The 51604-nt window shown below is 74.2% G+C and carries 46 protein-coding genes and 1 riboswitch; of the genes, 16 read left to right on the forward strand and 30 right to left on the reverse strand.

Translation table 11 applies throughout. The features are described 5' to 3' along the window. Positions 1-26 precede the first annotated feature (26 nt). From metK to pyrR, 13 genes are all read right to left on the reverse strand, one after another. A complete protein-coding gene (gene metK, locus DEF28_RS06230) occupies positions 27-1220 on the reverse strand; it encodes a methionine adenosyltransferase (RefSeq protein WP_114433158.1) in 1194 nt (397 codons plus the stop codon). 360 nt (positions 1221-1580) lie between these two features. Next, entirely contained in the window at positions 1581-2795 is a 1215-nt protein-coding gene (gene coaBC, locus DEF28_RS06235) for a bifunctional phosphopantothenoylcysteine decarboxylase/phosphopantothenate--cysteine ligase CoaBC (RefSeq protein WP_114396275.1), read from the reverse strand. Between the two features lie 116 nt (positions 2796-2911). Next, entirely contained in the window at positions 2912-3178 is a 267-nt protein-coding gene (gene rpoZ / locus DEF28_RS06240) for a DNA-directed RNA polymerase subunit omega (RefSeq protein ID WP_114396274.1), read from the reverse strand. A gap of 220 nt (positions 3179-3398) precedes the next feature. Then, complete coding sequence (gene gmk, locus DEF28_RS06245; RefSeq protein WP_114396273.1) at positions 3399-4016, reverse strand: guanylate kinase; 618 nt, start codon at positions 4014-4016, stop codon at positions 3399-3401. A 576-nt stretch (positions 4017-4592) separates the two neighbouring features. Then, positions 4593-4916, reverse strand: coding sequence for an integration host factor, actinobacterial type (gene mihF, locus DEF28_RS06250; protein ID WP_114396272.1), 324 nt, complete (start codon positions 4914-4916; stop codon positions 4593-4595). Between the two features lie 321 nt (positions 4917-5237). Further along, positions 5238-5951 carry an orotidine-5'-phosphate decarboxylase gene (gene pyrF, locus DEF28_RS06255; protein ID WP_114396271.1) on the reverse strand — a complete coding sequence of 238 codons (714 nt, stop codon included), beginning with the start codon at positions 5949-5951 and terminating at the stop codon, positions 5238-5240. Positions 5952-6310: 359 nt separating this feature from the next. Further along, entirely contained in the window at positions 6311-7258 is a 948-nt protein-coding gene (locus DEF28_RS06260) for a dihydroorotate dehydrogenase (protein ID WP_114396270.1), read from the reverse strand. 189 nt (positions 7259-7447) lie between these two features. Then, positions 7448-8341 (reverse strand): dihydroorotate dehydrogenase electron transfer subunit, encoded by an 894-nt coding sequence (locus DEF28_RS06265; protein WP_114396269.1) that lies wholly within the window; start codon positions 8339-8341, stop codon positions 7448-7450. 65 nt (positions 8342-8406) lie between these two features. Beyond that, entirely contained in the window at positions 8407-11718 is a 3312-nt protein-coding gene (gene carB, locus DEF28_RS06270; protein ID WP_114396268.1) for a carbamoyl-phosphate synthase large subunit, read from the reverse strand. Between the two features lie 162 nt (positions 11719-11880). Next, complete coding sequence (gene carA, locus DEF28_RS06275; RefSeq protein WP_114396267.1) at positions 11881-13032, reverse strand: glutamine-hydrolyzing carbamoyl-phosphate synthase small subunit; 1152 nt, start codon at positions 13030-13032, stop codon at positions 11881-11883. A 5-nt stretch (positions 13033-13037) separates the two neighbouring features. After that, entirely contained in the window at positions 13038-14336 is a 1299-nt protein-coding gene (locus DEF28_RS06280) for a dihydroorotase (protein WP_114396266.1), read from the reverse strand. 9 nt (positions 14337-14345) lie between these two features. Continuing rightward, the gene (locus DEF28_RS06285; protein ID WP_114396265.1) at positions 14346-15278 is read right to left on the reverse strand and encodes an aspartate carbamoyltransferase catalytic subunit; all 933 of its coding nucleotides are present in this window, start codon (positions 15276-15278) and stop codon (positions 14346-14348) included. Further along, positions 15278-15931 carry a bifunctional pyr operon transcriptional regulator/uracil phosphoribosyltransferase PyrR gene (gene pyrR, locus DEF28_RS06290; RefSeq protein WP_114396264.1) on the reverse strand — a complete coding sequence of 218 codons (654 nt, stop codon included), beginning with the start codon at positions 15929-15931 and terminating at the stop codon, positions 15278-15280. Before pyrR ends, DEF28_RS06285 begins: the two co-directional genes overlap by 1 nt. A 538-nt stretch (positions 15932-16469) precedes the next feature. Between pyrR and bldD the strand changes: the two genes are divergently transcribed. Together bldD and DEF28_RS06300 are read left to right on the forward strand one after the other, a co-directional pair. Beyond that, a complete protein-coding gene (bldD, locus tag DEF28_RS06295; RefSeq protein WP_114396263.1) occupies positions 16470-16964 on the forward strand; it encodes a transcriptional regulator BldD in 495 nt (164 codons plus the stop codon). A gap of 494 nt (positions 16965-17458) precedes the next feature. Then, a complete protein-coding gene (locus DEF28_RS06300) occupies positions 17459-18070 on the forward strand; it encodes a GNAT family N-acetyltransferase (RefSeq protein ID WP_114396262.1) in 612 nt (203 codons plus the stop codon). Here the strand turns inward: DEF28_RS06300 and metF are convergent. Beyond that, positions 17988-18941: a methylenetetrahydrofolate reductase [NAD(P)H] gene (gene metF, locus DEF28_RS06305; RefSeq protein ID WP_114396261.1), complete on the reverse strand. Its 954-nt coding sequence runs from the start codon at positions 18939-18941 to the stop codon at positions 17988-17990. The genes DEF28_RS06300 and metF overlap by 83 nt on opposite strands. 196 nt (positions 18942-19137) lie before the next feature. On the opposite strand from metF, the gene DEF28_RS06310 reads away from it, so the two are divergent. Continuing rightward, on the forward strand, positions 19138-20208 hold the full coding sequence (locus tag DEF28_RS06310) for a polyprenyl synthetase family protein (RefSeq protein ID WP_114396260.1): 1071 nt from the start codon (positions 19138-19140) through the stop codon (positions 20206-20208). Between the two features lie 220 nt (positions 20209-20428). On the opposite strand, the gene DEF28_RS06315 is transcribed toward DEF28_RS06310, so the two are convergent. Beyond that, positions 20429-20623 carry a hypothetical protein gene (locus tag DEF28_RS06315; protein ID WP_114396259.1) on the reverse strand — a complete coding sequence of 65 codons (195 nt, stop codon included), beginning with the start codon at positions 20621-20623 and terminating at the stop codon, positions 20429-20431. Positions 20624-21319: 696 nt separating this feature from the next. On the opposite strand from DEF28_RS06315, the gene DEF28_RS06320 reads away from it, so the two are divergent. After that, positions 21320-22561, forward strand: coding sequence for a DUF418 domain-containing protein (locus DEF28_RS06320; RefSeq protein ID WP_199493156.1), 1242 nt, complete (start codon positions 21320-21322; stop codon positions 22559-22561). A gap of 10 nt (positions 22562-22571) precedes the next feature. Here DEF28_RS06320 and DEF28_RS06325 read toward each other — a convergent pair whose 3' ends face one another. The 3 genes from DEF28_RS06325 to thiE all read right to left on the reverse strand — a co-directional run bounded on the left by DEF28_RS06325 (position 22572) and on the right by thiE (position 26250). Then, positions 22572-23456, reverse strand: a complete 885-nt coding sequence (locus DEF28_RS06325) for an SDR family oxidoreductase (RefSeq protein WP_114396257.1) — start codon at positions 23454-23456, stop codon at positions 22572-22574. A 386-nt stretch (positions 23457-23842) separates the two neighbouring features. Then, entirely contained in the window at positions 23843-25477 is a 1635-nt protein-coding gene (locus tag DEF28_RS06330; RefSeq protein ID WP_114396256.1) for a fatty acid--CoA ligase, read from the reverse strand. A gap of 119 nt (positions 25478-25596) precedes the next feature. After that, entirely contained in the window at positions 25597-26250 is a 654-nt protein-coding gene (thiE, locus tag DEF28_RS06335) for a thiamine phosphate synthase (protein ID WP_181874198.1), read from the reverse strand. Positions 26251-26642: 392 nt separating this feature from the next. On the opposite strand from thiE, the gene DEF28_RS06340 reads away from it, so the two are divergent. After that, complete coding sequence (locus DEF28_RS06340) at positions 26643-27182, forward strand: putative immunity protein (protein ID WP_114396255.1); 540 nt, start codon at positions 26643-26645, stop codon at positions 27180-27182. A 355-nt stretch (positions 27183-27537) separates the two neighbouring features. On the opposite strand, the gene DEF28_RS06345 is transcribed toward DEF28_RS06340, so the two are convergent. Next, on the reverse strand, positions 27538-27885 hold the full coding sequence (locus tag DEF28_RS06345) for an ArsR/SmtB family transcription factor (protein ID WP_114396254.1): 348 nt from the start codon (positions 27883-27885) through the stop codon (positions 27538-27540). Between the two features lie 96 nt (positions 27886-27981). Here DEF28_RS06345 and DEF28_RS06350 point away from each other — a divergent pair, with 96 nt between their 5' ends. Then, positions 27982-29184, forward strand: a complete 1203-nt coding sequence (locus DEF28_RS06350; protein ID WP_158562766.1) for an MFS transporter — start codon at positions 27982-27984, stop codon at positions 29182-29184. 74 nt (positions 29185-29258) lie between these two features. Here DEF28_RS06350 and DEF28_RS06355 read toward each other — a convergent pair whose 3' ends face one another. Further along, a complete protein-coding gene (locus tag DEF28_RS06355) occupies positions 29259-29618 on the reverse strand; it encodes an Rv2175c family DNA-binding protein (protein WP_114396252.1) in 360 nt (119 codons plus the stop codon). Between the two features lie 131 nt (positions 29619-29749). Further along, positions 29750-29862, forward strand: a riboswitch (TPP riboswitch). 78 nt (positions 29863-29940) lie between these two features. On the opposite strand from DEF28_RS06355, the gene thiO reads away from it, so the two are divergent. The 5 genes from thiO to DEF28_RS06380 all read left to right on the forward strand — a co-directional run bounded on the left by thiO (position 29941) and on the right by DEF28_RS06380 (position 35260). Then, on the forward strand, positions 29941-31065 hold the full coding sequence (gene thiO / locus DEF28_RS06360) for a glycine oxidase ThiO (protein ID WP_114396321.1): 1125 nt from the start codon (positions 29941-29943) through the stop codon (positions 31063-31065). 73 nt (positions 31066-31138) lie between these two features. Continuing rightward, positions 31139-31339 carry a sulfur carrier protein ThiS gene (gene thiS, locus DEF28_RS06365; protein WP_114396251.1) on the forward strand — a complete coding sequence of 67 codons (201 nt, stop codon included), beginning with the start codon at positions 31139-31141 and terminating at the stop codon, positions 31337-31339. A gap of 4 nt (positions 31340-31343) precedes the next feature. Then, positions 31344-32162, forward strand: a complete 819-nt coding sequence (locus tag DEF28_RS06370; protein WP_114396250.1) for a thiazole synthase — start codon at positions 31344-31346, stop codon at positions 32160-32162. Between the two features lie 175 nt (positions 32163-32337). Next, positions 32338-34284, forward strand: coding sequence for a Stk1 family PASTA domain-containing Ser/Thr kinase (gene pknB, locus DEF28_RS06375; protein WP_114396249.1), 1947 nt, complete (start codon positions 32338-32340; stop codon positions 34282-34284). A 739-nt stretch (positions 34285-35023) separates the two neighbouring features. Then, positions 35024-35260 (forward strand): hypothetical protein, encoded by a 237-nt coding sequence (locus DEF28_RS06380; RefSeq protein ID WP_114396248.1) that lies wholly within the window; start codon positions 35024-35026, stop codon positions 35258-35260. 31 nt (positions 35261-35291) lie between these two features. Here DEF28_RS06380 and DEF28_RS06385 read toward each other — a convergent pair whose 3' ends face one another. The 5 genes from DEF28_RS06385 to DEF28_RS06405 form a co-directional block, all read right to left on the reverse strand. After that, positions 35292-36992, reverse strand: a complete 1701-nt coding sequence (locus tag DEF28_RS06385; protein ID WP_114396247.1) for a sodium:solute symporter family transporter — start codon at positions 36990-36992, stop codon at positions 35292-35294. Further along, positions 36989-37471: a hypothetical protein gene (locus DEF28_RS27455; protein ID WP_158562767.1), complete on the reverse strand. Its 483-nt coding sequence runs from the start codon at positions 37469-37471 to the stop codon at positions 36989-36991. Before DEF28_RS27455 ends, DEF28_RS06385 begins: the two co-directional genes overlap by 4 nt. After that, positions 37468-38205, reverse strand: a complete 738-nt coding sequence (locus DEF28_RS06395; RefSeq protein ID WP_114396246.1) for a LytR/AlgR family response regulator transcription factor — start codon at positions 38203-38205, stop codon at positions 37468-37470. Before DEF28_RS06395 ends, DEF28_RS27455 begins: the two co-directional genes overlap by 4 nt. A 175-nt stretch (positions 38206-38380) precedes the next feature. Further along, positions 38381-39550 carry a sensor histidine kinase gene (locus DEF28_RS06400; RefSeq protein ID WP_114396245.1) on the reverse strand — a complete coding sequence of 390 codons (1170 nt, stop codon included), beginning with the start codon at positions 39548-39550 and terminating at the stop codon, positions 38381-38383. A 33-nt stretch (positions 39551-39583) separates the two neighbouring features. Continuing rightward, complete coding sequence (locus tag DEF28_RS06405; protein ID WP_114396244.1) at positions 39584-40186, reverse strand: sulfite oxidase-like oxidoreductase; 603 nt, start codon at positions 40184-40186, stop codon at positions 39584-39586. 281 nt (positions 40187-40467) lie between these two features. On the opposite strand from DEF28_RS06405, the gene aroF reads away from it, so the two are divergent. Beyond that, positions 40468-41514: a 3-deoxy-7-phosphoheptulonate synthase gene (gene aroF / locus DEF28_RS06410; RefSeq protein WP_114396243.1), complete on the forward strand. Its 1047-nt coding sequence runs from the start codon at positions 40468-40470 to the stop codon at positions 41512-41514. Positions 41515-41660: 146 nt separating this feature from the next. On the opposite strand, the gene thiI is transcribed toward aroF, so the two are convergent. After that, the gene (thiI, locus tag DEF28_RS06415; protein ID WP_114396242.1) at positions 41661-42929 is read right to left on the reverse strand and encodes a tRNA uracil 4-sulfurtransferase ThiI; all 1269 of its coding nucleotides are present in this window, start codon (positions 42927-42929) and stop codon (positions 41661-41663) included. Positions 42930-43096: 167 nt separating this feature from the next. After that, positions 43097-44122 (reverse strand): 6-phosphofructokinase, encoded by a 1026-nt coding sequence (locus DEF28_RS06420; RefSeq protein WP_114396241.1) that lies wholly within the window; start codon positions 44120-44122, stop codon positions 43097-43099. Positions 44123-44454: 332 nt separating this feature from the next. Between DEF28_RS06420 and glpK the strand changes: the two genes are divergently transcribed. After that, complete coding sequence (gene glpK, locus DEF28_RS06425; protein ID WP_114396240.1) at positions 44455-45933, forward strand: glycerol kinase GlpK; 1479 nt, start codon at positions 44455-44457, stop codon at positions 45931-45933. 63 nt (positions 45934-45996) lie between these two features. Here the strand turns inward: glpK and DEF28_RS06430 are convergent, their stop codons facing one another. The 3 genes from DEF28_RS06430 to DEF28_RS06440 are packed head-to-tail and all read right to left on the reverse strand — an operon-like array spanning position 45997 to position 48677. After that, complete coding sequence (locus DEF28_RS06430; RefSeq protein WP_233515128.1) at positions 45997-46674, reverse strand: response regulator; 678 nt, start codon at positions 46672-46674, stop codon at positions 45997-45999. Between the two features lie 52 nt (positions 46675-46726). Beyond that, complete coding sequence (macS, locus tag DEF28_RS06435; protein WP_233515129.1) at positions 46727-47845, reverse strand: MacS family sensor histidine kinase; 1119 nt, start codon at positions 47843-47845, stop codon at positions 46727-46729. Between the two features lie 7 nt (positions 47846-47852). After that, on the reverse strand, positions 47853-48677 hold the full coding sequence (locus DEF28_RS06440) for a lysophospholipid acyltransferase family protein (protein ID WP_114396239.1): 825 nt from the start codon (positions 48675-48677) through the stop codon (positions 47853-47855). Positions 48678-48966: 289 nt separating this feature from the next. Between DEF28_RS06440 and DEF28_RS06445 the strand changes: the two genes are divergently transcribed. The 3 genes from DEF28_RS06445 to DEF28_RS06455 all read left to right on the forward strand — a co-directional run bounded on the left by DEF28_RS06445 (position 48967) and on the right by DEF28_RS06455 (position 51381). Further along, positions 48967-49734, forward strand: a complete 768-nt coding sequence (locus tag DEF28_RS06445) for an alpha/beta hydrolase (RefSeq protein WP_114396238.1) — start codon at positions 48967-48969, stop codon at positions 49732-49734. Beyond that, positions 49731-50600, forward strand: coding sequence for a hypothetical protein (locus DEF28_RS06450; protein WP_114396237.1), 870 nt, complete (start codon positions 49731-49733; stop codon positions 50598-50600). The genes DEF28_RS06445 and DEF28_RS06450 overlap by 4 nt, the downstream gene beginning before the upstream one ends. An 82-nt stretch (positions 50601-50682) precedes the next feature. Then, positions 50683-51381 (forward strand): endonuclease/exonuclease/phosphatase family protein, encoded by a 699-nt coding sequence (locus DEF28_RS06455; RefSeq protein WP_114396236.1) that lies wholly within the window; start codon positions 50683-50685, stop codon positions 51379-51381. The last annotated feature ends 223 nt before the right edge of the window (positions 51382-51604 follow it).

Here is a 51604-nt window from a genome sequence, read left to right on the forward strand (position 1 = left end):
GGCCGCGCCGCGTCAGACGTCCGGCGTCAGGCGCCGACGGCCGAGCGCAGCGCCTCGGCGCGGGTGGCCTGCTCCCAGGTGAACTCCGGCAGCTCGCGGCCGAAGTGGCCGTAGGCGGAGGTCTTGGAGTAGATGGGCCGCAGCAGGTCGAGGTCGCGGATGATGGCGGCCGGGCGGAGGTCGAAGACCTCCTGGACCGCCTTCCCGATCACCTCCGGCGCCACGGCCTCGGTACCGAACGTCTCGATGAAGACGCCCACCGGGTGCGCCTTGCCGATGGCGTAGGCGACCTGCACCTCGGCGCGCTCGGCCAGGCCGGCCGCCACGATGTTCTTGGCGACCCAGCGGGTGGCGTAGGCGGCCGAGCGGTCGACCTTGGACGGGTCCTTGCCGGAGAAGGCGCCGCCGCCGTGCCGGGCGTAGCCGCCGTAGGTGTCCACGATGATCTTGCGGCCGGTGAGGCCGGCGTCGCCCATGGGGCCGCCGATCTCGAAGCGCCCGGTCGGGTTGACCAGCAGCCGGTAGTTGTCGGAGTCGAGGCCGTAGTCGGCCACCACCGGCGCGATCACGTGCTCCTTGATGTCCGGGGTGAGGAGCTCGCCGAGGTCGATGTCGGGGGCGTGCTGGCTGGAGACCACGACGGTGTCCAGCCGGACCGGGGTGTTGCCGTCGTACTCGACCGTCACCTGGGTCTTGCCGTCGGGCCGCAGGTAGGGGATGGTGCCGTCGCGGCGCACCGCCGAGAGCCGCTGCGCGAGCGCGTGCGCGAGCTTGATCGGCAGCGGCATCAGCTCGGGCGTCTCGCGGTTGGCGTAACCGAACATCAGCCCCTGGTCGCCGGCCCCCTGCCGGTCGAGGTCGTCGATGCCCTGCTGCTGCCGCGCCTCGTAGGCGGTGTCGACGCCCTGTGCGATGTCGGGCGACTGCGCGCCGATCGAGACGGAGACGCCGCAGGAGGCCCCGTCGAAGCCCTTCGCTGAGGAGTCGTAGCCGATCTCCAGGATCTTCTCGCGGATGATGCTCGGGATGTCGACGTAGGTCTCCGTGGTGACCTCACCGGCGACGTGCACCTGTCCAGTGGTGATCAAGGTCTCGACGGCGACCCGGCTCTTCGGGTCGTCCTTGAGCATCGAGTCGAGGATCGCGTCACTGATCTGGTCGGCCATCTTGTCGGGGTGGCCTTCGGTGACCGACTCGGAGGTGAAAAGGCGACGGGACACGTTGAGTGACTCCTTGCAGCGGCTGCTGGCTGACAGTTGTCGGCGCGAATTGGGGCACGACGGGCGGGGTGGCGGTCCCGTCGAATCCCAACCGGCGCGGTTGGTATGGGGCCCACTGTAGTGGGGAGAGACCGGACGCGCTGCGCAGCGGTACCGGGCGGGTCCCCGCCGCAGCGTGCCCCCGGGCATGGTTCGGTTCGGCGGCCCGGGCTGCCTCGGTGGCGGTCCGAACCACAGTGTGACGTCGGGAGTGGATTTCGCCAACCCCCGGAGCATAAGCCGCTCGGGTGCGATTCCCGCTCGAATCTCCGTCGCGTGTTGCTCGATGCCATCGTCGCAGACGCCACCCTACCGGGGGAATCAGCCTGCCAGACGCTCCCGGACGAGATCCCACACGCGGTCCGCCAGCGCCTCCTTCGGCCCGTTCGGGATCTCCGTCGCCGAGCCGTCGGCGCCGAGCACCACCGCCTGGTTGTCGGCGGTCCCGAAGGCGCGCCCCTCACCGACCTCGTTGACCACGAGCAGGTCGCAGCCCTTGCGGGCCAGCTTGGCGCGGCCGTGCTCCAGCACGTGGTCGGTCTCGGCGGCGAAGCCGACCACGACCTGCCCCGTGCCGGCGCGGTTCCGCTCGCGGGTCAGCTCGACGAGGATGTCGGGGTTCTCGGCCAGCTCGATCGGGCGGGGCGCCGCCCCCGACTTCTTGATCTTGGCCTCGGCCGCGGTCCGCGGGCGGAAGTCGGCGACGGCCGCCGCCATGACGACGACGTCGGCCTCGGCGCTCGCGGCCAGCATGGCGGCGCGCAGCTCCGTGGCCGATCCCACGCGGCGCACATCGGCGCCGGCCGGGTCGGGCAGGTCGACGTTGGCCGAGACGAGGGTGACGGCGGCGCCGCGCGCCACCGCGGTGGCGGCCAGCGCGTACCCCTGCCGGCCGGAGGAGCGGTTGCCGATGAAGCGGACCGGGTCGATCGGTTCCCGGGTGCCGCCCGCCGAGACGACCACCCGCCGTCCGGCGAGGTCGGTCTCCAGCCCGCCGCGGCGGAGCACCCGCTGCCCGACCGCGAACAGCTCGTCGGGGTCGGGGAGCCGCCCCCGGCCGGTGTCGGCGCCGGTGAGCCGGCCCACCGCGGGGTCGAGCACGATCGCGCCGCGCTCCCGCAGGGTGGCGACGTTGGCCCGGGTCGCCGGGTGCTCCCACATCTCGGTGTGCATCGCCGGGGCGAAGACCACCGGACATCGCGCGGTGAGCAGCGTGTTGGTGAGCAGGTCGTCGGCGATCCCGTGCGCGGCGCGGGCCAGCAGGTCGGCCGTGGCGGGGGCGACGAAGACGAGGTCGGCCTCCCGGCCGATACGGACGTGCGGCACGTCGTGCGCCGCGTTCCAGACACCCGTGGCCACGGGTTCCCCCGACAGCGCGGCCCATGTGGGCTCGCCGACGAAACGCAGGGCGTCGTCGGTCGGGACGACACGGACGCGGTGGCCGGACTCGGTGAACCGGCGCAGCAGCTCGCAGACCTTGTAGGCGGCGATGCCGGCGCCCACTCCGAGGACGACCCTGGGGTGCTCTGTACTCACGGTGGGACTCTAACGAAGCGCCTCCGGGTCACCCGGAGCGGGCCCCGGCGGCGCGGAGTCCGGCCGCGGGGGCGGCCGCCGCGTCCCGTGCGGGCGGCGGCCACCCGGACGCCCGGTCAGGCGCCCTCGTAGGGCTCCGCGGTCAGCAGGCGCTCCTTGGTCTCGCGCAGGGCGATGGACAGCGCCTTCTCCTGCACCTGGGTCTCGACGAGCGGGCCGACGTACTCCAGCAGGCCCTCGCCCAGCTGGGCGTAGTAGGCGTTGATCTGCCGGGCACGCTTGGCCGCCATGGTGACCAGGCTGTACTTGCTGTCGACGACCTCAAGGAGCTCGTCGATCGGCGGGTTGGTGATGCCTTCGGCGACGGGCTGCGTGCCTGCCACGTTGCGTACCCCTAGACGGTTCGCCGGTCCCGGACCCGGGACCGTGGGATGGTTCGGATGTTCGGTCGGCGGCCGGTTCGCCGCGACCTCGGTGCCGGCGGGCCGGCCGGGCGGCCGCCTCGTCGGCCTGCCGCCACGTTAGCCTGCCGGCCGGTGGACGGGTGGGACGTCGTCCCTCCGGCCGCGGTCGGGCCTCTCCACCCGCCGGGCGCGCCCGCTATCACACCGTTGGCGCGACTATCAACGCTAGCAGCTCGTCGCACACGTCGCGCACCGACGTGTTGACCAGTGTCAGGTCGAACTCCTTCTCGGCGGCCAGCTCCACCCGGGCCGTGTCCAGGCGGCGCTGCACCACCTCCGGCGGCTCGGTGCCCCGCCCGGTGAGGCGGCGCACCAGCTCCTCCCACGACGGCGGCGCGAGGAACACCAGCAGGGCGTCGGGCATGGTCTCCCGGACCTGGCGGGCGCCCTGGAGGTCGATCTCCAGCAGCACCGGGTGCCCGGCACGCAGGCGGCTCTCCACCGGCCCGCGCGGGGTGCCGTAGCGGTTGCCCGCGAACTCCGCCCACTCCAGGAGCTCGCCGGCGGCGACCAGCCGGTCGAACTCGGTGTCGTCGACGAAGAAGTACTCCACGCCGTCGGTCTCCCCGGGGCGGGGGCTCCGTGTCGTGACCGACACCGACAGCCACACCTCGGGGTGCTTGCGGCGGATCTCCCTGACGACCGTGCTCTTGCCGACCCCGGAGGGCCCGGACAGCACCGTGAGCCGTTGCGACGCGGCTGCCGCGCCGCCGGATATGCCGGACTCGTTGAACAATGGATTCAGACCCTCAGTCATCCGCGCGAGCGGTTCGACGCTGGTGGTGTTCCGTGGGTGCCGGCGGGGATGCGGCCGGCGCGCCCGCCCCGTCCTCGTGACGGCGGCGGTCCCTCCCCGCGGTGTGCGACGGGGGTGGCGGTCCCGCCCAGTCTAGGGAGGCCCGTCCCCCGCCCGCGCTCCGGAGCGGCGTCGCTCCGGCACGCCTGTGCGGGGCACTTCCGGGTGCGGCGCGCGGACGGGGCCTCCGCCCGCGCCGCGGAGGGCTCGTGCTCTCCGTCCACCGCCCGCCCCTGGCGCGGCGGTTCCGCGGGATCCGCGCCGACCCGGCCGGGCGGCGGGTCCTCCGAGGCGCGCCGGGACGGGGCTTCCGGGCCCGGAAGGGCTTCCGCCGGTCCGCCTCGGACCAGGCTGTGGGTCTTTTATATCACCGTGCCGCGGCGCTCCCGGGCCGGCGGCGGACCGCTGGGGCCGCTCCGGGTCGGTCGCGCCGCGGCACGCGGCGTCCGTGATGATGGGACCGGCCGCCCCGCAGGGCGGCCGGGGTCGCAGGGCGGGTCGCCGTCCTACCGGTCGACCCGCCGCGCGGTCACACCGCTATTTGGCGTCACCACCGAACTCGCGCTCCAGCGCCGCGCGCTGGTTGGCGCCCAGACCCCGGACACGCCGGGACTCGGCGATGTTGAGGCGCTCCATGATCTGCTTGGCGCGGACCTTGCCGACGCCGGGGAGCGACTCGAGGAGGGCGGAGACCTTCATCTTGCCGATGACGTCGTCGGTCTGGCCGCCGGCGAGAACCTCGGACAGCGAGATGCCACCGTGCTTGAGACGGTTCTTGACTTCCGCGCGCTCTTTTCTGGCCTTCGCGGCTTTCTCCAGAGCCGCGGCGCGCTGTTCAGGTGTGAGGGGAGGAAGGGCCACGCCGGGTCACCTCGGTTTTCTCTCGTTTTCGGAGGGCGGACGCCTGCGCAAGTTAGTAGGTTCCGGGCCTCTTCGGCAACGCAAAGTGGCCTTTCAACCGCTATTTGGTCCAACTAACTACGTTTGGTAGGCGCCCGACTGCGGAGCGGCAGCAAATTCGGGACTTTAGGCCCGACCCGAGAGGTGCCGGAGAGGCGGTCGCCCTGCACCGCGAGCCGCGTGACGTTCGCCATGCCCGTGCCCGCGAGATGAATTTCGGGCGTACGTTTTTCGAGACGCGCAAGTGTCCGAAAAAGGCCACTGAGCGCCATCGGCGGGGCCTCAGACCGAGCGCGTGCCCGTCCCGGCACCCGCTCGGCGGAGCGCGGCGGCGATCGACGCGGCGGCCGCGCCGGGGTCCGCCGCCCGCGTGATCGGCCGGCCGACCACGAGCAGGTCGGCCCCCGCGGCGAGCGCCTCCTCCGGGGTCGCCACCCGCGCCTGGTCGCCGCGGTCGGCACCGGCCGGCCGCACCCCGGGGGTGATCATCGTGATGTCGGGGCCCACCTCCGCCCGCAGCGACGCCACCTCGTGCGGCGAGCAGACCAGCGCCCGCGCGCCGGCCTCCACCGCCAGCACCGCGAGCCGGCGCACGGCGTCGGAGGCCGGGCCGCGCACCCCGGTCCGCTCCAGCGCCGCGTCGTCCAGCGAGGTGAGGACCGTGACGGCGGCGATCCGGGTCTCGGGTGCGGCGTCCACCGCGGCGCGGATCATGTCCGCGCCCCCGGCCGCGTGCACGGTCAGCAGCGACGGCCGCAGCCGGGCGACGGCGCGCGCCGCGCCGGAGACGGTGGCCGGGATGTCGTGCAGCTTGAGGTCCAGGAACAGCGAGACCCGGTTGCCGCCCCGGATCGTCGTGATCACGTCGGGGCCGTAGCGCAGGTAGAGCTCCAGCCCGACCTTCACCGTGCTGACGTGGGGGGCGACCGCCGACGCCCACCGGGCGGCGGTCTCGATGTCGGGTGCGTCGATGGCGACGGCGATGGGTGCGGCCACGGTCGTTACTCCTTCGGGTCACAGGTGATCGGAATCACACGCCCGCTGTGCGGGCGGGTCGTGCGTGGCAACCAGGGCACCGACTCGTGCGGTTCCCCGGTTGCGCGGGTTCATGCCTGGCGAGCGCCCCGGAGGGCGGTGGGGCGGTACGGGCCCCGCACCGCTGGCCCGCAGCGCACCGCCCCGGGCCCCGGCCTCCGCGACCACGGAGCGAGGCCATGACCCGCCTGGACGGCCACCAGACGGCGGCAGCCGCCCTGATGAGCGGCGTGCGCCACCGGTGTGCACTCCGGGCGCTTCGACCCCGCAGCGGGGCTCTCAGTGCGTTGCGTGAATCCGCCGTCACAGAGGGCCGGGGGTCAGCGGGCCGGCTGCGCGCCCATGGGCCGGTGCGCGGCGCCCACCAGGTCGGCCGCGCGGCGCACCCCGCGCTCCTCCAGCTCCTCCTCGAACTCCCGCAGGATGCGCACGCACGCCGACGGGTCGTGGAAGATGACGGTCCCCACGGCCACCGCCGACGCGCCGGCCAGCAGGAACTCCAGCGCGTCGGTGCCGGTGCGCACCCCGCCCATGCCGATGATGGGGACGTCGGGCAGCGCGGCGTGCACCTCGTACACGCACGCCACCGCGATCGGGCGGATGGCCGGCCCCGAGACGCCGCCCACGCCCCCGGCCACCGCGGGGCGCATGGTGGTGGTGTCGATCGCCATGCCGCGCACCGTGTTGATCATGGACAGGCCGTCGGCGCGCGCCTGGACGCACGCCACGGCCAGTTCCACGAGGTCGGGGACGTCGGGCGACAACTTGGCGAACACCGGGATGTCGGAGCGGGTGTGCGAGCGCACCGCGTGCACCACGCGGGCCGCGGCGGCCGGGTCGTCGGTGAAGTGCCGGCCCTGGTCGGCGAGGTTGGGACTGGACAGGTTGACCTCGATCATCGTGACGCCGGGCGCGTCGGAGAGCCGCCGGGCGAGCTCGGCGTACTCCGCCGGGCTGCCGCCCGCGATCGACACCACCGCGCGTCCGCCGCGCGCGAGCAGCCACGGCAGGTCGCGCTGGAGGAAGACCTCGATCCCCGGCCCCTGCAGGCCGGTGGCGCTGAGCAGCCCGCTCGGGGTCTCCGCCATGCGCGGCGCCGGCAGCCCGGCCCGGGGGTCGAGCATCACCGACTTGGTGACGACCGCGCCGATCCGCGCGATGTCGAAGAACTGCGCCAGCTCCCGTCCGGCGCCGGCGCAGCCGGCCGCCGTCAGGATCGGGTTGGCCAGCTCCACGTTGGCCAGCCGCGTCCGCAGGTCCGGGCTCATCCCCGAGGCACCTTTCGTTCTCGCTGTTGCCGCTCCCGCTCCCGCCGGGCCGCGCACGGCGGCGGGCGGCCGCGCCGGGGGCGGCCCCACCGCCGCCGCAAGCCCGGGGGCGCGGCCGTCCAGCCCCTTCCACCACGCGACGCCGGGTACGGCGTCCGCGGCGGGACCGGAGGACCTTCCCGCCACGCCTCAGCCCGCCTCGCGCGCCGAGACGGGGTCGTCCCCGCGCGCCTTCCACCCCGGCGCACCCAGGGCGTCGAACGGGATGGTGCCGACGTCGTCGAACCGCACCCGCTCGCCCCGGAAGACCGGTCCGTCGACGCAGGAGCGCGCCATCCGGGTGATGCCGTCCTCCCCGACGACCGGCACCACGCACGTCATGCACACGCCCGTGCCGCAGGCCATCGTCTCCTCCACCGAGACCTGCACCGGGATGTCGTAGCGCGCCGCCAGCGCGGTCACCTCCCGCAGCATCGGCATCGGCCCGCACGCGTAGACGACGTCGGACGGCGCGTCCTCCAGCACCTGCGGCAGGGCGTCGGTGACCCGCCCCCGCACGCCGAACGAGCCGTCGTCGGTGGTGAAGGTGGCGGTCTCGGCCACCCGCCGGGCGGTGATGGCGCTGAACACCCGGTCCGCCGATGCCGCGCCGAGCACGAAGTCCACCCGGCAGCCGCGGCGGCGCAGGGTGTGCGCCAGCGGGAACAGCGGCGCGCTGCCCGCGCCCCCGCCGACCAGCACGCAGTTGACCGGGTCGCGCGGCAGCGGGAAGGGGCGCCCCAGCGGACCCACGATGTCGAGCAGGTCCCGCGACCGGCGCTCCGCGAGCCAGGCGGTCCCCTTGCCGCGGACCGCGAACAGGAACTCCACGGTGCCGCCGTAGTCCGGCTTGACGTCGTGGATGGCGAAGGCGCGGCGGGAGAGCATGCTGGACTGCTCCCCGCCGACCGCCACCGCGATGAACTGCCCCGAGCGGAACCGCTCGGCGATGCCCGGGGCCACCACGGTGACCGCGTAGTAGGCGTCCACCCGCCGCACGGTCAGCACCGGGCTGCGCATCTGCACCGGTCGGAAATCACTCACCCGTGGGCCCCTCTTCTCGGCGTCTCTCGGCGCGGGCGCCACCAGGCGGCGCCCGCGCCCCCGGGTCAGCCCTCGTCCCCGCGCAGCGCCTCGGCGTGCTCCTGGAGGGAGCGCACACCGACGTCGCCGCGTACCAGGGCCTCGATTCCCTGGACGGCGGCGGCCAGACCCTGCACCGTGGTGACGCTCGGCACCCCGCGCACGACCGCGGCGGTGCGGATCTCGTAGCCGTCCAGCCGGGGGCCGGACTGCCCGGCACCGCCGAAGGGGGTGTTGACGATGAGGTCCACGCCGCCGTCGTGGATGAGTTGCACGATAGTCGGTTCCCCGCCGGGGCCGGGACCCGCGCTGTGCTTGCGCACGACGGTCGCGTGCACGCCGTTGCGGCGCAGCACCACCGCCGTGCCCTCGGTGGCCAGGATCTCGAAACCGAGGTCGGCCAGCCGCTTCACCGGGAAGATCGCCGAGCGCTTGTCCCGGTTGGCGACCGAGACGAAGACCCGGCCCGACGTAGGCAGCGAGCCGTAGGCGGCCAGCTGCGACTTGGCGTAGGCGGCCCCGAACAGCGCGTCCAGGCCCATCACCTCGCCGGTCGAGCGCATCTCCGGCCCGAGCACGGTGTCCACGCCCTCGCCCTGGCGGTCGATGAACCGGTTGAACGGCAGCACCGCCTCCTTCACCGCGATGGGCGCGTCCAGCGGCAGCGTGCCGCCGTCGCCCCGCTGCGGGAGCAGCCCCTCGGCGCGCAGTTCGGCGACCGTGGCGCCCAGCATGACCCGGGCGGCGGCCTTGGCCAGCGGGACGGCGGTCGCCTTGGAGACGAACGGCACGGTCCGCGAGGCGCGCGGGTTGGCCTCCAGGACGTAGAGCACGCCGGAGGTGAGCGCGTACTGGACGTTGAGCAGGCCGCGCACGCCGGTGCCGCGGGCGATGCCCTCGGTCGAGGTGCGGATCCGCTCGATGTCCTCGCCGCCCAGCGTGATGGCGGGCAGCGCGCACGCCGAGTCGCCGGAGTGGATGCCGGCCTCCTCGATGTGCTCCATGATGCCGCCGAGGTAGAGCTCGGTGCCGTCGTAGATGGCGTCGACGTCGATCTCGATGGCGTCGTCCAGGAACCGGTCGACCAGCACCGGGTGCTCGGCGCTCACCTCGGCGTTGCGCTCGATGTAGGCGCGCAGCATGTCCTCGTCGTAGACGATCTCCATGCCGCGGCCGCCCAGCACGTAGGACGGCCGGACCAGCACCGGGTAGCCGATCTCGTCGGCGATGGCCTTGGCCTCCTCGAAGGACCGGGCCATGCCGTGCTTGGGGGCGGGCAGCCCGGCGGCCTCCAGCACCTCGCCGAAGGCGCCGCGGTCCTCGGCCAGGTCGATGCTCTCGGGGCTGGTCCCCACGATGGGCACGCCGGCCGCCTTCAGCGCGCGGGCCAGGCCCAGCGGGGTCTGGCCGCCGAGCTGGACGATCACGCCGACCACCTCGCCGGTGAGCTGCTCGGCCCGGACGACCTCCAGGACGTCCTCCAGCGTGAGCGGCTCGAAGTAGAGCCGGTCGCTGGTGTCGTAGTCGGTGGAGACGGTCTCGGGGTTGCAGTTGACCATGACCGTCTCGTAGCCGGCCTCGGCCAGCGCGAAGGACGCGTGGACGCAGCTGTAGTCGAACTCCACGCCCTGGCCGATGCGGTTCGGCCCGGAGCCCAGGATGATCACCTTGGGGCGCTCGCCCCGCGGCACCTCGGTCTCCTCGTCGTAGCTGGAGTACAGGTAGGGCGTGCGCGCGGCGAACTCCGCGGCGCAGGTGTCCACCGTGAGGTAGACGGGGTGCACTCCGAGGGCGTGCCGCAGCTCGCGCACCACCTCCTCGGACTTGCCGACGATCTCCCCGATCTGGGCGTCGGAGAACCCGAGCCGCTTGGCCGAGCGCAGCAGCTCCGCCTCCAGCTTGGGCGCGGCGGCGAGCTCGCGGGCGGTCTCCTCCAGCAGCATCAGCTGGTCGAGGAACCACGGGTCGATCCGGGTCGCGGTGTACAGCTCCTCCACCGTGGCGCCGGCCCGCAGCGCCTGCTGCACCTGGTGCAGCCGGTGCTCGGTGGGCGTCGCGGCGGCGCGCAGCAGCTCCCGCTTCTCCTGCTCCCCGCCGGGCGCGCCGGCCCAGGACAGGCCCACGCCCTTCTTCTCCAGCGACCGCATCGCCTTCTGCAGCGCCTCGGGGAAGGACCGGCCGATGGCCATGGCCTCGCCCACCGACTTCATGGTGGTGGTGAGCCCGGGGTCGGCACCGGGGAACTTCTCGAACGCGAACCGCGGCACCTTCACGACCACGTAGTCGAGGCTCGGCTCGAAGCTGGCCGGGGTCTCCGCGGTGATGTCGTTGGGGATCTCGTCCAGGGTGTAGCCCACCGCGAGCTTCGCGGCGATCTTGGCGATCGGGAAGCCCGTGGCCTTGGAGGCGAGCGCCGAGGAGCGCGACACCCGCGGGTTCATCTCGATGACGATGACCCGCCCGGTCTCGGGGTGCACGGCGAACTGGATGTTGCAGCCGCCGGTGTCGACCCCGACCTCGCGGATGACCGCGATGCCGATGTCGCGCAGCCGCTGGTACTCGCGGTCGGTCAGCGTCATCGCGGGCGCGACGGTGATGGAGTCGCCGGTGTGCACGCCCATCGGGTCGAGGTTCTCGATGGAGCAGACGACGACCACGTTGTCGTGGGCGTCGCGCATGAGCTCCAGCTCGTACTCCTTCCAGCCGAGGATGGACTCCTCCAGGAGCACTTCGGTGGTCGGCGAGAGCGCCAGCCCCTGGCCGGCGATGCGGCGGAGCTGGGTCTCGTCGTGGGCGAAGCCCGAGCCGGCGCCGCCCATGGTGAAGGACGGGCGGACGACCACGGGGTAGCCGAGCTCGTCGGCGGCGGCCAGGCACTCCTCCAGGGTGTGGCAGATCCGCGACCGGGCGGACTCACCGCCGATCCGCTCGACGATGCCCTTGAAGGTGTCGCGGTCCTCACCGGACTGGATGGCGTCGATGTTGGCGCCGATGAGCTCGACGTTGTACTTGTCCAGCACGCCGGCCTCGTGCAGCGCGACGGCGGTGTTCAGCGCGGTCTGGCCGCCCAGCGTGGGCAGCAGGGCGTCCGGGCGCTCCTTGGCGATGATCTTCTCGACCATCTCGGGCGTGATCGGCTCGACGTAGGTGGCGTCGGCGAACTCCGGGTCGGTCATGATGGTGGCCGGGTTGGAGTTGACCAGGATGACGCGCAGGCCCTCGGCCTTGAGCACCCGGCACGCCTGGGTGCCGGAGTAGTCGAACTCGCACGCCTGGCCGATGACGATCGGCCCGGAGCCGATCACGAGTACGGAAGACAGATCACTGCGGCGCGGCATTGTTCCCTCGGAAAGTTGCGGTTGCACGGCACGCGACGCTGGGCGTCGCACCGCGGACGGCGGCGGGGCCGACGGGGCTCGTCGGGGTCGGCTGTGGCCGGCCGGGCGCGGCGCGCTGCGGCGCGCGCCCGGCCGCGCGGTGGCGGGGCGGCAGACCGTCCCTCACCCGGCGGCTCCGGTGGGAACCGCGCCCTTCTCACGGGCCATCAGGGCGCAGAACTCGTCGAACAGTTCGGCGGCGTCGTGCGGTCCGGCGGCGGCCTCGGGGTGGTACTGGACGCTGAAGGCCGGCCGGTCCAGCAGGCGCAGTCCCTCGACCACGTCGTCGTTGAGGTCGATGTGGCTGACCTCGGCGCGGCCGTAGGGCGTCTCGAACGGCCCGTCGGTGGGCGCGTCGACGGCGAAGCCGTGGTTGTGGCTGGTGATGTGCACCCGGCCCGAGTGCACGTCGCGCACGGGCTGGTTCACCCCGCGGTGCCCGAAGCGCAGCTTGTAGGTCCCCAGCCCCAGGGCGCGGCCGAGGATCTGGTTGCCGAAGCAGATCCCGAACAGCGGCCGGCGGGCCTCCAGGACGCCGCGCATCGCCGCGACCGGGCCGTCGGCCGTGGCCGGGTCGCCGGGACCGTTGCTGAAGAACACGCCGTCGGGGTCGAGGGCGAGGATCTCCTCGGCGGTGGCGGTGGCCGGCAGCACCCGCACCTCGCAGCCGCGTTCGGCCAGCCGCTGCGGGGTCATCGCCTTGATGCCGAGGTCCACGGCGGCGACCGTGAAGCGGGTCGGCACCCCCTCCGGCGGGAGGACGGTGTAGGGCTCGGTGGTGGTGACCTCGGCCGACAGGTCGGCGCCGGCCATCTGCGGGCTGTCCAGGACCCGGGCCAGCAGCCGCGCCGGGTCGGTCTCGGTGGTGCTGATGCCCGCGCGCATGGCACCGCGGTCGCGCAGGTGCCGGGTGAGCGCGCGGGTGCCGGGCATGGCGATGCCCACGACGCCCTGCCGGCGCAGCTCCTCGTCCAGCGTGCGGCGCGCCCGCCAGTTCGACGGGATGCGGGCCGGCTCGCGCACCACGTAGCCGGCCACCCAGATCCGCCCGGACTCGGGGTCGTCGTCGTTCACGCCGGTGTTGCCGATGTGCGGCGCGGTCATCGCGACGATCTGCCGGTGGTAGGACGGGTCGGTGAGCGTCTCCTGGTAGCCGGTCATACCGGTGTTGAACACGATCTCGCCGAACGCCTCGCCCTCAGCCCCGAAGGAGCGCCCGTGGAACACGCGGCCGTCCTCAAGGACCAGAATGGCCGGAATCTGCACGTTCTTCACTTCTGTCACTGGATCTTCCCATCAAGGACCGTCGGCGTACCGCGCAGGAAGGTGGCGACCACCCGGCCGGGCAGGGTCGTGCCCCGGTAGGGGGAGTTGCCGCTCTTGGAGGCCATCGCCGCCGGGTCGATCTCCCTGGTCGCGGCCGCGTCGTACAGCGTAACGTTCGCGGGTTCGCCGACCTCCAGCGGCCGCCCGTGCCCGGACAGGCGTCCGATGCGCGCCGGAGTCGCCGACATGCGCTCGGCCACGCCGGCCCAGTCGAGCAGGCCGGTGTCGACCATGGTGTGCTGCACCACCGAGAGCGCGGTCTCCAGGCCGATCATGCCCATGGCCGCGTTGGACCACTCCGTCTCCTTGGCCTCGATCGGGTGCGGCGCGTGGTCGGTGGCCACGCAGTCGATCGTGCCGTCGGCGAGGGCCTCGCGCAGCGCCGCCACGTCCTCGGCGGTGCGCAGCGGCGGGTTGACCTTGTAGATCGGGTCGTAGCTCTCGGCGAGGTCGTCGGTGAGCAGCAGGTGGTGCGGCGTGACCTCGGCGGTGACGTCGCAGCCGCGGCTCTTGGCCCAGCGCAGGATCTGCACGGACCCCTTGGTCGACACGTGGCAGATGTGCAGCCGGGAGCCGACGTGCTCGGCGAGCAGGCAGTCGCGGGCGATGATGGCCTCCTCGGCCACCGCGGGCCAGCCGGCCAGCCCCAGGCGGTCGGAGACCACGCCCTCGTTCATCTGCGCGCCCTCGGTGAGGCGGGGCTCCTGGGCGTGCTGGGCGACGACGCCGTCGAAGGCCTTGACGTACTCCAGCGCGCGCCGCATGAGCAGCGCGTCGGAGACGCACATGCCGTCGTCGGAGAAGACCCGGACGCGGGCGATGGAGTCGGCCATGGCGCCCAGCTCGGCCAGGTGCGCGCCGTCGAGGTTCTGGGTGACGGCGCCGACCGGCTGGACGTCGCAGTGGCCGGCGTCGCGGCCGAGCCGCCACACCTGCTCCACCACGCCGGCGGTGTCGGCGACCGGGTCGGTGTTGGCCATGGCGTGCACGGCCGTGTAGCCGCCCATGGCGGCCGCACGGGCGCCGCTGGCCACGGTCTCGGCGTCCTCCCGGCCGGGCTCGCGCAGGTGGGTGTGCAGGTCCACCAGGCCGGGCAGCGCGATGAGGCCGTGCGCCTCGACGACCTCGGCGGCAGGGTCGCCGGCGGCCGGTGCGCCGACGGCGGCGACGCGGCCGTCGCGGATGAGGATGTCGGCGGGATCGCCGCCGAGGGGGCGGGCACCGCGGATCAGGAAGGTGGGGTTGTGGGTCATGCGGGTCTCCTAGTTGCCGTTCCCGATCGCGGACTCCGAGCCGCCGAGCAGGAGGTAGAGCACCGCCATGCGCACGCTCACGCCGTTGGCGACCTGCTCGGTGATGGTGGAGCGCGGCGAGTCGGCGACCTCCGCGGAGATCTCCATGCCGCGGATCATCGGGCCGGGGTGCATGACGATCGCGTCGTCGTGCAGCCGGGCGAAGCGATCGCGGTCCAGTCCGTAGCGCCGGCTGTACTCGCGGGCGGTCGGGAAGAACGCGGCCCGCATGCGCTCGGCCTGGACCCGCAGCATCATCACGACGTCGCTCTTGGGGAGCACCTCGTCGAGGTCGTAGCTCACGGCGCACGGCCAGGTGCCGACCGAGACCGGCAGCAGGGTGGGCGGCGCGACGAGGGTGACCTCGGCGCCCAGGGTGTGCAGCAGCAGGACGTTGGACCGGGCCACCCGGCTGTGCCGGATGTCACCGACGATCGCGACCCGCAGGCCCTCCAGCCGGCCCATGCGCTCGCGCATGGTGTAGGCGTCCAGCAGCGCCTGGGTGGGGTGCTCGTGCGTGCCGTCCCCGGCGTTGAGCACCGCGCCGTCGACCCAGCCGGCCAGCCGGCGCGCGGCCCCGGAGGCGCTGTGCCGGATGACGACGCCGTCGGCGCCCATCGCCTGCAGGGTCAGCGCGGTGTCCTTGAGGCTCTCCCCCTTGGAGACGCTGGACCCCTTGGCGGAGAAGTTGATGACGTCGGCCGACATCCGCTTGGCGGCGGCCTCGAACGAGATGCGGGTGCGGGTGGAGTCCTCGTAGAAGAGGTTCACCACGGTGCGCCCCCGCAGGGTGGGCAGCTTCTTCACCGACCGGCTGCTGACCTGGGCCAGCTCGCGGGCGGTGTCGAGCACGAGGGTGGCCTCGTCGCGGGAGAGGTCCCCCGCGGAGAGCAGGTGGCGCATCAGCTCTCCTCCTCCTCGGCGGAGCCGGCCCGGCCGGCGCGCGGCCGCGCGGGGCCGAGCAGCACGGCGTCGCGCCCGTCGAGCTCCTCCACCAGGACGGTGACCGTCTCGCGCACCGAGGTGGGCAGGTTCTTGCCGACGTAGTCGGCGCGGATCGGCAGCTGGCGGTGGCCGCGGTCGACGAGCGTGGCGAGCTGGACGGCACGCGGCCGGCCGATGTCGTTGAGCGCGTCGAGGGCGGCGCGCACGGAGCGGCCGGAGAAGAGCACGTCGTCCACCAGGACGACGACGCGGCCGTCGACCCCCTCGGCCGGGATCTCCGTGCGGCCGAGCGCGCGGGCCGGGGCCAGCCGCAGGTCGTCGCGGTACATCGTGATGTCCAGCGATCCCCAGGGGATGGCGCGGCCCTCCACCTGGGTGATGCGCCCGGCCAGCCGGCGGGCGAGCGGGACCCCGCGGGTGGGGATGCCCAGCAGGGTGATGTCGGTGGCGCCCTTGGTGCGCTCCAGCACCTCGTGGGCGATGCGGGTCAGTGCCCGGTTGATCTCGGGGCCCTCCAGGACGGCCCGCGCGTCGCCGAGGTCCGCGCGCGACGGCGGCCCGGCGGCGGTACTGCTGGTGCTGCCACCTTCCGCATGCTTTCGGGCATGCATGAGGATGACCTCCTTCCCTGCCTCACGGAACAGGTCGTTAAAGGACGTCGAACGTCTTTCACGCTACCAGCGTGATCACGGCGCCCCGACGCCGAGTGAGCGGGTTCCGGGTGTGACTGTGACTCTCGACACAGCAATGCTCCTTGATTTCACCGGTCCGGGATGGCGGGCCCCGTTCGTGCGATGCGCCCCGGAACCGCCTCCAGATCCCCAAAGTCCTTGCGCAACGGCCGTTTTCGACGCTCCGTGACCAGACATTGTGTCCTATTTGGTCGCGGTATGAGAGACCCCTCACCTACGCACAGTTTGGCCACTGATTAGTCGCGTTTTCGCCTAACGGCTTGACCTGGCGTCGCCACCGCCTTACGGTCACTGTCCGTAACCAATCTGGGTGGGACAGCCGCACACCGCTCCCGCGAGACAACCTGACCACGAGGTTTCCGGGGCGGCTGCGCCAACCGGGGATCCGGCGACCGCCGGGAACCGGGGCCGCTCCGCCCACACCACCACCGTTCACGGCCGGGGAGCGACGAAGAAGATGCCATCCGAATACGCGAAGTCCCTCGGCGCGCGACTGCGCGCCATCCGGACCCAGCAGGGCCTGTCCCTGCACGGGGTCGAGGAGAAGTCCCACGGGCGCTGGAAGGCCGTCGTCGTGGGTTCCTACGAGCGCGGCGACCGCGCCGTCACCGTCCAGAAGCTGGCCGAGCTCGCCGACTTCTACGGCGTGCCGATGTCGGAGCTCCTGCCGGGCGGCGCCGCTCCGGCCCCGCTGGGCCCGACGCCGAAGCTGGTCATCGACCTGGAGCGCATGCAGCAGCTGCCGCAGGAGAAGGCCGGCCCGCTCGCGCGCTACATCGCCACCATCCAGAGCCAGCGCGGCGACTACAACGGCCGCGTGCTGTCCATCCGCCAGGAGGACCTGCGCTCGCTGGCCGTCATCTACGACCGGTCGCCCGCCGACCTCACGGAGGAGCTGATCAACTGGGGCGTCCTGGACCCGGAGGCCCGCCGCGCGGTGGACGCGTTCTAGGACCGGACCGCTCCCAGGCCTCTTCTTCGACGGCGGTGGCGTCCCCCCTGCCCCAGGGGATGCCCGTACGGACGGGCCCGCCACCGGCCGGAGTACGCCCCGTCGGCGCCGCACCGCGGTGATGGGGACGGGGGACCGGGGCGCGGCCGGACGCGCGCCGGACACGGGGCACCGGTCCGGGAGCGCGATGGCCGGACATGTGGACACGGTCGAGCGAGAGGCTTCCCCTCCCCCCGCCCGACCGCTTCCGCTCCGGACGACGACGCGGTCGCCGGAGCGCGCCCCGGAGGGCACAACCACTTATCGAACATGCGTTCGATACATCACCGAACTTACCCCTCGAACAGGCGTTCGTCAACCGTCGGGCCTCCGGCGCGCCCCGGCACGTGTCGCCCCCCGACGCGCGCGTCCGGCGAGCGCATCGGAGCGGCCGCCGACGACGCGCGGCGCGGCCAGTAACCGGCGGACCCGGCCCGGCCCCGTAGTGTGGCGCTGTGCAGACCGAGATCGAGCTGTGGGAGCTCGCCGCCCCGGCCTTCGTCCGCGCCGTGCCGGCGCTGCTGGAGGTCTACCGCGCGGCCATGGCCCCGCCCGGCGACCAGTTGACCGGGCGCCGGGCCATCATGGAGCGCCACGCCGGCCACCCGCGGTTCCGTTCGTTCACCGCGGTCCGGACGGCCGACGGCTCGGCGGTCGGCTTCGCCTACGGCTTCCACGGGCAGCGCGGGCAGTGGTGGCACGACGTCGTGAGCGACGCGCTGCGGCTCCGCGACCCCGACGCCGAGCGGCACTGGTTCACCGACTCGTTCGAGATCGCCGAGGTGCACGTACGCCCGGAGTGGCAGGGGCGCGGCATCGGCCGGCGGATGCTGGAGGCGCTCGCCGCCGAGCGCCCCGAGCTCACCGCCGTGCTGTCGACGCACAGCGGACCGACCCGGGCCCGCGCGCTGTACCACTCGTGCGGCTTCACCGACGTCCTCACGGACTTCCGCTTCCCCGGAAGCCCGGATCAGCCCTTCACGATCATGGCCGCGCCGCTGCCGCTGCCGGCTGGCGGGAGCCGGCGATCCGCTGGTAGATCTCCCGGGTCGCGGTCGACTGGTTGAACGTGATGAAGTGGATGCCCGGCGCGCCCTCGTCGAGCAGCCGCTCGCACAACCGGGTGGCCTGCTCGATGCCGAGCTCGCGCACCGCCTCCGGATCGTCGGCCACCCGCTCGAACTCCGCGGCCAGCCGGCGCGGGAACGGGGCTCCGGAGAGCTGCTCGGAGCGCTCGATCGTGGCGAGCTTCACGACCGGCATGATCTCGGGGATGATCGGCACGTCGCAGCCGCGGGCCGCCACGCGGTCGCGCAGCCGCAGGTACTCGTCGGCCTCGAAGAACATCTGGGTGATGGCGTAGTCGGCGCCGGCCCGGATCTTGCGCACGAAGAACTCGACGTCGCTGTCGATGTCGGCCGAGCGGGGGTGCTTGTAGGGGAACGCCGCCACCCCGACGCAGAAGTCGCCGCTCTCCTTGATCAGCCGGACCAGCTGGTCGGCGTACTCCAGGCCCTCGGGGTGCCGCACCCACTCGCCGAGCGGGTCCCCGGGCGGATCGCCGCGCAGCGCGAGCATGTTGCCGACCCCCACCCCGGCGAAGCGCCCGATCAGGTGGCGCAGCTCCCGGACCGAGTGGTCCACCGCGGTCATGTGCGCCACCGGCAGCAGCGTGGTGTCGGTGGCCATGCGCTCGGTGATCTCCACCGTGCGGTCGCGGGTTCCGCCGCCGGCCCCGTACGTCACCGAGACGAACGACGGCTGCAGCGCCTCGATCTCGCGGATCACGCGCCACAGCTTGCGCTGCCCCTCGGGGGTCTTCGGGGGGAAGAACTCGAAGGAGAAGGTGGGCTTTCCGGCGGTGAGGAGGTCGCTGATGCGGCGGGGGCGGGCGGTGAGTCCCGGCGCCGCGCCAGAACGTGTCGGTGACCCAAGCATGCGTCCAACTGTAGTCCACCAGCCCGGTAGGAGACCGTTCGGATCCGGTCCGCGGCCACGGTAACCGCAGTTCACGCCCCGGCCGGACCTGCCGTCACGTGCCAGCTCCCGCCGGGCCGCGCTCCCGCGCCCGGCGCGAACCGCCGGCCGCGCCGCCCGGGCCGGCCAGGGCGGTGACAGCGGATACCCTGCCTGCATGGATTCCTCGCATTTCTCCCCTGTCTCCTTTATGCGGCCGGCCGTGGACGCCGAGCTCGCGGACTTCGTCCGGCGGCGCCGCGCCGAGGTGCTGGAGATCGGCGAGGAGCTGGCCCCCGTCCTCGACGCGCTGGAGGCGATGCTGGCCGGCGGCAAGCGCATCCGCCCGGCGTTCTGCTACTGGGGGTGGCGGGGAGCCGGCGGTCCCGAGACCCGGGCGATCCACGTCGCCGCGGCGGCACTGGAGTTCCTCCAGGCCTGCGCCCTCATCCACGACGACGTCATCGACAACAGCGACACCCGCCGCGGCCTGCCGGCCACCCACCGGAGGCTGGCCGTGCTGCACGCCTCCTCCGGCTGGACCGGCGACTCCGCTGCCTTCGGACAGGGCGCCGCGGTGCTGCTCGGTGACCTGTGCCTCGCGTGGTGCGACGCGATGTACCAGTCCAGCGGCCTCTCGGAGGCCGCGCTGCGCGCCGGCCGCCCGGCCTTCGACCTGATGCGCTCGGAGGTCATGGCGGGCCAGTACCTCGACCTGGTGGAGCAGGCGCGGGAGGCCGACACGGTCGACGCCGCACTGCGCGTCATGACCTACAAGTCGGCCAAGTACACGATCGAGCGCCCCCTCCACCTGGGCGCCGCCCTGGCCGGCCGCCACGACGAGCTCGCCCCGGTGTACACCGCCTACGGAATCCCGCTCGGCATCGCCTTCCAGCTGCGCGACGACGTGCTCGGCGTCTTCGGCGACCCGGACGAGACCGGCAAGCCGGCCGGCGACGACCTCCGCGAGGGCAAGCGCACCGTCCTCGTGGCCGAGACACTGCGCCGGGCCCCCGCCGCCGGCGCCGCCGAGTTCCGCCGCCACCTGGGCGATCCGGACCTCTCCGCGGAGACGGTGGAGTGGATGCGCGACCTGATCACCGACAGCGGCGCCCTGGCCGCCTGCGAACGCCGTATCGACCGCTACGTCGCACAGGCCACCGACGCCCTCCAGACGGACGCGGTCGCCGACGACGCCCGCTCCGCCCTGGCCGACCTCATCGTGGCGGCCACGGCCCGCAAGCACTGAGGCCGCGCCCGGAGGCCCGCAGAGCCCCCTGTGCTGGCTCCCGTTGCGGGGAGGGGCGGCGTCCCGCCCCCGGCCCTCGGAGCGACGACGCTGGACGGCGACATCCGCGCACGGGCGGGGAGCAGCGCCTCTTGGACCGCTTCCCCCCGTATGCCTCATCAGAGCCATCGCCGCGTGCGCGGGGAGCCGGGCCCCGCGTCGCTGGGGCATGTTGGGAAGTTCAGCGCCATTCCCCGATGGCCGCGGTCCAGACGGTGGCCTCGAAGCGTGCGGCGTGCTTGCCGGAGCGGGCGGCCATCTCCCGGTTGCGTTCGAGCCGGTTGGCCCCGCGCTCCCTCGCATGCCGGTCGCCGTCGTCAGCCGAGCCCGAGACGCGGGCACCGCCCCGCCAGTCGGTGCGTGCACAGCCGGCCACCTGGTCGGCTGACTCGGGAACCAGTCACTCGGGTCCCGCGTCGGCGCGGCCGGACCCTGATCGCCGCCGCACGGCCAGGACACCGCGATGACTGTCCCGGAGCGCGGGGATCTCCGTGCCGCCCGGCGGTGATGATCGCAGCGAACCGACCGTCCCGGCCTCGCCATGGAGACCGCCCGGCACGGCGAGCCGAAGCCACGTCGGCGCACTCACGCCGTCCAAGGCGGATCGTCTCCCTGCGAGGGGAGCAGCGACCCGCCATGGCGGTCCTGGTGGCGGGATCATCCCCGCGTGCGCGGGGAGCAGAGAGACAGCGTCGCCGTACCGAGAGTGGTGGTGGGGCCATCCCCGCGTGCGCGGGGAGCAGTCTCGTTGACCTGGGACGATATCAAGCCGCAGCGCGTGTTCCAGCCCTGCGTGGGGCTCACGTCTCCTTGCCGGTCCGCGGCGTCGGCACGCGGGACCGGTCCGTTTCCCGTCGCCTCCGCCTGAAGCGGGCCCGGAGCCCCGCGGAGGCCGGGCACGTCGTTCTCCGGTGGATGCCGGAGAGCCGAGCTCGCGCCGGAGCCCGTCCCGCCGGTCGCATGACATGAATCCTCCTTGAGGGGGATGGCCGGCAGGCGCGCGTGGTCCGAAGCTGGGACGGGGCCGGTACAGGTCCTTCCCTCGATGAGCCCCCGGCCGGAGGTCGCAGCCGTGAGTCCCCCTCGAAGCGTGCCGCGCGGCCCCGCGCGCCCGGACGAACGTGCGCTCGCGCCCGACCTGGCGCGCGGGGCCATGCTGCTGCTGATCGTGCTGGCGAACACCCCCTGGTACCTGGGGTCCTACGACCTGCCCGCCACCGCGCACCCCGTGGACGGCGCGGCCCTGGACCGCGTCGTGCGGTTCGTGATGATCGTCGCGGTGGACGCGCGGTCCTACCCCATGTTCGCGCTGCTGTTCGGCTACGGCATGGTGCGGCTGTACGACCGCCAGCGGGCGGCCGGCGGCGGCGAGCGGGCGGCCGCCGCGCTGGTGCGGCGGCGCAACCTGTGGCTGCTCGCCTTCGGCTTCGCGCACGCCGCGCTGCTGTTCGCCGGCGACATCCTCGGCGCCTACGGCCTGGCCGGGCTGGTGCTCGGCGGGCTGCTGCTGCGCCAGACGGAGCCGGCGGTACGGCTCTGGGCGGGGCTCCTGGGCACACTCGTGGCGGCGCTGTTCGCGTTCTCCGCCGCCGCGGCCGTCATGGCCCTCGCCGACCCCGCGTCCGCCGCCGGGGACGCGGGGCCCACGGCCGTCCAGGCGCTGCTGCAGGTCACGTTCACCGACCCGGACGCGGCGACCGCGATGGCGCGCCGGGCCGTGCTGTGGCCGCTCGCCGCGGTGGCGCAGGCGCTCTCGCTGATCATCCCGGCGGCCGTCGCGGTCGGGATGTGGGCGGCGCGGCACCGGGTCCTGGAGCGGCCGGCCCGGTACCGGCGGCTGCTGGTGCGGGTGGCCGTGGCGGGCGTGGGCGTCGGATGGCTCACCGGGCTGCCGCAGGCGCTCGCGCACGTGGGGCTGCTGGAGGTCGCCGATCCGGCGTACGCGGCGCTCGCCGGTCTCGCCACACTGGGCGGACCGGCCGGCGGGGTCGGGTACGTCGCGGTGTTCGCCCTGTTCGCCGCCCGCTACAACGCCCGCGCCCCGAGGCGGATGGGGCGGGCGGCCGTCACCGTGCTCACCGCGGTCGGTTCCCGGTCGCTGTCCTGCTACCTGGCCCAGTCGCTGCTCTGCGCCCCGCTCCTGGCAGCGTGGGGGCTCGGCCTCGGCGCGCACCTCGGCAGCGCGGGCATGGCCGGTGTCGCGGCGGCGGTGTGGCTGCTGACCGCCGCGGCCGCACTCGCCCTGCACCAGGCGCGGCGGCGCGGGCCCGCCGAGGCTCTGCTGCGGCGGCTGGTGTACGGGCGGGCGGTGTGACGGCGTTACGTCAGGCGTGGATGTGCGCGCAGGCGCTCGGGTTCCGGCGGATGAACCCCTCGATGGACTGCGGTGGGTGCCCGGTGAGGTCGGAGACGGCGGGGCTCACCACGTCCAGCTCGCCGCGGGCGATGGCGGCGTAGGAGCTGGCCCAGCCCTCGACCGCCCATTCGGGCGCGCCGACCCGGCGCCGGGACTCCAGCGCCTCCTCCCACGTCTCGGGCAGGTAGCGGAGCGGCTTGCCGGTCAGCGCGGAGAGCCGGTCGACGGTCTGCCCGAGGGTGACCGCCTCCGGGCCGGTGATGTCGTAGGTCCGGCCGTCGTGCTCCCGGCCGCCGAGCAGCACCGTGGTGGCGACGTCGGCGATGTCGTCGCGCGACACCCAGGCGACCCGGCCCTGGCCGGCCGGCCCCCGGATCAGGCCGGACTCGTCGGCCCAGCGCGGCACCAGGTCGAGGTAGAGGCTCGGCCGCAGGAAGGTGTGCGCGACGTCCGTGGAGCGGATGTGCGCCTCGGTGAAGAAGTGGTCCCGGGCGAAGGTGAAGGTCGCCGCAGGGCCGGCCGCCAGGAAGGACAGATACACGATGCGGGTCACCCCGGCGGCGATCGCGGCGTCCACGGCGCCGATGTGGTGCTGCACCCGCTCGGGGTCCTCCCCCGCCGAGACGAGGAACAGCGTGTCGGCGCCCCGCACGGCGCGTTCGAACGCGGCGGGGTCCTCGTACACCGCCATGGCGGCGCTGGCGCCGGCCAGTTCGGGCGCCCGGTTGAGGTCGCGCACCACGAGTCGCTGGCTGGCACCCCGCCGGGCCAGCCGCCTGGCCACCCGGCCGCCCACGGCCCCGGTGGCGCCGGTGACTCCGATGATGTGTGCTGCGTCCTGCTCGTCGCCCATGACTCCCTATCTTGGGCGACCGGTGGCGCGGAGACCGCGATCGGCACGCGGAAGGAACCGGTTGGTCCCGACTTCTCCCGGTGGCGAGCTCGCCCAGGAGCCCACATTTCGGCCCTCGCCGGAATTTCGGACGGGGGGCGTGCGTGGGCGGCCGCCCTCAGCCGTGGTCGGGGGACCGAATCCCGCCATACTCCGTTCTTTATGACATAGATTCCCAAATCGGGCAATTGGTCGATCGGGGTCCGGGCTGCCCCGGTCGGCCCGCCGCGCCTCACCGCCGCGGTCGTCCAACCGGAGCACAGCCGGCAGAGGCCCGTGGTCCCCGTGGTGAGCCACGCCCTGACGCCCTCCGGCGGAGCTGTCCGGGACCGCTCCGCGGCGGGCCGTCAGAGCCGGACCGCCGCCAGCTCCCCCGCCGCGTGCTGCTGCCGGATCAGCTTCTTGTCGAACTTCCCGACCGACGTCTTCGGCACCTCCGCAACCAGCGACCACCAGTCCGGCAGCTGCCAGCGAGCGACGTGCTCGGCGAGGAAGTCCCGCAGCTCCGCGAAGCCCGCCGCCGCCCCCGGTTCCAGGACCACCGCGGCGAGGGGGCGCTCGCCCCACTTCTCGTCCGGGACGGCGACCACGGCGGCCTCCCGCACGTCCGGGTGGGCCATCAGGTGCCCCTCCAGCTCGACCGACGAGATCCACTCGCCGCCGGACTTGATCACGTCCTTGGACCGGTCGGTCAGGCGGAGGTAGCCGTCGGGCGTCAGGGTGCCGACGTCGCCGGTGCGCAGCCACCCGTCGTGGAACCGGTCCGGGTCGGCGCCGCGGTGGTAGGAGCCGGTCACCCACGGCCCGCGCACCTCCAGTTCACCCACGCCGCGGCCGTCGTGCGGCACCGGATGGCCGTCGGCGCCGACCAGCCGGCCCCGGACGCTCGCGGGCAGCCGGCCCTGGCTGAGCCGGTAGGACCACCTGCGCTCCCCCTCGGCGCCGGCCGGCGGGTGCGCGACGCTGCCCAGCGGGGAGGTCTCGGTCATCCCCCACGCGTGCAGCACCGGGATCCCGTACCGCTCCTCGAAGAGCCGCATCAGCGCCGGCGGGCAGGCCGCGCCGCCGATGACCACCCGCCGCAGGGTGGAGACGTCGCGCGGCGCGGTCTCCAGTTCGCGCACCAGCCCCTGCCAGACGGTCGGCACGGCCGCGGCGAGGGTGGGCCGCTCCGCCGCGACCATGTCGGCGAGCGGGCCGGGCTGGAGGAAGCGGTCGGGGAGCACCAGGGAGCAGCCCACCATGAGCGCCGCGTAGGGCAGCCCCCACGACATCGCGTGGAACATCGGCACCACGGCGAGGACCCGGTCCTCGGGGCGCACCTCCAGGCCGTCGGACATGCAGACCTGCATGGAGTGCAGCCAGATCGAGCGGTGGCTGTAGGCCACGCCCCTGGGGTCGCCGGTGGTCCCGGAGGTGTAGCACATCGCCGCGGCGTCGCGTTCGTCCGCGACGGGCCAGTCGAACTCCTCCGGTCTGCCGGCGAGGAGCTCGTCGTAGCGGTGCACCTGGACGCCGTCGGGGACCGCCTGCGGGGCGGGCAGGTCGTCCGGCCCGCCGCCGGCCACGACGACGTGCCGCACCGTCTTCAGGTCGGGCAGCAGCGGCGTGAGCACCGGCAGCAGCGAGGCGTCGACGATCACGACGTGGTCCTCGGCGTGGTTGGCGATGTAGCGGATCTGGTCCGGGTGCAATCTGATGTTGAGGGTGTGCAGGACCGCCCCCATGGCGGGTACGGCCAGGTAGCTCTCCAGGTGCTCCTGGTTGTTCCACTGGAAGGTGGCCACCCGCTGGTCGCCGGTGACGCCCAGCTCGCGCAGGGCGTGCGCCAGCCGTGCGGCCCGCCGGCCGACCTCGGCGAGGCTGCTGCGGCGCGGTTCACCGCCGGTCCAGGTGACCACGGAGGCCGCGCCGTGCACGGCGGTGCCGTAGCGGACCAGGTCGGCGACGGACAGCGGGACGTCCTGCATGGTGCTGCGCATGTGCCCTCACCCGAATCGGTCGTTGTGATCGATGTCACGAGGGTAGGAGGCGCGGACGGCCCGGTACAGCGGTCCCGGAATGACGGTTGGCTAACGACGCCGCGCGCGGCAGCGCCGCGCTACCCGGCCGCGGCGAGCCGGCGCCGGAACTCCGCGGCGGCGGCGTGCGGGTCCCCGGCCTCGGTGATGGCGCGGACGACGACCACCCGGCGGGCGCCGGCGGCGATCACCTGGTCGAGGTTGCGCAGGTCGATCCCGCCGATGGCGAACCACGGCCGCCGGGATCCCAGCGCGGCGGCGTGCTCCACGATCGGCAGTCCGGCGGCGGGGCGGCCCGGCTTGGTCGGTGTGGCCCACGCGGGGCCGACGCAGAAGTAGTCGACCCCCGGCTGGGCCGCCGACGCGGTGGCGAGGTCCGGCGTGTTGTTCGACCGGCCGATCAGGGGCTCGTCGCCGATGATCTCGCGGGCGTAGCGCACCGGCAGGTCGTTCTGGCCGAGGTGCAGGACGTCGGCCCGCGCGGCGCGCGCGATGTCGGCGCGGTCGTTGACGGCCAGCAGCGCGCCGTGCCGCCGGCAGGCCGCGCGCACGACCTCCAGGGCGTCGAGTTCCTCGCGCGCCTCCAGGGCCTTGTCCCGCAGCTGGACGATGTCCACGCCGCCGGACAGCGCCGCGTCGAGGAACTCGGCGAGGTCGCCCCGCTCCCGGCGGGCGTCGGTGCACAGGTAGAGCCGGGCGGCGGCCAGGCGCTCCCGGAGATCCGTGGCGGTCACGTGGGCCAGGGTAGCGCCGCGCCGGCCCGGCCGGGCGTCCCGGCCCCGATGACCGCACGGCGCCGCACGCCTGGCCCCGCGGTGGGCCAACGCGCCGCGGGCCCTGCCGCGGGTGGCCGCCCCCTGCCCGGCCGGTTCCCTCGGCGGCGTGGCCCGGTCCCCGGGGCGCTCCCATCGGAGGCGGTGGAAGCGGCGCGGCCCGGCCCACGCCCCCGCGCCGGTCGGACGGCCCGACGCGATCGGGGGCACCCGCGTCGCGGGCCGGGGCGCCGGGTGCGCACAGCGGCCTCCTCGTGCGCCCTGGAGTCGTCCCATGGCCGCCGGCTCCCCGCTGTCCGGCCCGTCTCCCTTTCAGGACCGGGATGGTTCGCGCGCCTGGCAGAATCCGAGCCGTGACGACCGTATCCGGTGACTTCTCGTTGACGATGGACGAGCTGCGCGTCGTGGCGCGCTACGCGGCGGAGAGCGCGCAGGGCGTCCTCCCGGTCTTCGAGGCCGCGGCGCCCGGTGACCCCCGGCCTCGCGCGGCCATCGCGGCCGCCTGGGAGTTCGTCGATGGCGCGCGCAGGACCACGTTGCAGCGCGTCACCGCACTGGATGCCCACCGGGCGGCGAGGGAAGCGGCCACCGAGGCCGCGCGGCTTGCCGCACGTGCCGCCGGTGATGCCGCGGCTGCCGCGTACCTGCATCCGATCGCGAAAGCCACCCAGGTCGGCCACATCCTGCGCGCCGCCGCATGTGCGGCCCGCGTGGCCGAGTTGAACGCGGGCGGCGATCCGGCCGTGGGAAGCAGGATGATCGAGCAGGCCCGGGAACGCGCCACACCGGTCCTCATCAGCGTCCTTCGCCGCTATCCACTCGCCCCGACTGGCAAGAGCCGCGTCGCCCAACTCATGACGAGCCTGGACGCTTCGCTGCGGGCCTCGTCCTGAATGAGCCTGGATGAGGTGGTCCGCCGCCGTCCCGAGGCCCGTATCCTCCCGGCGCCGCGCTCAGGGGCGGAGTCGCCTCGTTCGGGCGCTGGTGCCGGGCGGTCCGGTTAGCGGCCCGCACGCTGCCGGCGCGGGACACCGCGGCAAGCGCACCCGTCCGGGTACCCCGGGCGGCGGAGCGCCCCGGACATCGTGGGGCCCCGCTGCCACGCCTGCCACCGGGGCGCCGTGATCACCCATCACCACTGAGCGGGTCGCGGCCGCGTTTGCGCCGACCCGCCCGCTGCCAGCTCCGGCCCGCCGTGGAGGGGTGGCCGGACGGCCCCGCCCGTGCTGGCGGGAGTGCCCCTCCCGGTCAGCTCGCGGCGGCGCGGTCCTGCGGGTGCGCCGCCTCCTCCGGCAGCGCCGCGAGGACGGCGGCGAGCAGTCCGGGGAACCGGGCGTCCAGGTCCGCGCGCCGGAGGCGGATCCACCGGTTGCGTCCGTCCACGCGGGTCATGGTGACGCCGGCCTCGCGCAGGACCCGGAAGTGGTGGGACAGCGTCGACTTGTGCACCTGGACCCCCCACTCCTCCGCCGCGCAGCTCCGCTCGGAGCCGTCCGCGACCTGGGCGACCAGGTGCAGCCGCACGGGGTCGGCGAGTGCCGCCAGGACGCGGGAGATGCGCATGTCGTCCCGCGCGGGATGGAAGAGGTGAGTCATGACACCAGGACATCCTTCGCCAGATCGTTTGACAAACATCAAACTAAGGTGCGACGCTCCGACTGTTTGATAGTAGCCAAACCACAAGGACGTGCCGTGACCGCCTCCTCGACCGTCGCACCGCCGTCTCCGGCGACGGCCGGCCCCGAACCGGCCCCGCAGTACTCCGTCGTCCGGCTGCTCCCCCTCGCCGTCGGCACCTTCGCCGTCGGCACCGGTATGTTCGTCACCTCCGGCGTGCTGCCCGACATCGCAGCGGACCTCGGGGTCGGCGTCGCCGCCGCCGGGCAGATGGTCACCGTGTTCGCCCTGGCCTACGCCGTGCTGGCCCCGGTCCTGGCGGCGTTCACCGGCCGGGTGGAGCGCCGCGTCCTCCTGCCGGCCGCCATGGCGCTCTTCCTGGCCGGCAACGCGCTCTCCGCCCTCACCCCCGACTACGCCGTCCTGCTGCTGTCCCGCGTCGTCGCGGCCGCCGGCGCGGCCATGTACACGCCGAACGCCAGTGCCATGGCCGCGGCCCTCAGCCCGGCCCGCCACCAGGGACGCGCCATGGCGGTGGTCATCGGCGGCATGACCGCCTCCACGGCCCTCGGCGTGCCGCTGGGCAGCTGGCTCGGCGGAACCCTCGGCTGGCGGGCCTCGCTGTGGCTGGTGGCCGGCCTCGCGGCGGTCGCGGTGGCGGGGCTGCTCCGGCTGCCGCGCGGCGGGCGGCAGCCCGCGGTGGGGCTGGCCGCCCGGCTGCGCGCGCTGGGCGACCCCCGGCTGCTGCGGGTCGCCGCGCTGACCCTGCTGCCGCTGTGGGCCTGCTTCACCGTGTTCAGCTACGTCGGCGCGGTGTTCGGCCCGGCCGCCGGCGGCACCGGCGGGATGACGGTGCTGCTCTGGGTGTGGGGGGTACTGTCGGTGGTCGGCAGCGTGCTGTCCGGCCGGCTCGCCGACACGCGCGGCCCGCGCTTCGTGCTCCTGGTGACGTTCCCGGTCCTGCTGGCCCTGATGCTCACGGTGCAGGCGGCGAGCACCGGCATCGCCGCGGCCGCGGTCTGGATGGCGGTGTACGGCCTCTTCGGCTGGATGGTCGCCGTGCCGCAGCAGCAGCGCGTGGTCGCGCTCGACCCCGCGGCGGCTCCGGTGCTGCTCAGCCTGAACAGCTCCGCTCTCTACGCCGGCACCTCGCTGGGCGGCCTCATGGGCGGCGCCCTGCTGAGTGGGCTCGACGCCGCACTGCTCGGGTACCCGGCCGCGCTGGTGCTGCTCGTCGCGCTGGCCCTGCTCCTCACGGAGCGCCGCGCCAGCCCCTGACCGCCGTCCGGCACCCGCCGGGCACCGGTGCGCGGTCGCGCTCCGCCCGGGAACGGGCGGAGCGCCGGGTACGGCTAGAGCGCCATGGCCTGCGCGCGGCGCCGCACCTCGGTGCCGCGGTTGGCCGTGATCGCCTCGATCGGCGCGCCGGGCAGAGTGTCGTCCGCCGTGAACAGCCAGCGCAGCGCCTCGTCGGTCGAGAAACCGCAGTCGGCGAGCACCGTCAGCGTGCCCGGCAGGCCCTTGACGACGTCGCCGCCGGAGATGAACGCCGCCGGGATCGACAACTCCCCGGAGCGGGTGGCGCCTAGGAGCTTGTGGTCGCGGATGAGCTGCTTGATCCGGTTGGGACTGACTCCCAGCGCCCGGGCCGCCTCGCGGATGGTCAGCCAGTCGCCGACGAGGGCGTCGGTGTCACGGTCGATCTGTGTCACGTCAGCCAATGTCCCACAAACCGGTGGATTCCAAACGCTATCTGCCCCGTTATCGCTGTCGGCGTAGCGCGCGGCCCGTCACACCCCGCCCTGGCCCGCCTGGCGGGGCGGGATCTACTATGGCCCGAGAGCGACGTCCCCGCGGGAGCCGGGTAGGGACCCGGCTGAGAGGGAGGCTGCCAGCCTCCGACCGCACGAACCTGATCCGGGTCATACCGGCGAAGGGAGTGGAGCTGGCATCGTGTCGTCCCCATCCAACCACGCCGCGCCGCCGAAGGTAGCGGATTCCGACGTGATCGTCGTCGGTGCCGGCCTGATCGGCATGGTCACCGCATGGCGGGCCGCCCGCCGCGGTCTGCGCGTGAGCGTGGTCGCCCCACAGAGCCGGCACGCCGCCTCCGTGGTCGCGGCCGGCATGCTCACACCCGCCACCGAGGCCGCCTACGGCGAGGAGGCGCTGACCCGCTTCGGGCTCGTCTCCCGGGACCGCTACCCGGGGTTCCTGGCCGAACTGGCCGCCGACGGCGCGACGGAGCCCGGGTACCGCACCGGCGGCACGCTCCAGGTCGCCTTCGACACCGACGACCTCGCCCGGCTCGCCGAACTCGGCGACCTCCGCGCCCGCCTCGGCATCGCCACCCGGCGCCTCACCGGCCGGGAGTGCCGCCGGCTGGAACCGATGCTCGCCCCGTCCGTGCGCGGCGGGTTCCTGGCGCCCGACGACCACTCCGTGGACCCGCGCCGGCTGCTGGCGGCGCTGCGGGCGGCGGCTCGCGGACGCGGGGTCGCGCTGCTCCCTGTCCGGGCCACCGCGGTCGAGCTCGCCGGCGGCGCGGTGCGCGGCGTCCGGCTGGAGCGCTCCACCAGCGCGCCGGACGCGCCCCCAGAGCTCCGCGCCCCGCAGGTCGTGCTCGCCGCCGGGGCGTGGACCGGCGGCCTCGCCGGGGTGCCCGACGGCGTGCTGCCCGAGCTGCGCCCGGTCAAGGGCCAGCTGCTGCGGCTGCGCACGCCCCCCGGCGAGGCGCCGCCCGTCTCCCGCACGGTCCGCGGCCTGGTCCGCGGCGCCCCCGTCTACCTGGTGCCCCGCGACGACGGCGAGGTGGTCCTGGGCGCCACCCAGGAGGAGGCCGGCCACGACACCCGGCTCACGGTCGGCGGCGTCTGGGAGCTGCTGCGCGACGCCCGCGAACTGGTGCCGGGCGTCAGCGAGCTGGAGATCGCGGAGACCTGTGTCGGTCTGCGCCCGGGATCCCCGGACAACGAACCGCTGCTCGGTCCGACCCGGGTCCCGGGGCTGCATCTCGCCGTCGGCCACTTCCGGCACGGCGTGCTGTTCACACCGGCCACCGGCGACGCGATGGCGGCGGCGCTCGCCGACGGCCGGCTGCCCGACTTCGCCCGCCGCTTCGCCGCCACGCGCGCGGTGGCGGCCGGCGCCGCCACCTGAACGGACCGCGTCCCACGCGGCCCGCCCGCCCCGGAGGCCGGGGCGTTCTCCGGGAAGGAAGGTGAGAGAACCCGTGCAGGTGATCATCAACGGTGAGGCGCGCGACGTCCCGCCGGCCACCACCGTGGCGGACGTGGTCCGCTCGCTGACGAGCGCGGCCAACGGCGTCGCCGTGGCGGTCAACGACCAGGTGGTGCCGCGCACCGGCTGGGCCGACACCGCGATCGGCCCGGACGACCGGGTGGACGTGCTCACCGCCGTGCAGGGAGGCTGATCAGATGACCGCCGAACCGACGACCGCCGCCCCCGGCAGCGGCCCGCGGGCCACGGCCGACCCGCTCGTCATCGCCGGACGGGAGTTCGGTACCCGGCTGATCATGGGGACCGGCGGCGCGCCCTCGCTCCGTGTCCTGGAGGAGGCGCTGATCGCGTCGGGCACCGAGCTGACCACCGTCGCGATGCGCCGGGTGGACCCGGCGGCGCGCGGGTCGGTGTGGGACGTGCTGCATCGCAACGGGATCCGGCCGCTGCCCAACACCGCCGGCTGCTTCACCGCCACCGACGCGCTGCGCACCGCCCGCCTGGCCCGCGAGGCGCTGGGGACGGAGTGGATCAAGCTGGAGGTGGTGGCCGACGAGCGGACGCTGCTACCCGACCCGGTGGAGCTGCTGGACGCGGCCGAGCGCCTGGTGGACGAGGGCTTCGTGGTGCTGCCCTACACCAACGACGACCCGGTGCTCGCCCGCCGCCTGGAGCAGGTGGGGTGCGCCGCGGTGATGCCGCTCGGCGCGCCCATCGGCTCCGGCCTCGGGATCCGCAATCCGCACAACATCGAGCTGATCGTGGAGCAGGCCGGGGTCCCGGTGATCCTGGACGCCGGCATCGGCACGGCGAGCGAGGCCGCGCTGGCCATGGAGCTGGGCTGCGACGCCGTGCTGCTCGCCACCGCCGTCACCCGCGCCCGGGAGCCCGCCCTGATGGCGGCGGCGATGCGCGACGCGGTCGCCGCCGGCCGCATGGCGCGGCGCGCCGGCCGGATCCCGGTCCGCCGCTACGCGCAGGCGTCCTCCCCCGACCCGGACCGGCCCCCGTGCTGACGCCCCGGACCGCCCGGCGCAGGCGCTCGCGCCGGGCGGTCCGGCCCCGGGACGCGGCGGGCCGTACCGGAGCGTCAGGTGGTTGTGACGTTGAGCGAAGGTCTTTACCCCATTCCAGTAAAGGGAAAACCATTGGCCCGCCGTACTTTGCCCTTCTACCCGTAAACTCGCCTCCGTGGACATGACGACTGCGGACCCGCTTGTAGGCGCGACACTCGATCAGCGCTATTACGTCGAGTCCCGTGTCGCCGGCGGCGGCATGGCGACCGTCTACGTCGCCCACGACCTCCGGCTCGACCGGCGTGTGGCCCTCAAGGTCATGCACTCCACCCTGGCCCAGGACCCCCAGTTCGTGCGCCGCTTCATCAACGAGGCGCACGCCGTGGCCAAGCTGTCGCACCCCAACGTCGTGCAGGTGTACGACCAGGGGACCGACCAGGGGCACGTCTACCTCGCGATGGAGTACGTCCCGGGCCGCACCCTGCGCGACCTGCTGAAGCTGCGGGGCCGGCTGGCCCCGCAGGACGCGCTGCAGATCATGGTGCCGGTGCTGGCCGGCCTCGGCGCCGCGCACCAGGCCGGCATGGTGCACCGCGACATCAAGCCCGAGAACGTGCTGCTGACCCGGGACGGCCAGGTCAAGGTCGTGGACTTCGGCCTGGCGCGGGTGGTCGAGGCGGCCCAGGAGGGGCTGACCAAGACGGGCACGCTCATGGGCACGGCCGCCTACCTGGCGCCGGAGCAGATCTCCCAGAGCGTCTCCGACGCCCGTACCGACGTCTACGCGTGCGGCATCATGCTGTACGAGCTGCTCACCGGTGCGCAGCCGCACACCGGCGACTCCGCCATCGCGGTCGCCTACCAGCACGTCAACCAGGACGTGCCGCGCCCGTCGCGCGTGGTCGACGGCATCGCGCCGGAGATCGACGCGCTGGTCACCCAGGCCACCGAGCGCGACCCCCGCTACCGGCCGGGCGACGCCGGCCAGTTCCTCGCCGCGGTGTTCGACGTGTACCCGCACCTCGCGGGCGCCGCACCGCAGCCGCCGGCGGGCTACGCCCCGGCCGCCGCCCTGCCGCCCGCCGGCGCCGCGGCCGCCGCCGGCAGCGCCGACGACGACTCCAACAACACGCTCGTGGTCGAGCTGCCGGACGTCCCCGACGACGACTACGAGGACTACGGCGACGACCGGCGCGAGCGGAGCCGCGGCCTGCGCTACCCGCTGATCGCGGTCGCCGGCCTGCTCGTGGTGCTCCTGGCGGGGTTCGGCTGGTGGATGGCGTTCGGACGCTACGAGAGCGTGCCGGAGCTGGTGGGGATGAGCCGGGAGCAGGCGGAGCAGCAGCTGTCCGCGCAGGGCCTGCGCATCTCGGTGGCCGACGAGGGCGTGTACAGCGACGAGGCCGAGGAGGGCACGATCGCGGAGAGCGATCCCGCCGCCTCCGCCCGCGCGCTGCCCGGAGACACGGTGACGGTGGCGCTCTCCCTCGGACCGCAGACGGTGGAGATGCCCAACGTGGTGGGCCTGCCGGTGTCCGACGCCCGCGGGCAGCTGGAGGACCTCGGCATCGAGGACGTCACCGAGGAGGAGGCGTCGTCCCGCGACCAGCCGGCCGGGACGGTGCTGTCGTCCGACCCCGAGGCCGGTGCGGACGCCGACCGGGCGGCCGGGGTGACCCTGACCGTCAGCGCCGGCTTCGACATGCCCGACGTCACGGGTCTCAGCCAGGACGACGCTCGCGCCAGCCTGGAGGGCAGCGGCCTGAGTGTGTCCGTCACCGACCAGGCCAGCGACAGTGTGCCGCGGGGGCAGGTCATCTCGCAGGACCCGGAGGCCGGTTCCACCGTCGGCAGCGGCGACTCGGTGACGATCACGGTGTCGTCCGGGCCCGAGCAGATCGAGATCCCCGACGTCACGGGCTGGAAGGTCGACGACGCCCGCAAGGAGCTGGAGGAGCTCGGCTTCCGGGTCGAGGTCCACGAGTTCATGGGCGACCGGGTCGCGGCCTACAGCCCCACGGGCCGCGCCGAGGAGGGCGCCACCGTCGAGCTGTGGGCGACCCCGTTCGGCAACGGCGGGCCCGGGCGGGGGAACGACCGCGGCAACCGCGACGACGACTAGGTCGCCGGTGGAGGTCCACCGAACCGAGCGCCCGTAGCGGAGGGCGGCCCAGCGGCCGGTGGGGGGCGCCGCTTCTGGCGCCCTTCGGACGCGCTCCACATCCACCCGGACGGCGGCGCCTCGCGTCCTCGCGCGGCCGCGGCGCCGCCGGACCACCGCGGTGGTCCTGGACGCGTGCCGGCCCGCGAACGGGGGGCCCGCGAAGGCGGCCGCCGCGCCGGCCAGCGGGTGCGCACACGACACACGACAGTGCCGCCCGGGCGCCATCCCGAGGGATGGCGCCCGGGCGGCATCACTCCGACGCCGCTCCCCTCCCCGCCACAACGGCTTCCCGATCCGGGTGGCGTGCACGGCGCCGGGGTCCTCCCCCCATCGGTCCCGGCCAGGGCCGGCACCGATCGCTTCCACCGACAGGCTCGCAGGCTTGTCGGCTGGCCGCTGAGCACAACCCTAGGGTCTGCAGAGAGGTCCGGAACCCCCTCCGGCACGGCCGATCGGCGGGCGGCACGGAGCGGTCGCCACGCGGGGCGGGGCGACGGATCAGCGGTCGCCCTGGCACGACGAACGGTCGATCGGCGGCGGTGGCACGCCGACCGTTCCGCGTCCGGACCGCGTGTCCGCCATCCCGCCCCCGCGCCGCGCGGTGTCGCTTCCCCGCAACGAGATTTGGGTCACGTAATGTAGTCACTGATCACCGTCCGCAATGACACGCGGGCGCGCGCAGAAGGCGAGGACGCACATGTTCGGGACACGGGCGCTGGTGGCCGCCGCGACGGCGGCGGGGGCGCTGCTCGCCGGAGCCGGCCCGGCCGAGGCGGTCGACGAGGTCAGGGGGCTGGCCCTCCTCAACGACCTGGACCTGGTCGAGGACATGAACACCAACATCCCCGTCTGCCTGATCGTCCCGATCCACCTCGGCGGGCCGCCGCCCACCCCGTTCCGGGAGTGCGTCCGCAGCGTCGTCGCCGAGTTCTAGCCGCTCTCCGGGGCAGCCGCGCCCACAGGCGTCACAGGTCCCGGCGGGGCAGGTGCATCCGGCCCAGCATCGCGTCCGCGTCCTCGGGCACCCGGCGCGCACTGAGCCGGGAGACGACCACCATCACGGCGAAGACGAGCGGGGCGAGCAGCAGGGTCGGCATCGCCAGCAGCCGGCCGGGCTCCGTCGCCGGGTCGAGACCGGTCAGCGGGACCACGACCCCGGCGGCGACCCCGGCCATGCCGACCAGCAGACCGGCGGCGGCGCCGACGTCAGTGAGCCGGCGCCACCACACCCCGAGCAGCAGCACCGGCGCCACCGTCACCGCGCTGATCCGGAAGGCGAGCAGCACCAGCGGTACCAGGCTCACGTCGGCCAGGCCCGGCAGCATGAGGAGGGCGGCCAGCGGCACCCCGATCGCCATCAGCACGCCGAGGCGGAACATCCGGGTGCCGCCGCCCAGCACGCACTGCGAGATCGTGCCGCCCAGCGCGGTGGCCAGTCCGGCCGACACGGTGATGACCGCCGCCGCGGCGCCCACCGCCACCATCGTGGCCAGTGCCAGTCCGAGTGCGCCCGGAGCGACCCGCTCCGGCAGGGCCAGGACCACGATGTCGGTGTCGCCGGTCGCCAGCAGGTCGCTCGCGTACAGCCGGCCGAGCCCGGCGTAGATCAGCGGGAAGATCGAGAACACCATGACGAGCACCAGCGCCACCACGACCGTCCGCCGGGCCGCCCGCGGGCTCGCGGCCCCGTAGAACCGCGCGACGAACTGGGGCAGTCCGACGACGCCGAGCACGAGCGCCAGCTGCACGGAGTGCGCGCCGAGCAGCGGCGCGTCCACCTCCATCTCCAGCCACTGCTCGCCTTCGAGGGGCCGCGCCCCGTCGGCGTGCGGGACCGCCGCTCCCTCCCGGAAGGTGAGCTCGCTGCCGGCCGCGAAGTGGTGGGCGCCGGCCGCGAGCCGGACGGCGGTGCCGTCCAGGTGGCGGCCGTTCACCCGGCCCGCCACGGTCAGCACCGTCTCCTCCGGCAGTGTCAGCCGCTGGTCCTCGGCGACGTGCACCGTGGTCGGCTCGGCGAACGCGGGGACGCCGGTGTGCTCGACCATGCGGCCGTCCTCGACCTGCCAGAGCACGAGCAGCACCACCGCCGGCACCCCGATGGCCGCCAGCTTCACCCAGAAGAACACCGCCTGGAAGCCGGTGTCCGACCCGTTCGACGCGTGCAGGACGATGACGAGGGTCACGGCCGCGACACCGCCCCAGCCGGCCCACGCCGGCAGGCCGACGTAGCGGTCGACCAGCGCGCCGGCCGCCGCGTACTGGGCCAGCAGGTAGACCCAGCCGGTGAACACCACGCACGCGCTGACCATGCGGCGGACCCTGCGGTTGCGCAGCCGCCACTCGGCGAAGTCGGACGGGCTGTACACGCCGGAGCGGCGCAGCGGGGCGGCGACGAACGCGGCGAGCAGCACGTAGCCCGCGCTCAGCGCCACGAACATCCAGACGGCCTGGAAGCCCTGCGCCAGCAGCAGGCCGGCGAACCCGAGGAACGTCGCGGCGGAGGTGTACTCGCCGCCCGCCGCCGCGGCCGAGGAGAGCAACGGGGCCGGGCGGGTGGCGGCGGTGAAGTCCGAGGTGCCGCCCGCGCGGCTGAAGTAGCCGGCGACGGCGAGCAGGGTCATCAGGAGCGCGGTGACCACGATCGCGCCGCCGACGAGGGGGATCACCGCGCGTCCCCCTCGCGGGCGGGCGGGGTCCGCGGCCGGAGCCGCGCCACGACGAGCCGGCGCCGCGGCCCCGGCGGCCGGGCCGGCGCTCCGCCGGGCGGCGGGGCCGCCGCCCGGTGCTCCAGGTGCTCGGCGCGGCTCACGTGGAGGACGAGGACGCACACCATCAGCGGCGGCACCCCGAGGGTCACGGCGATCCAGGCCAGCGGGGTGCCGGCGACCACCAGGTCGTCGAGCCGCGGGACGAGGGTGAACAGGGCGGGCAGCAGCACCGCGGTGACGAGCGCGAACAGGGCGCACGCGCCGACCGGGACCAGCTGGCGGCGCAGCAGCGGCGCGACGTCGGGCGGGGCCGGCGCGCGCTCCGGCGGCAGCGGCCGCGCGCCGCGCGCGGCGAGGGCCCGCCGGGTGGCGGGCGAGGTGACGACGGTCCGGCGCGGCGGCTCGGCGGGGCCGGGGCCGCCCGGCCGACCGGTCACCGGCCGCCCCCCTCGCCCGCCAGCCTCCGCATGAGCTGGTCCCGGACGTCGCGGGTCTGCCGGCGGCTGACCAGCAGCAGCTCCTCCCCCACCTTGACCTTGGCCCGCGCGCCGTCCAGGTGCAGCTCCGACACGTGCCGCGCCGCCACGAGGACGCTCCGGTGGATCCGCACGAAGCCGTCGCCGGCCCAGTCGCGCTCCAGCGCGCCCAGCGTGCTGCGGATCAGGAAGCTGCCCTCGGCGGTGCGCAGCCGCACGTAGTCCCCGCGCGCCTCGACGTACCAGATCTCCGAGCGCTCGATGAACCGGACGCGGCCGCCGAGCTCCACCGGGACGCGGTTGCGGTCGGGCCGCCCGGGCCGCAGCCGCGTCAGCCGCTCCACGGTGTCGGCCAGCCGCTCCTCGCGCAGCGGCTTGAGCAGGTAGTCGACGGCGCGCAGTTCGAAGGCGGTGAGGGCGAAGTCCTCATGGGCGGTGACGAACACGACGGCCGGCGGGAGCGCCAGCGCCGAGATGAACCTCGCGAGGTCGATGCCGCTCGGTCCGGGCATGTGGATGTCGAGGAACAGCGCGTCCAAGTGGTCCTCGGCCGCGACCCGGTCGCTGATCAGGCGCATCGCCGAGGTGGCGTCGCCGGCGGTCACCACCTCCGCGATCCGGGGATCCCGCTGGAGCAGGTACGCCATCTCTTCGAGAGCCGGGACCTCGTCGTCCACCGCGAGGACTCGAAGCATGCCACCGAGGATGGCCGACCCCCCTGCGGCCCGCAACCGTTTTGGCACAATGCGGCGGGAACGGCGGTCGTGGTGAACGGATGCCCCGTTATCACCCTGGTTAGGGGGTCATCCGGTGCCGGGACGCCCCGGGCAGGCGGTCGTTTCGGCAGTCTCCGGCCGCCAGGACCCGGCCTTATTCGCCCTTCGGCAGGAACTTGGGGAACCGGAGGTTGACCTTCGTGCCGGCGCCGGGGCCGGTCTCGATCACCAGGCCGTAGGCGTCCCCGAACATGTTGCGCAGCCGCTCGTCCACGTTGGCGAGCCCGATACCGCTAGAGCCGTCGGCCTGGCCGGACAGGATCGCCCGCAGCCGGTCCGGGTCCATCCCGATCCCGTCGTCCTCGACGCTGATGTGCGCCTCGGCGCCGGCGTCCCGCGCGGTGACGCTGACCTGCCCGACCCCCGGCTTGCCCTCGATACCGTGCCGGATCGCGTTCTCCACGAGGGGCTGCAGGCAGAGGAAGGGGACCTTCACCGGCAGCACCTCCGGCGCGACGCGCACGGTGAGCCGCAGCCGCTCGCCGAAGCGGGCCCGCTCCAGTGCCAGGTAGCGGTCGATCGAGCGCAGCTCCTCGTCGAGCGTGGTGAGGTTGCGCGAGCTGCGGAACGAGTAGCGCGCGAAGTCGGCGAAGTCGAGCAGCAGCCCGCGGGCGCGCTCCGGATCGGTCCGCACGAAGGACGCGATCGTGGTCAGGCAGTTGTACACGAAGTGCGGCGAGATCTGGAGCCGCAGCGCCCGGATCTCGGCGTCGGCGAGGCGCACGCGGTAGCGGTCGAGCTCCGCGAGCTCCAGCTGCCCCGAGACCCAGCCGGCCACGTCGGAGGCGGCCCGGGCCGGCAGCGCGGTCTCGGAGGCGGCGAACGCGAGCAGCGCCCCGACCGTCTGGCCGTCCACGACCAGGGGCGCCGCGACGGCGGCGCGCAGGCCGCACGCCGGGTCGCCGCAGTCCAGCCGGTCGTGCACGTGCGGCCGGCCGCCGGCGAGCACCGGGTGGGCCAGCCGGACCGCCGCGGCGGAGTGCGCGGTGCCGCTGCCGCTCCACGCGAGCAGTCCGTCGGTGCCGACGATCGCCGCCGCGGGGGTACCCAGCAGCGACCGCAGGTGCCGTACGGCGCGGCGGGCGGAGTCCCGGCCCAGCCCCTGGCGCAGTGCGGGCGCGGCGAGCGCCGCGGTGTGCAGGGCCGCGCACGTCGCGGCGGCGGCCGGGAGCCGCTCCCGCCGCCGGTCCCGCACAGCCCGGCGGACGAGCTCGCCCACGCTGGCCAGCGCGACCAGGAGGCTGCCGATGGCGAGGTAGAGCATGCGCTCAAGTTAGGGGATCGGGGGCCCGGCGCCCTAGGCGAGCGGCGGCCCGTCCCCGGGCTCCTCCTGGTAGGAGTAGCGCTCCTCCCGCCAGGGGTCGCCGCGGTTGTGGTACCCGCGCTCCTCCCAGAAGCCGCGGCGGTCGGCGTCGAGGTACTCGATCGCCCGCACCCACTTCACGCTCTTCCAGCCGTAGCGCCGCGGCACGACCAGCCGGACGGGATGGCCGTGCTCGGCCGCCAGGGGGGCGCCGTCACGGTGCGTGGCGAGCAGGACGTCGGAGGCGAGGAAGTCCGCGACGGGCAGGTTCGCGCTGTAGCCGTACTCCGCCCACACCATCACGTGCGTGGCCGAGTCGGCGGGCGGCGCGAGCGCGGCGAGCTCGCTCGTCGGGACCCCCGACCAGCACACACCCAGTCGTGTGAACCGCGTCACACAGTGGAAGTCGGCGGTGAGGTCGGTCCTGGGCAGGGCCGCGAAGTCCGGCCACGTCCACCGGTACTCCCCCAGCGACGCGGTCATCCCGTAGACGCGGAGGTCCCAGCGCTCCGGCCGGAACCGGGGCACCGGACCGTAGTGCACCGCCGGCCAGCCGCGCGGAACGTGCTGCCCTGGCGGTAGTCGATGCTCCGGCAATCCTGCTCCTTCGTGGCGGTACCGCCATCTTGCCAGGCCGCGGTGACCGTCCGTATCCGACCCCGGAGCCTCCCGCTGACGAGGGGTGGTGCGCTATAGTCGCATCATGCAGCGGAACTTCTGGCGCTTTTATGGCTACCGGCCCACGGGTAGGACGGTCGCCTGTCGAGCGCTGCGCTGACACGGACGACTCCAGGAGCCCCGGGCCACACGGCCCGGGGCTCCTTCGTTTGTCCGGCCCAAGGCTCCGATCTTCTCCAGACGCGTGAAGGACGACGTACATGGTCATCGTGATGGATTCCGAAGCAACGCCCGATCACATCGACGGCATCGTCGACGTGGTCACCACCGCGGGTGGGACGGCGTATGTGACCCGAGGTGTCAGCCGGACGATCATCGGGCTGGTGGGCGACGTCCAGCAGTTCGAGACGCTGGACCTGCGTGCGATGCCGGGAGTGAGCGACGTGCTGCGCATCTCCGTGCCCTACAAGCTGGTCAGCCGCGAGAACCACGTGAGCCGCTCGGTGGTGCGCGTGGGCGGCGTGCCGATCGGCGGGGAGCACATGACCCTGATCGCCGGCCCGTGCGCGGTGGAGACGCCCGAGCAGACGCTGGCGGCCGCCCGGATGGCGCGCTCGGCCGGCGCGGCGCTGCTCCGCGGCGGCGCCTACAAGCCGCGCACCTCGCCGTACGCCTTCCAGGGGCTCGGGGAGGCCGGGCTGCGGATCCTCGCCGACGTGCGCGCCGAGACCGGGCTGCCGATCGTCACCGAGGTAGTGGACGCCGGCGACGTCGAGCTGGTGGCCGGCTACGCCGACATGCTGCAGATCGGCACCCGCAACATGCAGAACTTCGCGCTGCTGCAGGCGGCCGGCGAGGCCGGCAAGCCGGTGATGCTCAAGCGCGGCATGAGCGCCACGATCGAGGAGTGGCTCATGGCCGCCGAGTACATCGCGCAGCGCGGCAACCTCGACATCGTGCTGTGCGAGCGCGGCATCCGGACCTTCGAGAAGGCCACCCGCAACACGCTGGACCTCAGCGCGGTGCCGGTCGCCCAGCAGCTGTCGCACCTGCCGGTGATCGTCGACCCGTCGCACTCCGGGGGCAAGCGCGACCTGGTGCTGCCGCTGTCGCGCGCGGCGATCGCGGTGGGCGCGGACGGCATCATCGTCGACGTGCACCCGACGCCGGAGACCGCGCTGTGCGACGGCCCGCAGGCCCTGGTCGGCGAGGACCTGGCCGAGCTCGCCGACGCGGTCCGCACGCTGCCCGCCCTGGTGGGACGCACGCTCGCCTCGGCCCCGGAGCCGGCGGTGGCCGGGGTGTGACGTAGTTCCTGCCGCGCGGATCCGGTCCCGCCGCCGCGCGGATCTGGCCACGGGCGGGGCAGGGGCGCTCCGGAAGCGGGGTGCCGCGGACGGCCGGCGCCCGCACTCGTCACGGGGTGTGACGTCCCGGTCGCGCTCCGGCGGGATCAGGCCGCCGGAGCGCTGTCGCCGAGGAAGCTCGGCTTGTGCAGCTGGGCGCTGCCGGCCAGGTGCTCGGCGAGCTCCTCGACGTCCAGGCGCTTCTCGATCTGGCGCAGGTCCTCGATCTTGGCGGCGGTCTCGACCTGGCGCGGCGTGAGCAGCGTGCAGCAGTCCTCGTCGGGCAGCTCGGAGATGTGCAGGGTGCCGATCCGGCGGGCCTCCGCCATGATCTCGGTCTTGTCCATGCCGATGAGCGGGCGCAGGATCGGCAGGTCGACGGCGTCGTCCAGCGCGGTGATGTTGGTCAGGGTCTGGCTGGAGACCTGGCCGAGCGCGTCGCCGGTGACGAGGGCGGCGCCGCCGAGGCGCTCGGCGAGCGCCTCGGCCGTCTTCAGCATCAACCGGCGCTGGGCGACGATCTGCAGCCGCTCCACGCCGGAGTTCTTCAGCTGCTGCTGGGCCTTGCCGAACGGGACGACGAAGAGCCGGGAGCCGACCTGGAACCGGTCGAGCTGGCGGACCAGGCTGTAGGCCTTGTAGATGGACTCCGGACCGGTGAACGGCATCCCGGAGAAGTGCAGGAAGTCGACCTTGAGCCCGCGCCGCATCATGCGGTGCGCGGCCACCGGCGAGTCGATGCCGCCGGACATCAGCACCAGCGCGCGGCCGCTCATGCCGACCGGCAGCCCGCCCTGGCCGGGGATGCCGTCGGTGAAGACGAAGACCTCGTCCTTGTCCACCTCGATGAACACCGTGTTGTCGGGGTGCTTGAGCTTCACCGGGAGGTGGTGCGCCTCCTGGATCTTCGCTCCGACGTGGCCGGCGAGCTCGGAGGAGGTCATCGGGAACCGCTTGTCGCGGCGGCGGGCCCGCACGGCGAAGGTCCCGGTGCGCTCGGCCATCGACCGCACCGCGATGTCGGTGACGGCGTCGAGGTCCTTGGCGACCCGGCGCACCAGGTGGATCCAGACGATGCCCATGACGTTGCGCATGCGCTCGGCGAGCTCGGCGACCTGGAGGTCGGAGCCGCCGGGCATGCGGATGACGATCACACCCTTGCGCTGGGAGAGCCGGATCTCGCCGAGCCCGCGCGCCGCCGCCCGGATGTTGTTGTGCAGCCGGCGCTCGAACAGCTGCCGGTTGCTGCCCTTGAGCACGATCTCGCCGAGCTTCATCAGGACGCACAGCTCGCCGAGTCCGGCCTCGCCGCCGGGCCGCGCGACGCCGCCGTGCTCGCGGACCTCGGTCGCCGCTGAGTCGAGTGACGCGGACATGACGGCACCTCCGGGGAGATTCGGTACGGGGGTCTCGCGCGAGACCACGAACTGCGCTCGCTTCCAGTATCGAACACCCGCGCAACCGGTTTCGCCATGCCGGGCCGCGGGAACGGCGCGCCCCCGCCCGGTGGGCCCGGGCGGGGGCGCGGCGGCACGGGGGCGGACTAGCCGAAGAAGACCTCGGCCTCCTGGTAGCGCTCGACCGGGACGGTCTTGAGCTTGTCGGTGGCGGCCGACAGCTCGACCCGGACGATGTCGGTGCCCTGCAGCGCGACCATCTTGCCGAAGTCCTTGTCGTGGACGGCGTCGATGGCGTGCACGCCCAGGCGGGTCGCGAGCACGCGGTCGAAGGCGGACGGTGTGCCGCCGCGCTGGACGTGGCCCAGCACGACCGAGCGCGCCTCCTTGCCGGTGCGCGACTCGATCTCCTCGGCGAGGCGCTGGCCGATGCCGCCGAGCCGGACGTGCCCGAAGGCGTCGCGCTCACCGGTGGCCAGCTCCATCTGGCCGGCCTTGGGGTGCGCGCCCTCGGCGACCACGATGATCGGCGCGTAGCGGGTCTTGAACCGGCTCTCGACGTGCGCCACGACCTCGTCGATGTCGAACGGCCGCTCGGGGATGAGGATGACGTTGGCGCCCGCCGCCATGCCGGAGTGCAGCGCGATCCAGCCGGCGTGGCGGCCCATGACCTCGACGATCAGCGCGCGGTGGTGCGACTCGGCGGTCGTGTGCAGGCGGTCGATCGCCTCGGTGGCGATGTTGACGGCGGTGTCGAAGCCGAAGGTGTAGTCGGTGGCGTTGAGGTCGTTGTCGATGGTCTTGGGGACGCCCACGACGTGGACGTCGGCGTCGGAGAGCTGCCGCGCGACACCGAGGGTGTCCTCACCGCCGATGGCGACGAGCGCGTCGAGGCCGAGCCCGGCCAGGTTGTCCTTGATCCGCTCGACGCCGCCCTCGATCTTGATCGGGTTGGTCCGCGAGGACCCCAGGATGGTGCCGCCGCGCGGCAGGATGCCGCTGACCGCGGCGCGGTCCAGCGGCATGGTGTCGCCCTCCAGCGGGCCGCGCCAGCCGTCCCGGAAGCCGACGAACTCGTACCCGTAGTCCTTGATGCCCTTGCGCACCACCGCGCGGATGACCGCGTTCAGACCCGGGCAGTCGCCGCCACCGGTCAGCACCCCGACTCGCATTGCGTGTACTCCTCGAATTGTCGATGAACCAGCAACCACAGGAAACCAGGAATCCGGGACGCCAGAGACACCGAAGCGCCGGAGCGCCGGAATCCGCGGTGGGCGCCGCGGGCGCGCGAGCGCCGCCGCGGACCCTTGACCTCGTGGCGCGTCCCCGCCACCCTGGCGAGGACGCTGTGACCGCCGTCACGGCCACCGGATCACGTAGCGTTGCGAATTCCACAAACCGGGGTAAATCCGGGTGGAAGACGACCGACACGGGAGCACGGTGCCGTGCCGCATGTCTCACATGGTCTAGACCATAGTCGCCAGAGCTACTGGAGGCCAACCCCATGTCCGTGCTCACCATCGACGCCGGCACCACCGGAGTCACCGCGCTGATCGTCGGCGAGAACGGCGCCGTCCTCGCGCGGGGCTATCAGGAGTTCGCCCAGCACTACCCCGATTCCGGATGGGTCGAGCACAACGCCGAGGAGATCTGGCAGGCCACTCTCGCCGCCTGCCGGACCGCCCTGGACGGCACGGAGGACGCCCCCACGTGCCTGGGCATCACCAACCAGCGGGAGACGGCCGTCCTGTGGGACCGCAGACGCGCCACCGCGCCCCGGCGGGCCATCGTCTGGCAGGATCGCCGCACGGCGGGCATCTGCGCCGAGCTGCGCGACGCCGGGCACGAGGACCGGGTCACGGAGCTGACCGGGCTGCGCCTGGACCCCTACTTCACCGCCTCCAAGCTGACCTGGATCTCGCGGCACGACACCCGCGCGTGGAGCGGGGTGCTGGCGGGCGACGTCGCCGTGGGCACGGTCGACTCCTACATCGTCTGGCGGCTGACCGGCGGTAGGCGGCACGTGACCGACGCCTCCAACGCCTCCCGCACGCTGCTGTACGACATCCGCGCCGGGGAGTGGTCCCCGGAGCTCTGCGAGCTGTTCGGGGTGCCGCTGTCGGCGCTGCCGGAGGTCGTGCCCTCGTACGGACCCGTGGGCGACACCGACCCCGAGGAGTTCTTCGACCTGCGCATCCCGATCGCCGGGATCGCCGGCGACCAGCAGGCCGCCATGTTCGGGCAGAACTGCTACCTCCCCGGATCCTCCAAGTGCACCTACGGAACCGGGTCGTTCGTGCTCGTGAACACCGGCGGCGAGGCGATCGACCCCAAGCACGGCCTGCTCAGCACGGTGCTGTGGCAGCACCCCGACGGCCGGCTCGACTACGCCCTGGAGGGCTCCATCTTCGTGACCGGGGCCGCGGTGCAGTGGCTCCGCGACGGCCTCGGCCTCATCGACACCGCGCCGCAGTCCGAGGCCCTCGCCGCGAGCGTGCAGGACTCCGGCGGCGTGGTGTTCGTCCCCGCCCTGACCGGCCTCGGCGCGCCGGACTGGGACCCGCACGCCCGCGGCGCGATCTTCGGCATCACCCGGGGGACCGGGCGGGCGCACCTGGCCCGGGCGACGCTGGAGGCCATCGCCTTCGAGGTGCGCGACGTGGTCGACGCCATGGCGGCGGCCTCGGGCACCGAGCTGCCGGAACTGCGGGTGGACGGCGGCGCGGCGGCCAACGACCTGCTCTGCCAGCTGCAGGCCGACCAGCTCGGCGTGAGCGTGGCCCGCCCCCGGATCCAGGAGACCACCGCGCTCGGCGCCGCCTTCCTCGCCGGGCTGGGCACCGGGGTGTGGGCGTCCACGGAGGAGCTCATGCACACCTGGCAGCTCGACCGGCGCTTCGAGCCGGGGGACCGCGACGAGCGCGCCTACCGCCGCTGGCGCACCGCGGTGGAGCGGTCGAAGGGCTGGGCCGAGCTGGACTAGCGCGGGCGGCGCGCCGGCTGATCGCCGGAGGCGGCCGTCCCCGCTCCCCGGGCGGGGACGGCCTCACTCCTCCGCGTCGGTCCCCTGGTCGATCCCCTGGTCGATCGCGTAGCGCACCAGCTGCACCCGGTTGTGCAGCTGGAGCTTGTTCAGCGTGTTCTGCACGTGGTTCTGCACGGTGCGGTGCGACAGGATCAGCCGCGTGGCGATCTGCTTGTAGGTGAGCCCCTTGGCGACCAGCCGCAGCACCTCGGTCTCGCGGTCGGTCAGCCGGGGGGCCTCGGTGCGCTCGGCCGGGCGGGGCGCGGCAGCCAGCCGGCGGTACTCCCCCAGCACCAGGCCGGCCAGTCCCGGGGTGAAGACGGCGTCGCCGACGTGCACGCGCCGGACGGCGGCGATGAGCTCGTCGCTGCTCGCCGACTTCACCAGGTAGCCCGTGGCACCCGCCTTCACGGCGTCCAGCACGTCCTGGTGCTCGCCGCTGGCCGACAGGATGAGCACGCGCGGCGCCGGATCCTGCGCCAGCAGCTCGCGGGTGACCGCCACTCCGGACATGTCGGGGAGCTGGAGGTCCAGCACGGCCACGGTCGGCCGCGCGGCGGGCGCGACGCGGACTGCGGTCCGCCCGTCGCCCGCGGTGGCGACCACCTCCAGGCCGGCCTCGCCGAGGTCGCGGGCGACGGCGTCCCGCCACATCGGGTGGTCGTCCACCACCATCACCCGGATCCCACCGTGCTCCATCCGTCGTCCCTCCTGCTCGGCGCCGGGGCGCGGGCGCGCCGGCGGTCCGACCTCATCGTGGCACGCGCATCTCGATCTCGGTCCCCTCGCCGGGGGCGGTCGTGATCGCCACCTCGCCGCCGAGGTCGCGGATCCGGCCCCTGATCGACTGGGCGATCCCCAGCCGCCCGTCGGCCGCGGCCCGCTCGGCGCGGCCGGCCGGCATGCCGGGCCCGTCGTCGCGGACGGTCACCGTCACGGTCCCGCCCTCGTCCTCGACCAGCAGCCAGACCCGGGTTCCGGGCGGGCAGTGCCGGTCGACGTTGGCGAGCGCGGCCCGCACCGCCGCCTCGACCTCGGCCGCGCACCGCTCCGGCAGCGACACCTCCGTGGCGGGGGTGGACACGGTCACCGCCGCCGAGGCGAGCGCCTCCAGCCGGCCGCACAGGTCCACCGCCTCGGGCCGCCCCGGGGCGGCCGAGGGCTCCCGCCCGATGAGGCCGCGCAGCGCGGCCTCCTGCTCTCCGGCGAGCCGGCCGAGTTCCGCGGCCTCGCCGCCGAGCGCGGTCCCGCGCCGCTGCACCATCGCGAGGACCTGGAGCACGGAGTCGTGGATGGACCGCGCCAGCCGCTCGCGCTCGCGGGTGCGCGCCTCCAGCTCCACCGCGCGGGCGAACCGGTGCTCGGCCTCGGCGGCGATGTGCGCCATGTAGCCGACGGCGTAGCCGGCGAGCAGCAGCAGCACGACGCCGTTGAGGACGGGCGCGCCGAAGGCGCCGCGCAGCAGCACGTCGGCGGCGCCGTAGCCCAGGGCGGCACCGACCGCCCAGCGCCGACCGCCCAGCACGGCCGCCGCGAGCGGCGCCGCCGCGAACCAGGTGGCGGTGAGGGGCGGGGCGGCGTCGAGGTAGCCGGCCCCGCCGACGAGGCGGGTGCTCAGCATGCAGGCGAAGGCGATGGCGAGGTCGGCCACCATGAGCGGCCGGCAGCGCCACTCCGGACGGGCGTAGGCGTAGCCGGCGGCGGCGGTCCACACCGCCATGACCGCGGTGACCCCCCACGCGAGCGCGGGGTGCTCCATGCGCCCGAGGTGCTGCAGCATGAGCGCGACGGCGTGCACCAGCGCCGCCGCGCGGAAGACCGCGATACCGCGCCACAGGGGCACCTCGAAGCCCACGGCCGCGGCGCCCAACCCGGGCTCAGTCCGCGGAGTCCTTCCGGCCCTCCGCCCGAACGGCCCGGCGCTCGGCCCGCCGCTTGGCCCGTTCCGCCTTGCGGGTCTCGCGCGCCGCCCGGCGGCGCTCTCGGCGGTCGGCGTGCTGCTCCTTGCGTCCCTCACGGGCCGCGGCCTCCAGTTCCGCCTTGACCGACTGCGCGTAGCGGTCGACGTACTCCTGACCGGACAGCTCCATCAGGGCGTACATGATCTCGTCGGTGATGGCGCGCAGGACCCGGGGGTCCTTCTCCATGCCCTCGTAGCGGGAGAAGTCCAGCGGCTTGCCGAACACCACCTTGGGCCGGATGCCGAGCTTGGGGACGGTGCGCCCGGGCGGCATGATCTTGTCGACGTTGATCATCGCCATGGGCACCACGGGCGCCCCGGACTCCAGCGCCAGCCGGGCGACCCCGGTGCGCCCGCGGTACAGCTTCCCGTCGGGCGAGCGGGTGCCCTCCGGGTAGATGCCGAGCAGCTTGCCCTGCCGGAGGACCTTCAGGCCGGTCCGCAGCGCCGCCTCGCTGGCCTTGCCGCCGGAGCGGTCGATGGGGATCTGCCCCACACCGGTGAAGAAGAGCCGGCTGGCCAGCCCCTTGACCCCCTTGCCGGTGAAGTACTCCGCCTTGGCGAGGAAGGTGATCTTGCGCGGCAGCGGGAGCGGCCCGAAGAAGTGGTCCGAGAAGGACAGGTGGTTGCTGACCATGATCGCTGGCCCGTGCCGGGGCACGTTCTCGACGCCTTCGGCCCGCGGTTGCCACAGCACCGCGAGCACCGGGCCGAGGATCGCCTTGACCACCCAGTAGAACACCCAGTCTCACCCCCGCCCGCGCGGGGAGGGCCGACCTGGGCCGACCCCGGCGTGCCGTCTCTCCGCCACCCCGCTGCCACGAACAATCGCCGTTATCTTCGCATCGCCGGAGCACTACTACCAATGGCGCGTCGGGTTACCAGCCAGTAAGAACGCGGTCCGGGGCGCGGGAGGCCCCGCGGGGCGGGTCTTCCGGGGACCCCCGCACTCGGCTAGTTTCGGTAGCGCCACTGCCGCGGCCTCCCGCGCGCGGCGGCGCCGGGCCCCCTATCGACATACGGAGACAGCGATGCCGCTACTACCCGGGGCCGCCCCCTTCCGGCACGACGGCGGACCCGTGGGCGTCCTGCTGTGCCACGGCTTCACCGGCAGCCCCCAGTCGCTGCGGCCGTGGGCGCAGCACCTGGCCGCCGCGGGGCTGACGGTCGACCTGCCGCTGCTGCCCGGCCACGGCACCAGGTGGCAGGACATGAACGCCACCACCGCCGACGACTGGGCCGGCGCCACGGAGGCGGCGTTCGCGGAGTTGCGGGAGCGCTGCGCCGAGGTGTTCGTCATGGGGCTGTCGGTCGGCGGCTGCCTGGCGCTGCGGCTGGCCGCGGCGCACCCGGGGGCGGTGTCGGGGGTGGTGGTCGTCAACCCCTCGCTCGCGCTGGAGAACCCGCTGCTGCTGGTGGCCTCCGCCCTGCGCGGCGTGCTGCCGTCCACCCGCGGGGTGGTCGACGACATCAAGAAGCCCGGCGCCCACGAGGTCGGCTACGAGCGGGTGCCCACGGCGGCCGCGGCGACGCTGCCCCGGCTGTGGCGGACGACGCGCCGCGGTCTCGGACGGATCACCGCCCCGATTTTGGTCTACCGCAGTCCCGAGGATCATGTGATCGGTCCGGCGAGTCTGCGTATCCTCACAAGTAGGGCGGTCAACGCACCGGTGACCGTCCGGTCCTGTGACGACAGCTACCATGTCGCCACCCTCGACAATGACGCGGCCACCATTTTCGGCGGCAGCCTCGCCTTCGTACGCGACAACAGCCGGAGCGGGGAAGGACTAGACGCATGACGCACCGCCGCGGCAACGGCCTGCTCGCGGACGCATATGTCCCGCTGATCCTGCTGCCCCCCGCGCTGGCCGACGTCATGCTGGACGCGCTCCGCCGCGCCGGGATCGCCGCCTACGCCATCCCGCTCGACGAGGACGTGCTGGAGCCCGGCGACGCCGCGCTGGAGGAGCCGCCGACCGACCACCTCTACGTCGACGCCAACGAGCGGCACGCGGCCGAGGAGATCCTGCGCACCGAGCTCCCCGACCTGGAGGCGCGCACGCTGGAGCCCGGCGGCGACCCCGGGGAGCAGCGCGAGCCCGGCGACACCGGGTCCGGGCGCCCGCCCGCCGAGGCCGTCCAGGACGTCGCTCCGGCCGGCGCGGCCGGCGACGACGACGTGTGGGCGGACCTGGTGTCGCGGTTCTACGAGCCCGGCGGGTCCGGACGCGACGCCCCGAGCTGGCCGGACGCGGAGAACCTGTCCGCCGGCGAGTCGGCCCCGCTGGCCGACCGCGTGGACCTCGACGAGCTGGCTGCCGTCGACGGGCTCGCCGACCCCGATCCCGACCCCGCCCCGGCGGACCCGGCGGCGCGCGCCGCGCGGGCGGCCGGCGAGGACAGACCGGGCGACGACCACGACCACTTCGTCCCACCGCCGCCACCGCCGCTGCCCCGCGGCGACCTCGTCAGCCGGCTCTCATGGGCGGGACTGTTCGGCGGACCGGTCCTGCTGCTCGCCTCCACCATGCTCAGCCTCGACATCCCGGGCTGGCTGGCGTTCTGCGCGGTGGCCGCCTTCATCGCGGGCTTCGTGGTGCTGGTCGTCCGGATGGGCGACCACCCGCCGCGCGACAGCGGCCCGGACGACGGCGCGGTGCTCTGAGGCGCCCGGCCCCGCCCTCCGCTGGCGCCGAGAGCGAGAACCCCGATGGTGGGCGGCGGCCGCCGCGGGGTATCACCCCCGGGTGCCCGTCCTGCGCGTCCTCACGTACAACATCCGCTCGCTGCGCGACGACCCCCGGGCGGTCGCGCGGGTGATCCGGTCCTGCCGCCCGGACGTCGTGTGCCTGCAGGAGGCTCCCCGGCTGCTGGGCTGGCGCCGCGCACGGCGGCGGCTGGCCCGCTGGACCAGCCTGACTCCGGCGGTGAACCGGCGGGCGGGGGGCCTCGCCGTGCTGGTCCGGCCTGGGGTCGAGGTCCTGCACCGGGAGCACCGCGTCCTGCGGCGCGTCCCCGGCCCGCACCTCCGGGCGGTGAGCGTCGCGGTCCTGGAGGCGCACGGCCGCCGGCTGGCGGTGGCCTGCACCCATCTGGACCTGGCGGCCGGCGCCCGGCTGCGGCACGCGCGCGAGGCGCTCGGTGTCCTGGAGCGCGTCGCCGCCGAGCGGGGAGCCGCACCGGTGCTGGCCGGGGACCTCAACGAGGGCCCGGACGGTCCGGCGTGGCGGTTGCTGGCCTCCCGGCTGGACGACCCCGGCGCGCAGAGCAGCCGGTACGCCGCCGCGACGTTCACCGCCCGCCGGCCGCGCCTCCGCATCGACGCGGTGCTCACCGCCCCAGAGCTCACCGTACGGCGCGCCGGCGTCCCGGTGGACCTGCTGGCCGCGGCCGACGTCACGGCCGCCAGCGACCACCGCCCGGTGCTGGTGGACCTGGAGCTGTGACCACTCCCCCGTCCCGGTTCCCGACCCGCACGGCTGCGCGCCGGCCGCCCGGAGGCGGGCGGTGCGCGCCGCGGCGGGCCGCGGGGCGGCGCTCATCCGCCGCGGGGGCGGGGGCATATCCCCCTTCGGAAGGACCGTGCGGCGGGCTCGCGCGCTCCCCGGCGGGCCGGTGCGGAACCCGGGAGTCCGGGCCGCGGGCGGGAGGCCGTCCTGCGGCCCGTGT

The organism is Marinitenerispora sediminis, assembly GCF_003336425.1.
Taxonomy (GTDB): Bacteria; Actinomycetota; Actinomycetes; order Streptosporangiales; family Streptosporangiaceae; genus Marinitenerispora; species Marinitenerispora sediminis.

Bases quoted from the DNA above. Each gene is read 5' to 3' on its own strand.
- DEF28_RS06280 (WP_114396266.1), bottom strand. From the start codon at position 14,336: ATGACCCACAACCCCACCTTCCTGATCCGCGGTGCCCGCCCCCTCGGC.
- gmk (WP_114396273.1), bottom strand. From the start codon at position 4,016: ATGACTGAGGGTCTGAATCCATTGTTCAACGAGTCCGGCATATCCGGC.
- DEF28_RS06430 (WP_233515128.1), bottom strand. From the start codon at position 46,674: ATGGAGCACGGTGGGATCCGGGTGATGGTGGTGGACGACCACCCGATG.
- DEF28_RS06310 (WP_114396260.1), top strand. From the start codon at position 19,138: ATGGATTCCTCGCATTTCTCCCCTGTCTCCTTTATGCGGCCGGCCGTG.
- DEF28_RS06260 (WP_114396270.1), bottom strand. From the start codon at position 7,258: ATGAGCCCGGACCTGCGGACGCGGCTGGCCAACGTGGAGCTGGCCAAC.
- DEF28_RS06330 (WP_114396256.1), bottom strand. From the start codon at position 25,477: ATGCGCAGCACCATGCAGGACGTCCCGCTGTCCGTCGCCGACCTGGTC.
- DEF28_RS06445 (WP_114396238.1), top strand. From the start codon at position 48,967: ATGCCGCTACTACCCGGGGCCGCCCCCTTCCGGCACGACGGCGGACCC.
- DEF28_RS06395 (WP_114396246.1), bottom strand. From the start codon at position 38,205: ATGCTTCGAGTCCTCGCGGTGGACGACGAGGTCCCGGCTCTCGAAGAG.
- carB (WP_114396268.1), bottom strand. From the start codon at position 11,718: ATGCCGCGCCGCAGTGATCTGTCTTCCGTACTCGTGATCGGCTCCGGG.
- DEF28_RS06420 (WP_114396241.1), bottom strand. From the start codon at position 44,122: ATGCGAGTCGGGGTGCTGACCGGTGGCGGCGACTGCCCGGGTCTGAAC.
- DEF28_RS06345 (WP_114396254.1), bottom strand. From the start codon at position 27,885: ATGACTCACCTCTTCCATCCCGCGCGGGACGACATGCGCATCTCCCGC.
- thiI (WP_114396242.1), bottom strand. From the start codon at position 42,929: ATGTCCGCGTCACTCGACTCAGCGGCGACCGAGGTCCGCGAGCACGGC.
- metF (WP_114396261.1), bottom strand. From the start codon at position 18,941: ATGCTTGGGTCACCGACACGTTCTGGCGCGGCGCCGGGACTCACCGCC.
- DEF28_RS06370 (WP_114396250.1), top strand. From the start codon at position 31,344: ATGACCGCCGAACCGACGACCGCCGCCCCCGGCAGCGGCCCGCGGGCC.
- pyrR (WP_114396264.1), bottom strand. From the start codon at position 15,931: ATGCATGCCCGAAAGCATGCGGAAGGTGGCAGCACCAGCAGTACCGCC.
- DEF28_RS06380 (WP_114396248.1), top strand. From the start codon at position 35,024: ATGTTCGGGACACGGGCGCTGGTGGCCGCCGCGACGGCGGCGGGGGCG.
- glpK (WP_114396240.1), top strand. From the start codon at position 44,455: ATGTCCGTGCTCACCATCGACGCCGGCACCACCGGAGTCACCGCGCTG.
- aroF (WP_114396243.1), top strand. From the start codon at position 40,468: ATGGTCATCGTGATGGATTCCGAAGCAACGCCCGATCACATCGACGGC.
- bldD (WP_114396263.1), top strand. From the start codon at position 16,470: ATGCCATCCGAATACGCGAAGTCCCTCGGCGCGCGACTGCGCGCCATC.
- DEF28_RS06450 (WP_114396237.1), top strand. From the start codon at position 49,731: ATGACGCACCGCCGCGGCAACGGCCTGCTCGCGGACGCATATGTCCCG.
- DEF28_RS06285 (WP_114396265.1), bottom strand. From the start codon at position 15,278: ATGCGCCACCTGCTCTCCGCGGGGGACCTCTCCCGCGACGAGGCCACC.
- thiO (WP_114396321.1), top strand. From the start codon at position 29,941: ATGGTCACCGCATGGCGGGCCGCCCGCCGCGGTCTGCGCGTGAGCGTG.
- DEF28_RS06325 (WP_114396257.1), bottom strand. From the start codon at position 23,456: ATGGGCGACGAGCAGGACGCAGCACACATCATCGGAGTCACCGGCGCC.
- DEF28_RS06400 (WP_114396245.1), bottom strand. From the start codon at position 39,550: ATGCTCTACCTCGCCATCGGCAGCCTCCTGGTCGCGCTGGCCAGCGTG.